General features: G+C 61.5%; 49 protein-coding genes (2 of these 49 running past the window's edge). 27 read left to right on the top strand and 22 right to left on the bottom strand.

Going from position 1 to position 56,780, the window contains the following annotated elements; all coding sequences use genetic code 11:
* From MQW23_RS16640 to MQW23_RS16625, 4 genes are all read right to left on the bottom strand, one after another.
* A protein-coding gene (locus MQW23_RS16640; protein WP_252109331.1) for an ABC transporter permease crosses the window boundary here: on the bottom strand, window positions 1–731 show its 5' portion. Its footprint begins 154 nt before the window's first position; the window shows 731 of its 885 coding nt (coding positions 1–731); the start codon lies at window positions 729–731; the stop codon falls past the left edge of the window.
* A 2-nt stretch (window positions 732–733) separates the two neighbouring features.
* The gene (locus MQW23_RS16635; protein WP_252109330.1) at window positions 734–1,747 is read right to left on the bottom strand and encodes an ABC transporter substrate-binding protein; all 1,014 of its coding nucleotides are present in this window, start codon (window positions 1,745–1,747) and stop codon (window positions 734–736) included.
* Window positions 1,740–2,774: a LacI family DNA-binding transcriptional regulator gene (locus tag MQW23_RS16630; protein WP_252109329.1), complete on the bottom strand. Its 1,035-nt coding sequence runs from the start codon at window positions 2,772–2,774 to the stop codon at window positions 1,740–1,742. The genes MQW23_RS16635 and MQW23_RS16630 overlap by 8 nt, the downstream gene beginning before the upstream one ends.
* 120 nt (window positions 2,775–2,894) lie before the next feature.
* Window positions 2,895–3,815, bottom strand: a complete 921-nt coding sequence (locus MQW23_RS16625) for a glutaminase (RefSeq protein ID WP_252109328.1) — start codon at window positions 3,813–3,815, stop codon at window positions 2,895–2,897.
* Window positions 3,816–4,157: 342 nt separating this feature from the next.
* On the opposite strand from MQW23_RS16625, the gene MQW23_RS16620 reads away from it, so the two are divergent.
* Window positions 4,158–6,506 (top strand): S8 family peptidase, encoded by a 2,349-nt coding sequence (locus MQW23_RS16620; protein WP_252109327.1) that lies wholly within the window; start codon window positions 4,158–4,160, stop codon window positions 6,504–6,506.
* A 98-nt stretch (window positions 6,507–6,604) separates the two neighbouring features.
* The gene (locus MQW23_RS16615) at window positions 6,605–8,071 is read left to right on the top strand and encodes a cobyric acid synthase (RefSeq protein WP_252109326.1); all 1,467 of its coding nucleotides are present in this window, start codon (window positions 6,605–6,607) and stop codon (window positions 8,069–8,071) included.
* A 29-nt stretch (window positions 8,072–8,100) separates the two neighbouring features.
* On the opposite strand, the gene MQW23_RS16610 is transcribed toward MQW23_RS16615, so the two are convergent.
* The gene (locus MQW23_RS16610; RefSeq protein WP_252109325.1) at window positions 8,101–8,538 is read right to left on the bottom strand and encodes a RidA family protein; all 438 of its coding nucleotides are present in this window, start codon (window positions 8,536–8,538) and stop codon (window positions 8,101–8,103) included.
* 175 nt (window positions 8,539–8,713) lie between these two features.
* Between MQW23_RS16610 and MQW23_RS16605 the strand changes: the two genes are divergently transcribed.
* Window positions 8,714–9,274, top strand: a complete 561-nt coding sequence (locus MQW23_RS16605) for a hypothetical protein (RefSeq protein WP_252109322.1) — start codon at window positions 8,714–8,716, stop codon at window positions 9,272–9,274.
* 76 nt (window positions 9,275–9,350) lie between these two features.
* Here the strand turns inward: MQW23_RS16605 and MQW23_RS16600 are convergent, their stop codons facing one another.
* Window positions 9,351–10,526, bottom strand: a complete 1,176-nt coding sequence (locus MQW23_RS16600; protein WP_252109321.1) for a vWA domain-containing protein — start codon at window positions 10,524–10,526, stop codon at window positions 9,351–9,353.
* Between the two features lie 3 nt (window positions 10,527–10,529).
* Window positions 10,530–11,384, bottom strand: coding sequence for an AAA family ATPase (locus MQW23_RS16595; RefSeq protein WP_252109320.1), 855 nt, complete (start codon window positions 11,382–11,384; stop codon window positions 10,530–10,532).
* Between the two features lie 613 nt (window positions 11,385–11,997).
* Here MQW23_RS16595 and MQW23_RS16590 point away from each other — a divergent pair.
* Entirely contained in the window at window positions 11,998–12,606 is a 609-nt protein-coding gene (locus tag MQW23_RS16590; protein ID WP_252109319.1) for an OmpW/AlkL family protein, read from the top strand.
* A 117-nt stretch (window positions 12,607–12,723) separates the two neighbouring features.
* Window positions 12,724–13,500, top strand: a complete 777-nt coding sequence (locus MQW23_RS16585) for a TatD family hydrolase (protein WP_252109318.1) — start codon at window positions 12,724–12,726, stop codon at window positions 13,498–13,500.
* 39 nt (window positions 13,501–13,539) lie between these two features.
* Here the strand turns inward: MQW23_RS16585 and pepQ are convergent, their stop codons facing one another.
* The 7 genes from pepQ to MQW23_RS16550 form a co-directional block, all read right to left on the bottom strand.
* On the bottom strand, window positions 13,540–14,841 hold the full coding sequence (gene pepQ / locus MQW23_RS16580) for a Xaa-Pro dipeptidase (RefSeq protein WP_252109317.1): 1,302 nt from the start codon (window positions 14,839–14,841) through the stop codon (window positions 13,540–13,542).
* 11 nt (window positions 14,842–14,852) lie between these two features.
* On the bottom strand, window positions 14,853–15,764 hold the full coding sequence (locus tag MQW23_RS16575; protein WP_252109316.1) for a LysR family transcriptional regulator: 912 nt from the start codon (window positions 15,762–15,764) through the stop codon (window positions 14,853–14,855).
* Window positions 15,765–15,813: 49 nt separating this feature from the next.
* Window positions 15,814–16,893, bottom strand: a complete 1,080-nt coding sequence (locus MQW23_RS16570) for an ABC transporter ATP-binding protein (protein ID WP_252109315.1) — start codon at window positions 16,891–16,893, stop codon at window positions 15,814–15,816.
* The gene (locus MQW23_RS16565; protein WP_252109314.1) at window positions 16,890–17,906 is read right to left on the bottom strand and encodes an ABC transporter ATP-binding protein; all 1,017 of its coding nucleotides are present in this window, start codon (window positions 17,904–17,906) and stop codon (window positions 16,890–16,892) included. The genes MQW23_RS16570 and MQW23_RS16565 overlap by 4 nt, the downstream gene beginning before the upstream one ends.
* A 7-nt stretch (window positions 17,907–17,913) precedes the next feature.
* On the bottom strand, window positions 17,914–18,849 hold the full coding sequence (locus MQW23_RS16560) for an ABC transporter permease (protein ID WP_252109313.1): 936 nt from the start codon (window positions 18,847–18,849) through the stop codon (window positions 17,914–17,916).
* Window positions 18,846–19,895: an ABC transporter permease gene (locus MQW23_RS16555; RefSeq protein ID WP_252109312.1), complete on the bottom strand. Its 1,050-nt coding sequence runs from the start codon at window positions 19,893–19,895 to the stop codon at window positions 18,846–18,848. The genes MQW23_RS16560 and MQW23_RS16555 overlap by 4 nt, the downstream gene beginning before the upstream one ends.
* A gap of 176 nt (window positions 19,896–20,071) precedes the next feature.
* A complete protein-coding gene (locus MQW23_RS16550) occupies window positions 20,072–21,658 on the bottom strand; it encodes an ABC transporter substrate-binding protein (RefSeq protein ID WP_252109311.1) in 1,587 nt (528 codons plus the stop codon).
* Window positions 21,659–21,964: 306 nt separating this feature from the next.
* On the opposite strand from MQW23_RS16550, the gene MQW23_RS16545 reads away from it, so the two are divergent.
* On the top strand, window positions 21,965–22,528 hold the full coding sequence (locus tag MQW23_RS16545) for a hypothetical protein (RefSeq protein WP_252109310.1): 564 nt from the start codon (window positions 21,965–21,967) through the stop codon (window positions 22,526–22,528).
* Between the two features lie 65 nt (window positions 22,529–22,593).
* Here MQW23_RS16545 and MQW23_RS16540 read toward each other — a convergent pair whose 3' ends face one another.
* A complete protein-coding gene (locus MQW23_RS16540) occupies window positions 22,594–22,980 on the bottom strand; it encodes a glutaredoxin family protein (protein ID WP_252109309.1) in 387 nt (128 codons plus the stop codon).
* A gap of 218 nt (window positions 22,981–23,198) precedes the next feature.
* Here MQW23_RS16540 and mpl point away from each other — a divergent pair, with 218 nt between their 5' ends.
* From mpl to MQW23_RS16525, 3 genes are read left to right on the top strand one after another with little or no spacing between them, the layout of a single operon-like run.
* Window positions 23,199–24,575 (top strand): UDP-N-acetylmuramate:L-alanyl-gamma-D-glutamyl-meso-diaminopimelate ligase, encoded by a 1,377-nt coding sequence (gene mpl / locus MQW23_RS16535; protein ID WP_252109308.1) that lies wholly within the window; start codon window positions 23,199–23,201, stop codon window positions 24,573–24,575.
* Window positions 24,576–24,581: 6 nt separating this feature from the next.
* The gene (locus tag MQW23_RS16530; RefSeq protein ID WP_252109420.1) at window positions 24,582–25,214 is read left to right on the top strand and encodes a flavin prenyltransferase UbiX; all 633 of its coding nucleotides are present in this window, start codon (window positions 24,582–24,584) and stop codon (window positions 25,212–25,214) included.
* Between the two features lie 55 nt (window positions 25,215–25,269).
* The gene (locus MQW23_RS16525) at window positions 25,270–25,893 is read left to right on the top strand and encodes a LysE family translocator (protein ID WP_252109307.1); all 624 of its coding nucleotides are present in this window, start codon (window positions 25,270–25,272) and stop codon (window positions 25,891–25,893) included.
* A gap of 14 nt (window positions 25,894–25,907) precedes the next feature.
* On the opposite strand, the gene MQW23_RS16520 is transcribed toward MQW23_RS16525, so the two are convergent.
* The 3 genes from MQW23_RS16520 to MQW23_RS16510 are packed head-to-tail and all read right to left on the bottom strand — an operon-like array spanning window position 25,908 to window position 29,133.
* Window positions 25,908–27,305 carry a bifunctional DedA family/phosphatase PAP2 family protein gene (locus MQW23_RS16520; protein ID WP_252109306.1) on the bottom strand — a complete coding sequence of 466 codons (1,398 nt, stop codon included), beginning with the start codon at window positions 27,303–27,305 and terminating at the stop codon, window positions 25,908–25,910.
* 35 nt (window positions 27,306–27,340) lie between these two features.
* A complete protein-coding gene (locus MQW23_RS16515) occupies window positions 27,341–28,273 on the bottom strand; it encodes a GGDEF domain-containing protein (RefSeq protein ID WP_252109305.1) in 933 nt (310 codons plus the stop codon).
* The gene (locus MQW23_RS16510; RefSeq protein ID WP_252109304.1) at window positions 28,270–29,133 is read right to left on the bottom strand and encodes a hypothetical protein; all 864 of its coding nucleotides are present in this window, start codon (window positions 29,131–29,133) and stop codon (window positions 28,270–28,272) included. The genes MQW23_RS16515 and MQW23_RS16510 overlap by 4 nt, the downstream gene beginning before the upstream one ends.
* A 254-nt stretch (window positions 29,134–29,387) precedes the next feature.
* Here MQW23_RS16510 and MQW23_RS16505 point away from each other — a divergent pair, with 254 nt between their 5' ends.
* The 11 genes from MQW23_RS16505 (at window position 29,388) to lipB (ending at window position 39,847) form a co-directional block, all read left to right on the top strand.
* Window positions 29,388–30,695 carry a glutamate-5-semialdehyde dehydrogenase gene (locus MQW23_RS16505; protein ID WP_252109419.1) on the top strand — a complete coding sequence of 436 codons (1,308 nt, stop codon included), beginning with the start codon at window positions 29,388–29,390 and terminating at the stop codon, window positions 30,693–30,695.
* Window positions 30,692–31,348 carry a nicotinate-nucleotide adenylyltransferase gene (gene nadD, locus MQW23_RS16500; RefSeq protein ID WP_252109303.1) on the top strand — a complete coding sequence of 219 codons (657 nt, stop codon included), beginning with the start codon at window positions 30,692–30,694 and terminating at the stop codon, window positions 31,346–31,348. Before MQW23_RS16505 ends, nadD begins: the two co-directional genes overlap by 4 nt.
* Window positions 31,349–31,426: 78 nt before the next feature.
* Entirely contained in the window at window positions 31,427–31,822 is a 396-nt protein-coding gene (gene rsfS / locus MQW23_RS16495) for a ribosome silencing factor (RefSeq protein ID WP_252109302.1), read from the top strand.
* Window positions 31,823–31,849: 27 nt separating this feature from the next.
* Window positions 31,850–32,317: a 23S rRNA (pseudouridine(1915)-N(3))-methyltransferase RlmH gene (gene rlmH, locus MQW23_RS16490; protein WP_252109301.1), complete on the top strand. Its 468-nt coding sequence runs from the start codon at window positions 31,850–31,852 to the stop codon at window positions 32,315–32,317.
* Between the two features lie 63 nt (window positions 32,318–32,380).
* Entirely contained in the window at window positions 32,381–34,288 is a 1,908-nt protein-coding gene (gene mrdA, locus MQW23_RS16485) for a penicillin-binding protein 2 (protein WP_252109300.1), read from the top strand.
* A complete protein-coding gene (gene rodA, locus MQW23_RS16480; RefSeq protein WP_252109299.1) occupies window positions 34,288–35,448 on the top strand; it encodes a rod shape-determining protein RodA in 1,161 nt (386 codons plus the stop codon). The genes mrdA and rodA overlap by 1 nt, the downstream gene beginning before the upstream one ends.
* Before the next feature lie 46 nt (window positions 35,449–35,494).
* Window positions 35,495–36,514 carry a lytic murein transglycosylase B gene (gene mltB, locus MQW23_RS16475; protein WP_252109298.1) on the top strand — a complete coding sequence of 340 codons (1,020 nt, stop codon included), beginning with the start codon at window positions 35,495–35,497 and terminating at the stop codon, window positions 36,512–36,514.
* Window positions 36,511–37,497 carry a septal ring lytic transglycosylase RlpA family protein gene (locus tag MQW23_RS16470; RefSeq protein ID WP_252109297.1) on the top strand — a complete coding sequence of 329 codons (987 nt, stop codon included), beginning with the start codon at window positions 36,511–36,513 and terminating at the stop codon, window positions 37,495–37,497. The genes mltB and MQW23_RS16470 overlap by 4 nt, the downstream gene beginning before the upstream one ends.
* Window positions 37,498–37,559: 62 nt before the next feature.
* The gene (locus tag MQW23_RS16465) at window positions 37,560–38,759 is read left to right on the top strand and encodes a D-alanyl-D-alanine carboxypeptidase family protein (protein ID WP_252109296.1); all 1,200 of its coding nucleotides are present in this window, start codon (window positions 37,560–37,562) and stop codon (window positions 38,757–38,759) included.
* A gap of 72 nt (window positions 38,760–38,831) precedes the next feature.
* Complete coding sequence (locus MQW23_RS16460; RefSeq protein ID WP_252109295.1) at window positions 38,832–39,143, top strand: HP0495 family protein; 312 nt, start codon at window positions 38,832–38,834, stop codon at window positions 39,141–39,143.
* A gap of 29 nt (window positions 39,144–39,172) precedes the next feature.
* Complete coding sequence (lipB, locus tag MQW23_RS16455; protein ID WP_252109294.1) at window positions 39,173–39,847, top strand: lipoyl(octanoyl) transferase LipB; 675 nt, start codon at window positions 39,173–39,175, stop codon at window positions 39,845–39,847.
* 130 nt (window positions 39,848–39,977) lie between these two features.
* On the opposite strand, the gene lipA is transcribed toward lipB, so the two are convergent.
* Window positions 39,978–41,030, bottom strand: a complete 1,053-nt coding sequence (lipA, locus tag MQW23_RS16450; RefSeq protein WP_252109293.1) for a lipoyl synthase — start codon at window positions 41,028–41,030, stop codon at window positions 39,978–39,980.
* Between the two features lie 218 nt (window positions 41,031–41,248).
* Window positions 41,249–42,238: a LysR family transcriptional regulator gene (locus MQW23_RS16445; RefSeq protein WP_252109292.1), complete on the bottom strand. Its 990-nt coding sequence runs from the start codon at window positions 42,236–42,238 to the stop codon at window positions 41,249–41,251.
* Window positions 42,239–42,437: 199 nt separating this feature from the next.
* On the opposite strand from MQW23_RS16445, the gene MQW23_RS16440 reads away from it, so the two are divergent.
* The 6 genes from MQW23_RS16440 (at window position 42,438) to MQW23_RS16415 (ending at window position 50,238) form a co-directional block, all read left to right on the top strand.
* On the top strand, window positions 42,438–44,996 hold the full coding sequence (locus MQW23_RS16440) for a DUF3141 domain-containing protein (protein ID WP_252109291.1): 2,559 nt from the start codon (window positions 42,438–42,440) through the stop codon (window positions 44,994–44,996).
* A 339-nt stretch (window positions 44,997–45,335) separates the two neighbouring features.
* Window positions 45,336–47,963 carry a type I DNA topoisomerase gene (topA, locus tag MQW23_RS16435; protein WP_252109290.1) on the top strand — a complete coding sequence of 876 codons (2,628 nt, stop codon included), beginning with the start codon at window positions 45,336–45,338 and terminating at the stop codon, window positions 47,961–47,963.
* On the top strand, window positions 47,960–48,421 hold the full coding sequence (locus MQW23_RS16430; RefSeq protein ID WP_252109289.1) for a DUF6586 family protein: 462 nt from the start codon (window positions 47,960–47,962) through the stop codon (window positions 48,419–48,421). The genes topA and MQW23_RS16430 overlap by 4 nt, the downstream gene beginning before the upstream one ends.
* A 112-nt stretch (window positions 48,422–48,533) precedes the next feature.
* Window positions 48,534–49,004, top strand: coding sequence for a 2-hydroxyacyl-CoA dehydratase (locus MQW23_RS16425; RefSeq protein WP_252109288.1), 471 nt, complete (start codon window positions 48,534–48,536; stop codon window positions 49,002–49,004).
* Between the two features lie 103 nt (window positions 49,005–49,107).
* A complete protein-coding gene (locus tag MQW23_RS16420) occupies window positions 49,108–49,734 on the top strand; it encodes a L,D-transpeptidase family protein (protein ID WP_252109287.1) in 627 nt (208 codons plus the stop codon).
* Window positions 49,735–49,974: 240 nt separating this feature from the next.
* Complete coding sequence (locus MQW23_RS16415) at window positions 49,975–50,238, top strand: Lpp/OprI family alanine-zipper lipoprotein (RefSeq protein WP_252109286.1); 264 nt, start codon at window positions 49,975–49,977, stop codon at window positions 50,236–50,238.
* Window positions 50,239–50,445: 207 nt separating this feature from the next.
* Here MQW23_RS16415 and MQW23_RS16410 read toward each other — a convergent pair whose 3' ends face one another.
* Together MQW23_RS16410 and mfd are read right to left on the bottom strand one after the other, a co-directional pair.
* A complete protein-coding gene (locus tag MQW23_RS16410) occupies window positions 50,446–51,588 on the bottom strand; it encodes a L,D-transpeptidase family protein (protein WP_252109285.1) in 1,143 nt (380 codons plus the stop codon).
* A 95-nt stretch (window positions 51,589–51,683) separates the two neighbouring features.
* Complete coding sequence (gene mfd, locus MQW23_RS16405) at window positions 51,684–55,136, bottom strand: transcription-repair coupling factor (protein ID WP_252109284.1); 3,453 nt, start codon at window positions 55,134–55,136, stop codon at window positions 51,684–51,686.
* 383 nt (window positions 55,137–55,519) lie between these two features.
* Here mfd and MQW23_RS16400 point away from each other — a divergent pair, with 383 nt between their 5' ends.
* Window positions 55,520–56,780 carry the 5' portion of a glyceraldehyde-3-phosphate dehydrogenase gene (locus MQW23_RS16400; protein ID WP_252109283.1) on the top strand. The gene runs 197 nt beyond the window's last position, so the window shows 1,261 of its 1,458 coding nt (coding positions 1–1,261); the start codon lies at window positions 55,520–55,522; its stop codon lies off the right edge, out of view.

The following is a 56,780-nucleotide window of genomic DNA, read 5'->3' as shown; positions in this document are numbered from 1 at the left end:
AGCCGCGTGCCCAGTGTGAAGGCGGTGCCGAAGGCGCCCATGCTGGTGGCGAAGCATATCGCGCCTGTCGAGAGCAGTGCCGGTGCGATGCCGGGAATGATCACGTCGCGCATTACTCGCCAGTGGCTGGCGCCGAGTGAACGCGCGGCCTCCTCTAGGCTCTGGTCGAGGTTATCGCAGGCCGCCATCACGGTGGTGATGACCCGTGGGATCGAGAAGTAGAGATAGCCGATGAACAGTCCGAACAGCGAATAGGCGAACACCCAGCGCTCGTCGAACAGCCATAGACTCGTCTGCGCCAGCGCCCCCTGGCGCCCGCCAAGCATGATCACTAGAAAACCCACTACCACGCCGGGAAAGGCGAGCGGGAAGGTAAGGATGGCCACCAGCAGCGATTGCCCCGCAAATCGGTGGCGCGCCAAAAAGAAACCGGCGAAGCCGGCAATCCCGACTGCCGCAACGGACACCGCCAGCGAAAGCGTGACGGTGGTCGCCAAGCTGATCAGGTACTGGCGATGGGTCAGCAGGGTCAGGTAGGCGCTGACGCCGCTGGCGCGATCCACCTCCGCACCCATCAGCAGAAGCCGCGAGAACGGCAGCAGCCAGAACGCCGTGAAGATGGTCAGCGCCGGCACCAGCGCGACTAACGTAATCAGCTGTGCCCGGCGGGAGGTGCGCCGATGTCGATCGAGTAAAGCAGCCCCGAAGGGCTGCTTGAGCGTCGCGGACATGATCAGCGAACCTCCGACAGATACCGCTCAGAGAAGTCGCGTTGCGCTTGGGCCATGGCGTCGTAATCCACCGCGCTTGCGCGAGCGTAGTCGCTGTCGGGCAGGAACACCTGACGCGCTTCGTCGGAGATCGCCTCCTCGCGTACCGGGCGCAGGTAGGCCTCGGCCCACACCGCCTGCCCCTCGTCGGAAAGCACGAAGTCGAGTACGTCGCGGCCGTTTTCCGGGTTGGGTCCGTTCTTGACCAGGCTCATCACGTAGGGCACCACGATGCTGCCCTCTTCGGGAATCACGAACTCGACGTTGGCGCCATCGCTGTAGCGAGCGCGGTAGGCGTTGAAGTCGTAGTCCAACAGGATCGGAATCTCGCCGGAAAGCACGCGAGCGTAGCTGGTCTGCTTGGGCACGATCGGGTCGTTGTCGGAGAGCGCGTTGAAGTAGTCGATTGCCGGGGTGAAATCCTCGAGATCACCGCCGAGCGCCAGATTGACTGCGGTGGCTCCAACGTAGCCCACGAAGGCGCTAGCCGGGTCGAGATAGCCCACCATGCCGCGGTAGGCAGGATCGAGCAGATCGTTCCAGGAAGTCGGCACCGGCGCACCATCGAGCGCGTCGACGTTGACCATGAAACCAAGGGTACCCGAGTGGATGGCGAACCAGTTGCCTTCCGGATCCTTGAGATCTTCTGGAATGTCGTCCCAGTGAGCGGGCTGGTAGGGCTCGACCACGTCGGCGTCCATGGCCTGAATGCCGAAGGTGACGCCATAGTAGACCACGTCCGCCACCGGGCTGGCGGCTTCTGCGACCAACTGGGCCAGCGACTGACCGGAGTTCTTGTTGTCCTGGGGTACTTGGATACCGGTTTTCTCCTCGATCAGCTCGAGCTGGGTACCCCAGTCCGCCCACTCCGGCGGGCAGTTGTAGCAGATAGCGGTACCGGCATCTTGCGCTGCGGCAAGGCTCGAAACACCCGCCAAGGCGGTGGCGAGCAGAAGACGTGCGGGCATGTTACGCATGGTGAGAACCTCGTTGGCTTGGGGAAGTGCGTTTGACAGGTGGTGCCACGCTTTCGCCGTCGCGCAGGGTGTAGGGCAGAAGCGGTGGCGCGTGTTGCTCGCCTTCGAGTAGAGCGAGCAGGGCGTTGACGGCCTCGCGGCCGATGTCGGCGCGGGGCTGCTCGATGGTGCAAAGCGAGGGGTAGAGGCGCTTGCCCAAGGCAATGCCGTCGAACCCCATGATGGAGACGTCACCGGGGACCTTGAACCCGGCGCGAGTGAGCTCGCCGATCAGGCTTATGGCGAGCAGGTCGTTGGTGGCGATCAGCGCGGTGAGAGCATAGCTGCCCTCCAGCAGGCTTTTGATCGGGGCGAGATCGGCCCGGGTGTGGCGCGGCATCTCGACCAGGGCGCGCGGCGTGAGCCTCGCGCTTTGCATCGCCTGGCAGTAGCCCTCGAAGCGCTGGCGGGCGCGGTCGGATTGCAGCAGCGGCCCGGCCACCATGCCGATGCGGGTGTGGCCGAGATCGATCAAGTGACGGGTGGCCGCTTCGCTGGCGGCGCGGTTGTCCACGCCTACCGAGGGAAAGCCGCTGGTGCCCGCCGGGTTGTAGACCAGCAGGCAGGGTGTGGACTCACGGCGCAGGGAGGCGAGCAGAGGGCTCTGCTCGGCATCCGCCACGGTCAATACGAGCCCGTCGACCCGCTGGCGCAGCATCGACTCGACGATATCGCTCTCGCGGGCAGGATCGTACTCGCTAGTGGTGACCAGAAGCGAAAAGCCACGATCGCGAGCGGCTACTTCCATCGCTTGAAGTTGCTCAGCGAACACCGGGTTGTCGAGACTCGGCACCATGACGCCGATCATTCGGGTGGCTTGGGAGCGCAGCTGGCGCGCCACGGCGTTAGGCCGAAAGCGCAGCTCTCGGGCGGCGGCCATGACCTTTTCGCGGGTCTGTTCTCGCACCATTTCAGGGTTCGAAAAGGCGCGCGCTGCGGTGGCCCTGGAGACCCCTGCACGCTTTGCCACGCTCGCTATATCCGCCATAGGTCATCCTGTGTCGAAAAAATGAGATCGATCTCATTTGATGATCACAGAGGCTAGCGGCGCTTGATGACAAAGCCGTGTCGGTTGGATGTCAGTTTGAAAAAAGTGGGAAAGGTTTAATTAATGCCCAAACACCGACCAGCCGGTGCGCTGGACGAACATCTCCAGCGCGCGGGCGCCGAGCAGGCTGTTGCCGTACTCGTCGAGCCCCGGCGACCAAACCGCAAGTGACCCTTGGCCCGGCGCGATAGCCAATATGCCGCCGCCCACACCGCTTTTACCGGGAAGCCCCACGCGAAAGGCAAACTCGCCGGAGGCGTCGTAGTGCCCGCACATCATCATCAGCGAGTTGATCCGACGCGCCCGCTGGGGTGATACCACCCGCAGGTTGCTGGGCTTGTTGACCCCGTTCGAAGCGAGAAAGAGACCGGCGTGAGCGAGCTGCTCGCAGCTCATGGCGATGGCGCACTGGTGAAAGTAGGTGCCCAGCACCTTATCGACATCGTGGCGAAGGCGCCCAAAGGCCTTCATGAAGTGGGCGAGCGAGGCGTTGCGGTCCTTGTGCGCCATTTCAGACGCGGCGACCTGGCGATCAAAGCAGATACTCGTGTCGTCGGCGATATAGCGTACGAAGCTTAAAATCTCGGCGAGCGTCTCACGGGGTTCGTGCCCCATCATGATCGCGTCCACCACGGCGATGGCGCCGGCATTGATGAACGGATTACGCGGCTTGCCGCCTTCGTGTTCGAGCTGGACGATGGAGTTGAACGGATCCCCCGAGGGCTCACGACCGACATTGGCCCATAGGCCGTCACCGAGCTTGCCAAGCCCCATGGTGAGCGTGAACACCTTCGAAATACTCTGAATCGAGAACGGGGTGGCCGCGCACCCGGCCGAGAAGCGCTCGCCCTCGACCGTGGCCAGGCTGATGCCGAACTGGTGCGGGTCGACCTCGGCAAGCTGGGGAATGTAGTCGGCGACCTTGCCGCGCTCGGTTTCACGAGCGAGCTGCTCGGTTATGTCGTTTAAAAGCGTCTGCATGTAGAGCAATCGATGGCATAAAGGGCCAATTACCCTAGCCCTAACCGCGCTACTTGTCTGCCCGGCGGTCGGCGCAAGCCCGACCGTGAGGCGATCGTTATCGCTTGATGAGAGTGCCTTGAATGACCAAACGATTATTCATTAAAAGGGATTATATAGGCGATGAAATGGATTCTGATCATTGAACGAAATGTCCCGTTTTAAAGGCTTAACTCTTTTAAATGGTCTAATAAAAATGGGCTAGATTGGGCGGATCAAAAGCGAGTTTAACGTCCGTCAGGGGTCGCGGTACGGCGTTGGACGTTGTCCTGCTCGCCGTTACGCTCATTCAAGGGGGCTCCCATGAAAACCTCGAACGTTTATTTTCCTGCCGCGCCGTTCAAACCCCGCTCGCTGGTCGTGGCGGTCGCACTTGCGTTTTCCGCCGTTTCACTTGTGGGCTGCAGCTCCGGCGGCGGTGGGGGAGGCGGCGCCCCGGATGACTCCTCGACCGGCATTTACCAGCCCGAGCCTTCGCCGGCGCCAATTGAGCCATCTCCTGACCCTCTTCCGGTAGAACCGCCGCCAATCGACAAGCCGCCGGTCAGTCGTTTGCCCGTGGAGTCTCCTCCGAATGACGCACCTTCAGATCAAAGCCCTTTGATCGAACCTTTCGGTGTGCGGGTCGGCGTTGTCGATAGCGGTTTCGATATCGATCGCATCATCAATAACGACGTCGTGATCGATAGCCTGAACGTGCATACCGGTCTCAAGGAGGTGAGTGGCGGCAATGAGTGGCACGGTAACGTTGTCGCATCGACCATTTCCGGCGGTACCCTGGGTAGCGCCCGGCTGGATCTGATCAAGGTAGAAGATCCGAGCGGAACGACCTACAGCAGCACGCTGGATTACGGCATCGGCGAGGCGGCGCTTCGCGGGGCCCGCGTCATCAACACCAGCTATTCGCGTCGTTTAGAGGCCAGCGATCCGCGATTGAGTTTCAATGGCGTTTCGTCAGCGGAGTCCTATCAACGCGTGGTTGACGCAAACGGTGGCAAGGGGGCGGTGTACGTCGTCAGTGCCGGTAACAGCGGCGCGGCGATCGATACGCGGGGTAACCCCATTTATGCTAGCCAACCCGGCCTATTTAACATGATGCTGATCGCTGTAGGCAGTGATGATCAGGGTAATTTGCACCCGGCGAGCAGCTACCCAGGCGACGATACACAGTTACAGTCGCGCACGCTGGCCGCGCCTTTCGTCAATCGTCAGGTGGGGGCGCAAGGCACTTCCATCTCGGCGCCCCGAGTGGCGGAGTACGCCGCCGGGATCATCGCGCGCTGGCCTCACCTGACGGCGCAGCAGGTGAGCCAGCGCCTGTTGGAGACCGCAAGCCGCGACAGCGCTCTGTTTGGTCAAAACAGCTGCGGCGCCTCAGGCACCGGCAACTGCGGTTTCTTCTATTTAGGCCAGGGAGCCGCCGATATCGACGCAGCGCTGGCGCCTGCCGGCGAGCTGGTGGTCGCCAGCGGCGAGAGCGTGGCACTCGGCGGTGAGTCTGCCAGCGCCTCCTTCGCCCAGCTCTCCGGTGCTTATGGCGACGCGCTCGCCAGTACCAATGCGCTCGAAAACGTGGCGGCCTTCGATGCGTTAGGGCGTGACTACGCGATCGACATGAGTGGCAATGCTCAGCGGCGCAAGAGTCACGATGATCAGCTGCGTACCAGCATGGAGCGCGTTGCCAGTGCGTCGGTTCAGGCGGTGAAGACGCAGTTCATCGACAGCGGCGCTTATCAATTCACGGCGAGTACGGATAGCGCCGGTACACCGCTGGCAAGTCGTTTCGATGTCGACTTCGGTGCGACCGGCTTCGGTGCGGCCGGCTTCAGCGCTTACCGCTTCGCGGGCGACCAAGCAAGCCCGATGAGTAGCTACGCCGAGTCCCGCATGATGCCGATGATCTCCTTTCAGGGCGGCTCGGCGCTGACCCAAGGGCTTGATAGCGTGAGCGGCGTTCAAACCCGCTACGCGCTGGGCGAGCGGGTCGAGCTTAGCGCCTCGCACTGGGCCGGGGTCGTCGAAGATCAGCAGGAGAGCCGCTACCGCTCGAACCGCTCCGATATCGGTATCTCGTTTAAGCTGGCGCCGGCGCTTGCGATCGATACCCACGTGGGCCGGCTGGGCGAGCAGGAAGGGCTACTCGGTGCTCACGGCACCGGCGCGCTGAGCCTCGGCGAAAACAATCACATGACGTTTGCCGGCGTAGGGCTTCAAATGGCGCTGGGCCGCGGCTTCAGCGGATTCGCCGAATTCGAACAGGCCCGTGGTGATGCCGGTGGCAGCGGTTTGCTCGCCAGCGTCGATAACGTCGTGGCGCGTGAAATGGCGTTGGGCGCGCAGTGGCAAGGGCAGGGCGCGCGTGCCGACGAGCGGCTGGCGCTAAGCGTTCGCCAGCCGCTGCGCATCGAAAGCGCGGATGCCAGTTTCGATGTGCCGGTCGGCCGGCGCCTTGACGGCACCGTGGTGCGCGAAACCCGCGAAGCCTCGCTTTCGCCTTCCGGGCGTCAGGTGGATATCGAGCTTGGTTACGCCTTCGCCGGCGGCGAGCGCAGCGAGTGGCAGTTGAACGTGCTGCATACCCTCGAGCCTGGCCACGATGCCGATGCGCCCAACGATACGGCGGCGGTGGTCAATTACCGCTATAGCTGGTAGGTACCAAGCCGCTCTATTCACTCCCGGCGGCGGGTACCTTGGTCATTGCCAGCCCGGCCGCCAGCCGCTAGAGTTCGCCCTTTTAACCAGGGGCGCGCATGGCCACGCTGATGATTCAGGGCACCACCTCGGATGCGGGCAAGAGCACGGTGGTGGCCGGGCTTTGCCGGGTGCTGGCGCGCCGCGGCGTTTCGGTGGCCCCCTTCAAGCCGCAAAACATGGCGCTCAACAGCGCCGTGACTGTAGATGACGGCGAAATCGGCCGTTCCACCGCGCTGCAGGCGATAGCGGCAGGGGTGGCGCCTCACAGCGACATGAACCCGGTGCTATTGAAGCCCGAAAGTGACCGCGGCGCACAGGTGATTCTGCGCGGCCGCGTTCATGGTCATATGGACGCGCTCGACTACCACGCCTTCAAGCGCACCGCGCAGGAAAGCGTTCTGGATGCTTGGCGAGATTTGAGCGCGCGCTTTGACGTGATCATCGCCGAGGGCGCGGGCAGCCCCGCCGAGATTAACCTGCGCCAAGGCGACATCGCCAATATGGGCTTCGCCGAGGCCATCGACTGCCCGGTGCTGCTGGTGGGCGACATCGACCGCGGCGGCGTGTTCGCCCAGCTCGTCGGCACGCTGGCGCTTTTAAGCGCCTCCGAGCAGGCCCGCACTCAAGGCTTCATCATCAATCGCTTTCGCGGCGATATCGGCCTGCTCACCTCAGGCCTTGATTGGCTCACACAGCACACCGGCAAGCCGGTATTCGGCACGCTGCCCTACCTCAAGGGCCACCTGCTCGACGCCGAGGACGCCATTGCCGGGGTTCAGGCCGACAAAAGCGCCCACACGCTGAAGGTCGTGGTGCCAAGGCTTCCCCGCATCAGCAACCACACCGACTTCGATGCATTGCGACTGCACCCGCAGGTCACGTTGAGCTTCGTTCAGGAAGGCGAGCCGATTCCACCGGCAGACGCCATCATCCTGCCCGGCAGCAAGAGTACGCTAAGCGACCTTGGCTGGCTCAAGCGAAACGGCTGGGAGGCGGCGATTGCGCGCCATCTTCGTTATGGCGGGCGCGTGCTGGGTATCTGCGGCGGTTTTCAGATGCTCGGTGAGTGGGTCGAGGACCCGGAGGGGCTCGAAGGGCCCGCCGGGCGCGTACCTGGGCTTGGTCTTTTGGCGCTCACTACTACCATGGTTAAAGGCAAGCAGCTTCGAAACGTGGAGGGCACCATGATTGAGGAGGGCGTGCGCGTGAGCGGCTACGAGATCCATAACGGCGTCAGTCACGGCGCCGCGTTAAAGCGCGCGCTGTTCGATCTGGGAAGCCACGTCGATGGTGCCGTAAGCGAAGATGGCCAGGTACTGGGTACTTATCTGCACGGCGTATTCGACGGCGCCGAGGCGTGTCAGGCGCTGCTCGCGCGGCTGGGGCTGCAAACAAGCAGCGCGGTCGACTATAGCGCCCACCGCGAGCGCGAGCTGGAGCGGCTGGCGGATACGCTGGAAGCGCATCTGGATATCGAGCGAATAGTGGGAATACTCGAAAGCGCGCCTTCGAGCACAGGCTAGGCTCGAAGGCGCCTGGAAGAGAAAAGAGGTTATTCCGGGCCGGTATCCGAATCGGGCTGCGGCTTGCCTTCACTTTGTGAGCGCCGGCTACGGCTTGCCATCAGAGTGATCTCCACGTTGCTGCCCTTGCACAGGCGGCTCGCCTCGGTGCAGGTGCGCGCCGGGTACTGACCCGCTTCGAAAAACTCGGCGTAGACGCTGTCGAGTTTGCTGATCTCGCCAAGGTCGGTCAGGTGAATATCGACGCGAACCACGTCGCGCCACTCTAGCTCTTCCTGGCGCAGCATACGCTCGAGCTCACGCATGATGCGGTGCGTCTCCTTGGCGACGTCATCGACCACCTGATCTTCTTCGACGATATCGGCAATGGTGAGCCCGGAAATGAAAACGTAGTGATCGTCCACCACCATGTGGCTTCCGGGAAAATCGGGCTTGGGCAGGGTCGGGTCGTTGATGAACTGAGGCACGGGCTCTCCTTGTCGGCCTGGGGTAGGGTGTCGTTCTGTGTGATCAGCCTGGCACATTAGCGCCTGCTGTGCGTGATCGCTCTGGCACCCGGGCGCGGTTTACTCTAGGCTTGCGGGCTTCGAGCGCGCTTCACGCGCGCCGAGGTTGGTCAAAAAAGCACGACGAGAGAGCACAATGAAGGTTGTCCAGATTAAAGAGCCCCGCGAGCGCTGCGCGTGCCTTGCCAAGCTATGCGCCGAAGCATACGGCCAGCAGGCGGGGCTAACCCCGCTGGTGGTCTTCACCGGCACCCAAAACGTGCTGTTCGAGCAGGAGGCCGCAAGGCTGATTGCCGGTACGGGCAGTGGCGGCGAGATTCTGGCGCTGGCGCTACTGGTGCTCGACGAGAAGGGCGAAGGCATGACGCTGAGCCTGGCCTGGGAGCAGCGCGAGGGCGCAAAAGCGCGGCTGATCAGCGAGCTTAGCCTCAACGTGCCGCTCAAGGTCGAAGTGAGTGAGCCATCGCAGGTGGCGTTTTATCAGGGGTGCGGTCTCAAGCGCTGGTTCGACGGCGAAAACGGCGAGCGGATCGGTCTTAACGCCCGCCACCCGGCGGCTCGTTTCGAGGAAATTTCGCCGACCCTGACGCTGGATCACGACCGGATACTGCGCCGCTTCAAGCACGACTCGAAAGCGTTCGAGGCGGCCAAGCGTGACTTCCTGGAAGGCCTCGAGCGCGCGCCGAGCGCGCTTTAACGTCATTCGAGCCTGGCCTTTGCTCGTATAGAAAGCACACTCACTATAAAAAGCACACTCACTATAAAAAGCACATTCACGAAAGCTCGCGCATGGCCGCCTCGAGCCCTTCGACGGTCATCGGGTACATGCGATCCTCGATGATCTCCTGAATCAGCTTCGTCGAGTAGGTGTACTCCCAGGTGCGCGGTAGGGCCGGGTTGAGCCACACGAGTTTCGGGAAATGCCGGGTCAAACGTTCGAGCCAAACGCCTCCCGGCTCCTCATTGAAGTGCTCGACGCTCCCTCCCGGGTGGGTGATCTCGTAAGGCGACATCGCCGCATCGCCCACCACCACGACCTGATAGTCCGACCCATAAGTGCGCAGAAGCTCCAGCGTCGGAATACGTTCGCTGCCGCGGCGGCGATTGTTCTTCCAGACGCCTTCGTAAACGCAGTTGTGAAAGTAAAAGTATTCCAGATGCTTGAACTCCGAGCGCGCCGCGGAGAAGAGCTCCTCGCATGCGCGCACGTGGTCGTCCATCGACCCGCCCACGTCCAAAAACAGCAGAATCTTGACGGCGTTGTGGCGCTCCGGGCGCATCTGCACGTTCAAAAGCCCTGCGTCGCGGGCGGTTTCCCGAATGGTGCCCTGAATATCGAACTCCGAGCGGGCGCCCTGGCGAGCGAATTTTCTGAGCCGGCGTAGCGCCATCTTGATGTTGCGCGTGCCGAGTTCAAGGCTATCGTCGTAATCGCGAAAGCGGCGCTCGTCCCACACCTTGGTGGCGCGGCGGTGGCGTGAGCCATCCTGGCCGATGCGAATGCCCTCCGGGTTGTAGCCGTAGGCCCCGAACGGGCTGGTACCGCCGGTGCCGATCCACTTGTTGCCGCCGGCGTGGCGCTCTTTTTGTTCTTCCAAGCGCTTTTTGAAGGTCTCGATCAGCGCCTCGAGCCCGCCCAGCGACTCGATTTTGGCTTTTTCTTCCGCAGAGAGCTGCTTCTCGAATTCGCGGCGTAGCCACTCATCCGGAATCAGCGCCTCGATGCCGGCCTCCACGTTTTCAAGGCCTTCGAACCAGGCGGCGAAGGCGCGATCGAAGCGATCGAAATAGCGCTCGTCCTTGACCATCACCGTGCGCGCGACGTGGTAGAAACTCTCCATGTCGGCGAACACCACGCCGCGCTCGAGGGCGGCGTGCACATCGAGAAGCTCGCGTAGCGATACCGGCACGCCGGCACGCTTCAACGTTTCAAACAGGCCGATGAACATGGCTTAACGCCCCGGCCCTTTTTGACGGCGCATCATGAACGCGAGGCGCTCCAGCAGGTGAGTATCCTGCTCGTTTTTGATCAGCGCGCCGGCCATGGGCGGTAGGGCTTTACTGGGGTCGCGGTTATAAAGCGCTTCTTGCGAGAGTTCGTCGCTCATCAAGAGCTTCAGCCAATCGACCAGCTCCGAGGTCGAGGGCTTTTTCTTGAGCCCCGGCGCCTCGCGCAGCTCGAAGAAGACGTTGAGCGCCTCGGAAACGAGCCGTGGGGCGATATCGGGAAAGTGAACATCGACGATCGCCTGTAGAGTGTCGCGGTCGGGAAAGTCGATGTAGTGGAAAAAGCAGCGGCGCAAAAACGCATCCGGCAGCTCTTTTTCGTTGTTCGAGGTAATGATGATGATCGGTCGGTGCTGGGCGCGCACGGTTTCACCGGTTTCGTAAACGAAGAACTCCATGCGATCCAGCTCCTGGAGCAGGTCGTTGGGGAACTCGATGTCCGCCTTGTCGATTTCATCGATCAAGAGCACTACGCGCTTGTCCGCCGTGAACGCCTCCCATAGCTTGCCGGGGCGTATGTAGTTGGCAACGTTCTCGACGCCCTCGACCCCTAGCTGCGAGTCACGCAGCCGGCTGACCGCATCGTATTCGTAGAGGCCTTGAGCTGCCTTGGTGGTCGACTTGATATGCCAAGTCAAAAGCTCGGTATCGAGCGAGCGGGCGAGCTCTTCGGCCAGCAGCGTTTTTCCCGTGCCGGGTTCGCCTTTGATCAATAGCGGGCGCTCGAGAGTAATGGCTGCATTGACCGCCTGCTTGAGCGCCTCGGTCGCGATGTAGAAGGTGGTGGAATCGAACGCCATGAAGGCTCCTTAAAAGGCCGAATTGAAAGCGGGTCAAGAAACGATAGCGAATCAGTTTACGTGACGCATGGCCTGACACAAAGCATCCCCACTACGTAGCGCTGATCCTGACAGCGCGGCAAGTCGCTGAAGCATTAGTGATTTTTTCAACCAAATACGACTTTAGTGCAACGCGATGATGCAAAAGCCGTTTTGTTTGCGCGCTGATGGTGCACCTAAAAAGGCAATAAACGCAGCGTCAGTGTGAGGTGGCACGATGATTTTATATATATTATTGATTTTAATTGAATTTAAAAATAATGGCACACTAGTCGCAATATAAGTCAGCAAGAAGCAACCGAATAGAATCACCTGACTTACCGATTCTCCCTTCATTGCTACGTTGCTCAAACGAGCAACACACCGAGTGAGCTGGCGTGCTCCACCTGGGTCCCCTTCGGGGGACCTTTTTTTGTGCCTACAAAACAGCGGTGATTAGATAAAAATATTATAAAAGACTTGCACTGATCATTTGGAAACACTGTTCGATTAGTATATATTGTATAAGTAAGCCGGAGGCAACGGTATGGTTATTGGCAAATTGAGCCACTGGCAAACTTAAAGGATGACCGTGATGAGCAAAGTTAAAGTAATTTCAGCTGCCGTAATTTCTGCAAGCGTTCTGTTGGCAAGCCAGGCAGCGATTGCCAACCAGGCGGGTGACGTCTTCGTTCGCGGCGGTTACGCTAAAACCGATACCGGTTCCAGCAACGGTAGCCTTGCGGGCGACTCGCTGAATGTTCAAAACGAGAGCGGTTTCACCTACGGTTTGGGCTACCTGTTCACCAACAATGTGGGTATCGAGCTCAACGGTTCCGAGAAGTTTGAGCATCAGTTGAACACCGGTGCCCTGGGCGATGTAGGCACTACCGATCGCCTGCCGGTCAACTTGATGGTCAACTACTACCCGCTGGGCGGCTACGCGTCCAAAGTACAGCCCTACGTGGGCGCGGGCTTGAACTACACCCGTTTCTCCGGCGTACCGAGCGATGTCGAAATCAAGGACAGCTACGGCGCGGCGGCTCAGGTCGGTATCGATCTGGCGGTTACCGATAACGTCATGCTCAACGGTTTTGCCAACTACGCTGACGTCGACTCCGACTATCGCGTCAACGGCGACACCATCGGTAATGTAGAAATGGAGCCGGTCACCATTGGCGGCGGTGTTACCCTGCGCTTCTAAAGTGTCGTGATCGATTTTCGATCGATGAGCGTGAACGCCCGGCGAAAGCCGGGCGTTTTTGTATAAGCGTATCCACCGATCTACTATGGCCAATAAACATCCTGGAGGAGCGCCGGCATGACTACAGGCTTTGTTGATACCCACTGCCACTTCGATTTTCCTCCATTTTTTGGCGACGAGGAGCAAAGTCTGGCGCGGGCATTCGATGCCGGTGTCGAAAAAATCATTGCGGTTGGCGTCACGGCAGGGCGCTTTGACGGCGTCATGGCGCTGGCCGAGCGGTTTGAGTCTATTCATGCCGCGCTTGGGATTCACCCCATGGCCATCAGTGAGTTCAAAGAGGAGCACCTGATTCAGCTCGAGGCGTGGCTCGAAAAACGCCCGGGAAAGCTGGTGGCGATCGGCGAGATCGGGCTGGATCTCTTTATCGACGATCCACAGTTCGAAAAACAGGAAGCGCTGCTCGACGCTCAGCTCAAACTGGCCCGCCGGTTCGAGCTTCCGGTGATCCTGCATTCGCGGCGCACCCACGATAAGCTCGCCATGCACTTGCGGCGATTGAACCTACCGAAAACCGGCGTGGTGCACGGCTTTGCCGGAAGCCTGCAGCAGGCCCGCGCATTCATCGAGGCGGGCTACTATATTGGCGTAGGTGGCACCATGACCTATGAGCGCGCGACCAAAACGCGGCGTACGCTTGCGCGGCTGCCGCTCTCGACATTACTGCTGGAAACGGATTCGCCGGACATGCCGGTTCAAGGGTTCCAGGGCGAACCCAATCGACCCGAGCGTATTCGCCACGTATGGCAAAGCCTTTGCGAGATTCGCGAGGAGTCGCCGCAAGAGATCCTTGAGACCATCCGCGACAACAGCCGCCGGCTGTTTGGAATTTAGCCGGCGGATTGCCTCGCTCTCTGCTTCAGGGCGCCTGCTTCAAGGCGTTAGATTCTCGAAGCCCGATTCGGTGACCACAACGTTGTCTTCGACCCGAATGCCGCCGCAGTTGATCAGCGAGTCCACCAGCGGCCAGTTGATGGCTAGTTCCCGCTCCTTGAGCGGAGCCAGCAGCATGGGAATGAAGTAGAGCCCGGGTTCGATAGTGACGACCATGCCGGGTTTGAGCGTGCGGGTCAGGCGCAGCGCCGGGTGCTCTTTTGGGGCGGGTAAAGGGGCACCGTCTTCGGTTTTAAGACCCGCCACGTCGTGCACCTGCAGGCCCAGCAGGTGGCCAAGCCCGTGAGGGCAGAAGGCGCGGGTGACGCCGAGTTCGACCGCGCTTTCGGCGCTGTCCTTGTAAAGATCGAAGCTCACCAGAATGTTCGCCAGGCGCCGGTGCATCTGTTCATGCAGCGTCAAAAACTCGACATTGGGTCCAACGCTTTGCACCAGCTCGTTTTTGAGCCCGTGCAGCGCCACGACCAGTGCGGCGAAGGTTTCCGGGGCATCCGGGCCAACGTGGGTGCGGGTGATATCGGCGCAGTAGCCGCGAAAGCGATGGCCCGCATCTACAAGTAGGCTGTGCCTGTTCCTGGGTGGGGTCAGGTCGTAGTGTTGATAGTGCAGCACGCCGGCGTGGCCGTTCAAACCGACGATATTTTGATAGGGCACCATGGACTCGCGCTGACGGCTCGCGCCCAGATAGGCAAGCTGAATATCGAGTTCGGCGCCAACGCCAATGAACGCCGCCTTGGCCGCCTGATGGCCCGCCTTGGCCAGGCGATTCGCTTCACGCAGGCAGGCGAGTTCGTAGTCGCTTTTGATCACGCGCAGCTCGTCGAGCGCGGTGATCAGCGTCTCGGGCATAAACTGCGCCGCGGACAGCGCCTTTTGCTGGTGCGCGTCCAGTCGCTCGACGTCGCCGATCACCGCCGCGTTGGACGAAAGCGTGGGGGCGGTGGGCTCCTTGCAGAGCGTGATATCGAAGGCTTCGATCCAGGGCTCCTCCGGCAGGGTCGTCGTTAGATGCCAGAAATCGCTTGGGGCGTAGAGCAGCAGCTGGGGCTTTTGCCCTGGCGTGATAACGACCCAGCTGCGTTCGGCCCCGGCTAAGCCGACCCAGTGCATGAAATGTCCATAAGCCTGAAAAGCGGGCGCATGGTCATCGGCGAAGAAGGGGGCGCTGTGGCCGCTATAGATGGCCACGCTCTCGAGGCCCTCGCGTTCGAGAATCGCGGCGTAGGCGCGATCCAGGCGTTTCAAATGCGCTAGCTGTAAGGCAAAAAGTGTCTCTGACATGGTCATCCCTTTTAAACGTGAAGCACGGGCAGCTCGCTCCAGAGCCTCTCCAGCTCGGCGTGATGTTTTTTCTGATGGCGGTACAGGCGTAGCTCCATCGGCACATCGAAATGGGGGTCACCGGCGCGCACCAGCGCGCCGCTTTGAAGCTCGGCGCTGACGTTTCGCTCGGGCAGCCACCCCATACCATAGCCCAGAAGCACGAGCTCCTTGATGTTCGCGGCAAAAAGATTGTCGCTTTGGGCGCTTAGATAGCTGCTGTGCGAAAGCCTTGCCAGGTGCGCCTTGATCGCCCCGCCCAGCAGGCTGCGCTTGGGATAGGCAAGCCAGCGCACCGGTTTGGTGGGGCTTCCAGGCAGCCGGGCGCCGGGGTCGCTTGCAAGGCTTGCCGCGACGACGGGAATCAGCCGCTCGGCGCCGATAACCCGGTAAACGCAGGCGCTGGTGTCGATGTCCGGATCAAAGCGCCCGGTCGGCCAGTAGCAGATCGCCAGATCGCACTCGGCGCGGCCCAGTGCCTGGAAGTAGTCGCTGGCCGCCCAGCCCGTCGCCCGCAGGTAAGGCTGGACCTGATGCTGCCAGCCAAGCTCCTCGAGCCACTGCGGCACGAAGCGAGACAAAAGACTTTGCGGGGCGGCCAGCATGATGCGGCGCTGCTCGCCGGCACTGATCTCCTGTACCCGATCGCGGGTCAGGCGCACGCGATCGGTGATCTGCTCGCAAAGCGTCAGAAACTCCTCACCGGCGGGGGTAAGCGACAGCGGCAGCGTCTGGCGGTTGATCAGCGTCGCGCCCATCTCCTCTTCCAGCAGCTTGATGCGTCGGGAAAAGGTCGGCTGGGTGACATGCTGCTCGTCCGCCGCCCGCGAGAAGTGCCGGGTTCTGGCCAGGGCGATAAAGTCTTCTAGCCAGCGGATTTCCATGCCTTACCCCATCGTAATGAAAAAGCGGCGCCGGACGGGTGGCGCGGCGTCACAGTCGGCCCTCTTCGACGCCGTGACAGGCCACCCGCGTGCCGTCAGGCTGGGTTTGCAGCAGCGGGATCTCCGCCTTGCAGCGTGCGTTGGCGTGGGGGCAGCGCCCGTGGAACACGCAGCCGCTGGGCAAATTCACCGGCGTCGGTACCTCGCCGGAAAGGCGAATATGCTGCGGGCGATCATCCTTGAGCCGCGGTATGGCCGATAACAGCGCTTGGGTGTAGGGGTGGCGCGGCTTGTCGAATAGCGTAGCAGTGGTCGCGATTTCGCACACCGTGCCCAGGTACATCACCGCCACTCGGGTGCCGAAATGCTCGACGACCGCCAGGTCGTGGGTGATGAACAGATAGGTCAGGTTGCGTTCGCGCTGAGCGTCCATCAGAAGGTTCAACACCTGAGCCTGGATGGAGACATCGAGGGCGGAGATCGGCTCGTCGGCCACGATGAACTCCGGGTCGACCGCCAAGGCGCGGGCGATGGCGATGCGCTGGCGCTGACCGCCGGAGAACTCGTGGCCAAAGCGCTTGCCCCAGTCCGGGTCGATGCCCACCGAGCGCATAACGGTTTCGACCTTGTCGGCCACCTTGGCTCGGTCCCACTCCGGGTGGTGAAAGCGCAGCGGCTCTTCCAGGGTTTGCTGGATGGTCATGCGCGGGTTGAGCGAGGCGTAAGGGTTTTGAAAGATCATTTGCATGCGCTTGCGATAGGGCAGAAGCTTTCGCGCGCTCAAATCGTCGATACGCTGACCGTCATAGCGTATTTCGCCTTCCGAGGGGCTTAATAACCCCATAACGGTTCGTGCCACCGTCGACTTGCCGCAGCCGGACTCGCCCACCACGCAAAGCGCCTCGCCGCGTTGAATGTCGAGATTGACCCCGTTGATCGCGTGCACGTGCTCCTGATGGCGAACGAGCCTGCCTTTCTTGAAGCGCAGCTGATCGAGAAAATCGCCGGAAAGCGAGAAGCGCTTTTTGAGATCGCGAATTTCAAGCAGCGCATCGCCGCGCTCAGTCGCTGGCGCATCGCTTGCGATGACGTTCTCGGTCGGTGCTACGTGGGTCGCCTCGATGCTCATGGGGTTTCCTCCTTCAGCCGGCGGTCTTCGAGCATTTCCGCCACCATGTGGCAGGCCACCCGGCAGTTGCCGGTATCGACGAAGCCGGGCACCTGCTCAACACACGCCGCACGCGGCTCACCGTTTGGTCGAATGCGAAAGTCGCAGCGCGGATGAAAGGCGCAGCCGCTGGGCAAATTGGAAAGCGAGGGCATGCTGCCGCGGATCTGGTTGAGCTTCTCGCCGGGCGTGGCCATTTGCGGCAAAGCGTTGATCAGACCTTGCGTGTAGGGGTGCTGCGGGTCGTTGATGATTTCGCGGGTCGGGCCCTGCTCGATCACTCGCCCGGCGTACATCACCAGCATGCGCTGAGTGACCTGGCTGACCACGCCCAGATCATGGGTGATCAGGATCAAACCGACGTTGTGCTGCTCGCACAGATCGAGCAGCAGCGCCATGATTTCGGCCTGAATGGTGACATCGAGTGCCGTGGTGGGCTCGTCGGCGATGATGATGTCCGGGTCGAGCAGCAGGGCAATGGCGATGATGATGCGCTGGCGCATACCGCCGGAGAGCTCGTGCGGATATTGATCCAGGCGTTTTTCCGGCGATGGGATCTGCACCTGCTGGAGCTTGTCCAGCGCAATGGCGCGGGCCGCCTTGCTGGAGATCCGCCGGTGCGCTTTCAGACACTCCACCATCTGCTCGCCGATCGAGAGCACCGGGTTGAGCGTCATCATCGGATCCTGGAAGATCATCGAGATGCGGTGGCCGCGCACGCGCCTCAGCGCGCGCTCGGACATGGTGTTGAGCGTCTGGCCTTCGAACGTCACGCTACCGCCGGCAATGAAGCCGGGTTTGGCGATCAGGTTCAAAAGCGAGAAGGCCGCTACGGATTTACCTGCGCCGGATTCGCCGACGATGCCGAGGCGCTCGCCCCGGTCCAGGGTGAAGCTGACGTCGCGCAGCGCGCGTACTTCGCCTTGGCGCAGCGCAAAGCGCACGTCGAGTCCTGAAACTTCGAGTAGTGCCATGGTGGTCTCACCCCTTGTAGAGTCGTGGGTTCATGACATCGCGCAGCCAGTCACCGAGCAGATTGATCGAGAGCACCAGCACGACCAGCACCGCCCCTGGAATCAGCGTGATCCACCAGGAGCCGGACTGGATATAGTCGAACCCGGCCTTGATCAGCGAGCCAAGCGACGGATGGGTCTCCGGCATGCCAAGGCCCAGAAACGACAGCGCCGCCTCGGAGATGATGGCGTTGGCGATCTGTACGGTGGAGATGACGAAAATCGGCGACAGCGTATTGGGCAGCACGTGGCGAAACATGATGCGCCGGCTCTTCAGGCCCATAACCCGTGCGGCGTCGACGTACTCCTTGCTCCGCTCGGCCAGTACCGAGGCGCGCACGGTGCGCGCGTACTGCGGCCACTCGGCCAAGCCGATGATCAAAATCAGCATGATCACCGCGTACTGGCTGTAAAAGGCGCTGCCCATGGTCGCCTTGACCACCGCGCCGACCACGATGGCCACCATAAGCGTCGAAAACGATAGCTGGATATCGGCCAGGCGCATCAATAGCGCGTCGACGCGCCCACCGAGGTAGCCGGCCATTAAGCCGAACGTAACGCCGATCAACGCCTGCAGGATCACCGCGCCGAAGCCGATCAACAGCGACACGCGGGTGCCGTAAAGAATGATCGACCAGAGATCGCGCCCCTGGGCGTCGGTGCCCAGGGTGTAGCGATCGTCGAAGCCGTCGATCCAGAACGGCGGCAGTTCCGAGTCGAGAATGTTGATCTGGCGAAGATCATAAGGATCGGTCGGGGCAATCAGCGGCGCGGCGAAGGCGGCGATCACCAGGCAGATGAAAACGAAAAGGCACAGCTGGGCGGTGCGGTCGCGCTTGAAGCTGTACCACAGATAGGAGTCGCGCAGGCGCTCCCAGCGGCTTGGGGCGGTCGTGGCACTCATGCGGGCTTACCTGTCAGTTTGACGGTGGGGTTAACGAAGCCGTAGATCAAATCCACGATGGTGTTCGTTACCACGAAAATGACGCCGACGATCATCAGGTAGCTGACGATCAGCGGAATGTCGGCCCGGTTGATCGCTTCCAGGAACATCAGTCCCATGCCGGGCCATTGGAAAACGGTTTCGGTCAGGATGGTGTAGGCGACCATCGTGCCGATCTGCACGCCGCCGACCGTGATGACCGGCAGCATGGTGTTCTTGAGCGCGTGAACGAAATAGATGCGGCGCATCGAAATGCCCTTGGCGCGGGCGTACTTCACGTACTCGGACTGCAGCACTTCCATCATCTCGGCGCGAATCAGGCGAATGAACAGCGGCAGCATGATCGAGGCGAGCGAGATGGCGGGCAGCACCAAGTGCTGTAAGCCGCTCAGGCTTGCCAGGTTGGTGTCCCAGTGGCCGACCACGTGGACGAGATCATACCCGCGCCCGAAGGAGGGCATGTTGCCCGAGGTCGAGAGCACTCCGTTGAGCCAGGCCCCCCAGGCCGTTTGCTCTGGAAAGAGCGTGATGGTGATGCCGATCGAAAAGATCTGGATCAACACGATCGCGGTCAAAAAGACCGGGACCGAAATGCCGATGATCGACACGCCCATGAAAAAACGGGACACGAGCGAGCGGGGCTTTATCGCGCTGTACACCCCGATCGGCACCGACAGCACGACGATGATCAGCGTGGCGGCGAACACCAGCTCCAGCGTTGCCGGCAAGTGGCGTGCGATGACCTCCAGCGCCGGCTCGCGGTAGAAATAGGATTGGCCGAAGTCACCCTGAAGCGCGTTGGTGGCAAAACGCGCGTACTGCACGAGGAAGGGGTCGTTGAGCCCCAAACGCTCGCGCAGCGCCTCGCGCTCGCTTTCGGGGACCGACTGGCCCACCAGCTGTTGTACCGGGTCGCCCAGGTTGTCCTGAATGGCGAAGGCCAGCACGCTGATGACGAACATCACCAGTACCGCGTGCATCAGCCGCTTGATGAGAAATGCAATCATGGCGTACGCCACCTGTGTATACGTTGGCAGGAAGATCGTTGGCAAAAAGGCCGCTGGCAACAAGATCGTTGGTCAATGCCGGATAAAGCCCAACGCAACGCTTCGCTCCCCACCAAGTGGGGAGCGAAGCATCCATGCTAAAACGTCGAGCTTGAAGGGCCTTACGATCCCGTGAGTTACCGGGTGATGACCAGATCGCCAAGGTAGGGGAAGTCGATCGCGTTGACGACCGGCTCGATGTCGACACCGTCGGCGGCGGCGTAGGCCAGGTTCTGCCAGTGAAGCGTGATGTAGCCCACGTCTTCATAAAGCATGGCTTCGGCTTCTTGCAGCATCTCGGCGCGTTTTTCCAAGTCGGTTTCGCTGTCGGCTTCGGTCACCAGCGCGTCGATCTCTTCGTTGCAGTAGCCGCCGTAGTTGTACTGGCCGGCGCCGGTCTCTTCATTCGGGCAGAAGGTCAGGTACTGGAACAGGTTGGCGGTATCTTCGGTATCCGAGTGCCAGCCGACCATCGCCATGTCCGAGCCGCGCTCGTCGTACTCCGGCCAATACTGGGCCAGCGGCATCGTGCGAAGGTTTACGGTGATGTTGATACGCGAAAGCATGTTGGCGACAGCCTGGGCGATCTGGGCATCGTTCACGTAGCGGTTGTTCGGCGCGATCATGTCGATGGTGAAGCCATCTTCATAGCCGGCTTCTGCCATCAGTTCCTGAGCGCGTTCGATATCGTAGCGCGGCACCAGCTCCGGGTTGTGGCCGACGTAGCCCTCGGCAGAGAGCTGACCGGCGGGGGTGGCGAAGCCGCGCATCAACCGATCGGCGATGCCTTCCTGGTTGATGGCCAGGTCAACGGCCTGGCGCACGCGCGCGTCCTGGAACGCTTCGACCCGCTCTTCGTTGAGCTGGAAGCCGATGATGCGCGTACCGGGCACCTCGATCAGATTGATGTTCTGCGCCTCGCGCACGCGATCAAGATCGTTGGGCGGCACGGCGTCGATGAAATCCACGCCGCCGGAGAGCAGGGCGGCCACGCGAGAGGCGTTCTCGGAGATCGGCGTCAAAATGATCTCGGACACGTTGCCTTCGCTTTCGGTGTCCCAGTAGTCGTCGAAGCGCTCGAAGTCCACCTGCACGCCCTGACGGCGGCTGGTGACTTCGAAAGGCCCAGTACCGGAGATATTGCGTGAGGCAAATGAGTCGCCTGCCTTAACGATTTCGGACTTGTCGCTGCCGTCTTCGGTTTCGCCGGTGTAGAAGGCGCTGTCCATCGGGAAGATGTAGGTGGCCAGGTTGAGCAGCAGCGGGTAGGGCTCGGCGGTGGTGATTTCGACTGTGTAGTCGTCAATGGCCTCGGCGCTTTCTACCGGCTCGAAGATCGCGCGGTAGTCCGGGCTCTCCTTGAGGCGCTCGATGGTCCAGACCACGTCCTTGGCCGTGAACTCGTTGCCGGAGTGGAAGGTCACGCCTTCACGCAGCGTCATGCGCAAGTGGGTCTCGTCGACCTGCTCCCACTCAGTGGCCAAGCGCGGCTCGAACTGGAAATCCTTGGTCCAGCGTACCAGCGGGTCAAAGGATAGATGCGAGAAGCGCAGCATGCCGCCGGAGAGCTGTTCGTGAATATCCAGCGTTTCCGGGTCGGCGGCGTAGCCGATACGCAGCGTTTCAGCGCTCGCCGCCGTTGACACCAGCGCGGAGCCTGCAAAGGCCGCGCCGATGATCGAGGCCAGCATGGTTTTTTTAAAAACGGCTTTTTTAGACATCATGTTTGTTCCCATCCCACGTTATTGTTGATTCAACTTGATCAGCGCCTGTGAACCACCGGCGCCGGTTCCGAAGACACGGTTAGTGCAAGCATCAAACGCCAAGCGGCGATCTCAAAAGAGATTTTGGTCTGCAGCGCCTTTGACGACGCAGTGCTAATAACATAGAGAGAGGCTGTGACTGGACACAATCGAAAAAATGACACGACCCATTCATCTGCCGAATGAACCGGCGCCAGGCCGCACCGCGCCTTATACATGAAATAAAACTAACGTATGATTTATCACCCGCCAGAACAGGAGAAGGCCATGATCGCGCGCACGCTTGTATCCTTACGACGCCTTTTGGGTGCGCTTGGGCGAGCGCCCATGCACGCCGCGTTAGCAGCACTGTTATCGGCGACCGCGCTGGCAGACGACGATCCGATACCGGCAATCAGCGCCACCTTCGACGGTGAGCCGATGGTCTGGTATCTCCACGGTGAAAACGACGATGTCAGCGCCAGTTTCGTCGAGCAGCGCCAGGCGTTGATGGTCGATATCACGGGCTTTACCGACGCCGACGACCCGAGCCCCCGCGACTCGCTGGCGCTGCGGCTATCGCTGAGCGAGACGGGCGAGACGTTAACGCTCGAGCAGGCCGAGGCGGTTTACTTCATCAGCAGCGACACCACGGGGCCTGTATACCGCGCGGCCCCCGGCGCGCTCGAGGTGACGCTTGCGCGTGCCGAGCGCGATGGCGCCTGGCTCACGCTTGCCGGCCGCATCGACGGCGAATTCGAGCTCGAGCGCGCCCCCGCTGGCCAAAGTGAAAGCGAGCCCGCCGCGCTTTCCGGGCGCTTTGAGCTGCGCGCACGGCGAGTGGAATTTTGAAGACCGTTTTAACGCCTGTTTCAAGGGCGATTTTCAAGGACTGCTTTCAAGAACTGTTTTAAGGGCTAGCCAAAGCGCGATTCGAGCCAGCGGTTGATGTCGCTTGACTCATACAGCCACTCGGTCTGGCCGTCGCCATGCTCGATGCGAAGGCACGGTACCTTGACCTTGCCACCGCCTTGCTCGAGCGCCTGTCGATGATTGGCATCGTGCTGGGCGTCGCGGGTTTCGATGGGAAGGTTCAGCCGGGCGATCTCCTTGCGCACCTTGATACAAAACGGGCAGCTACGAAACTGGTAAAGCGCAAGCTCGCGGCAGGCTTCATCCACTTGGCCCTGCTCCTCCGGGGTGCGCTCCATGCCCTTAGGCGTGGAGAGCTTTTCCTGGGCCAGCATAAACGGCGTCATCACCAAGCGAACGCCGCGAAAGAAGGTGCGAATCACACTACGCATCGTGTACTCCCAAGGGCGACAGGGCGCCCTGCTCGAAAGGGTGGGTCGATAAAGCGGCAATCCTGCTACAAAGCGCCTTCGTTGTCACATCGCGGGCGGATTTAATCAGCGGCAGTGGTGAGCGCTCGGCCAAGGCGTGCTAGGCTCATCGGCTGATTTTTTTACGTTTTTCATGCGCGCCGTTTCAAACGCGGTGTCGGCAAGTAAGGGAGCGACCCATGCATCTGCATGTTATCGGTATCTGTGGCACTTTCATGGGTAGCCTGGCGCTGTTGGCGCGGGAGCTCGGCCACCGGGTCAGCGGCTCGGATGCCAACGTTTACCCGCCCATGAGCACCCAGCTAGAGGAAGCGGGTATCGCTCTTATGGAGGGTTATCGCGCCGAGAATCTCGACGCGGATATCGACCTGGTGGTGGTGGGCAATGCGCTTTCCCGCGGTAATCCCGAGGTCGAGGCGCTGCTGAATTCGACGCTGCGCTACACTTCCGGCGCGCAGTGGCTCGCCGACTACGTGCTCCCAGGCCGCCAGGTCATCGCCGTTGCCGGCACCCACGGCAAAACCACCACGGCGAGTCTGCTTGCCTGGCTTTTGGACAGCGCGGGCAAGGCGCCAGGCTTTCTGATTGGCGGGGTGCCGCGCAATTTCGGCGTCTCGGCGCGCCTCGGGGCGCCGGATGGCCCCTTCGTGGTCGAAGCGGACGAGTACGATACCGCCTTTTTCGACAAGCGCTCCAAGTTCGTCCACTACCGCCCGCACATCGCGGTGCTCAACAATCTCGAATTCGACCATGCCGATATTTTTCCGGACCTGGCCGCGATCGAGCGCCAGTTTCATCACCTGGTGCGCATTGTGCCGAGCAAGGGTTTGCTGCTAGTGGCTGATCACCAGCCGGCGCTTTCGCGCGTGCTCGAAATGGGCGCCTGGTCGCCGGTGGTGTTTTTTGGGAGTGATGCGAAAAGCCCGTGGCGCTACCAGCTGGAGCAGCCGGATGCCAGCCGGTTCAAGGTCATATTCGAGCAGGGCGACACTTCTGATGATGGCGTAGTGGAGTGGGGGCTGACCGGCGAGCACAACGCCTGCAATGCGCTTGCCGCGCTCGCCTGCGCGCGCCAGCTGGGCGTGGATTTGCCGCGGGCGTGCGCCGCGCTTTCGCGTTTTCAAACGCCGCGCCGCCGCCAGGAGGTGCGCGGCGACATCGGCGGCGTCCAGGTGATCGATGACTTCGCCCATCATCCCACGGCGATTGCTGCGACTCTGAAGGGCCTGCGAGCCGCCACGCCCAAGGGGCGGCTTCTGGCGGTCATCGAGCCGCGCTCGAACACCATGCGGTTGGGGGCGCTGCGCGATCGCCTGAAGGCTTGCGTCAGCGATGCCGACGCGGTGTTCTGGTTCGAACCTGCCGGGCTTGACTGGTCAATGGCCTCGCTGGTCGACGAGCAGGGCCACGGCGCGCTTTATCATGATATCGACGCGCTGGTAAGCGCCGTGGTGGCCAAGGCGCTGCCTCAGGATCGCATCGTGGTGATGTCCAACGGCGGCTTTGCCGGGGTTCACGAACGGCTTTTAAGCGCGCTTCGCGCCAGGGAGAGCTAAATGTCGATGCAGCCAGATACCGCGACAGCCTTCAAGGCACCGGTGAGCGTGGCGCTCACCGGTGCCTCCGGCGCACAGTACGGGCTCAGATTGATCGAGGTGCTAATCGAGGCCGGCCACGAGGTGTGGGTAATGATCTCCAAAGCCGCTCATATGGTGATCGCGACCGAAACCGACGTGGATCTGCCCGCCAAGCCCGAGCGCCTGCAGGAGGCTTTGACGGCGCTGAGCGGGGCCGCCGAGGGCCAGATTCGCTGTTTCGGCCGCGAGGACTGGATGGCGCCGGTCGCCTCGGGCTCCGGGGCGCCGTCCGCGATGGTGATCTGCCCCTGCTCGACCGGCACGCTGTCAGCGGTCGCCACCGGGGCGAGCAACAACCTGATCGAGCGCGCCGCAGACGTCGCGCTCAAGGAGCGCCGCACGCTCGTGCTGGTGCCGCGGGAAACACCGTTCTCAGCGATTCATCTCGAGCACATGCTGACGCTGAGCCGACTCGGCGCGGTGATTCTGCCCGCCGCACCCGGGTTTTACCACCGCCCGCGCGCGATCGAAGAGATGATCGATTTTATCGTCGCGCGCATTCTCAACCAGCTCGGTATCGCCCATACCCTGATGGCGCGCTGGGGCGAACCCGAATAGGTAAGCCCCGCTGAGGTTCGGTTGTTCATTTCGACTTTCTCAAGGATTCACGCACATGCTCTCTTGGGCCACGCTTTCCGTCTTCATCCCCACCTTTTTGTTCGTATCGCTGACGCCTGGCATGTGCATGACGCTCTCGATGGTGCTGGGCATGACCCAGGGCGTCAAACGCACGCTCTGGATGATGGCCGGCGAGCTTTTGGGCGTGGGGCTGGTGGCCGCGGCGGCGGGCGCCGGCGTGGCCGCGCTGATGCTCAAGCAGCCGGCGCTCTTTATCGTGTTCAAGTGGGTTGGCGGGGCGTACCTGGTCTACCTTGGCGTGATGATGTGGCGCTCGCGGGGGCGTATGGCCATTCCTTCCGAGATCGAGACCGGCCTACCCGCCGGGCGTCTTCAGCTTGCAAGCCAGGGCTTCGTCACGGCGATCGCCAACCCTAAGGGATGGGCGTTTTTCGTCGCGCTTTTACCGCCGTTTCTCGACAGCAGTCGGGCGCTTTTTCATCAGCTCGCCGCGCTGATCGCGGTGATTCTCGTCATCGAGTTTGCAAGCCTTCTGGTGTACGCCACCGGCGGCAAGACTCTGCGTAAAACGCTGGGTAAAAGCGGTAACGTGCGCCTGATGAACCGTATTGCCGGCACGCTGATGATCGGCGTAGGGTTATGGCTGGCGCTGGGTTAGGTGGCTTGCCTTCGCTATACCGGAGGTAAAAAGGCGATACGCAGACCGATCAGGACCGCCGTTAGTCCCATTAGCGACGTAAACGGGCAGGGCGACAGCGGAGTGCGCGCGCGGTGTTGCCATACCAGCCGGGTCAACGCGCACACGCAAAGCCCCAGAAGCGCGCCGCCGATCAGATCGCTCAGCCAGTGCACCCCGAGCAGAAGTCGCGAAAGCGCCATGGGCAGTACGATGATGATTGCCCCCCAATAGACCCACAGGCGATAGCGGCGCGAACACTCGGCAGCGATGAACGCGGCGGCCAAGCCAACCACTACTACGAAGCCTGAGGTGTGGGCGCTTGGGTAGGAGAGCGATCCGGTCAGGTAGTCCGGCGTGTCCGGCCGAGCGCGACCGAACACCGCCTTGCCGACGGTATTGAGCAGCGCCACGCCGCCAAGTGCCCCCGCCCAGCATACGAGTACGTCGAAACGCCGCTTGAACAAAAGCCATAGCGCCCAAGGCGTTATCAATACCGCTATGCCGAGCTTGTCGCCGAGTTTGGCTAGCCCTAAGCTTACCAACAGCAGCGAATCGGTTCGAAGCCAGTCGAACAGTCGCTGTGCCTGCAAATCGAGCGTTAGCGACTCCGGGGATTTCAGCACGTACAGCGTCCAGGCGCAGAAGCCGGTCAGGGCGATGATCAACAGCAGAAGTGATGCCAGTGGAACTTCGCCGGACTGGCTCATGGCAAGCCAGGGGCGGCGCGCGAAAGGCAGGCGTCGCGCCAAACGCGCGGTCACAAGGTAGAGCCGGCCGTGGCGGCCCAATTGGGCGCGCCCCCAAGAAAATACGACCGCCAGGACCACCACGATCGCGCCAATGACCATCAGCGCGGCTTCGATATTAGGCGGCAGTTTCAGATAGCGCTGCCAGGTGTGGCCCAAAAGATAGCCCGGCAGTACGTAGGCGGGTGCCCATACCAGCGCCGAGCTTAGGTTGGCCCATACGAAGGTGCGCGGGCGCATGCGCATCATGCCGGCAACCAGCGGAATGATCGGCCGTACCGGTCCGACGAAGCGGCCGATGAACACCGAATAGATACCGTAGCGCTCAAAAAAACGCGCTCCGCGCTCCAGCCACTCCGGATGCTGGGACAGCGGCCACCTCCGCGTTATCTGTTCGCGGTAGTCATAGCCGAGCTTGAAGCTGATCCCATCGCCGGCCACCGCGCCGAAAAACGCGGCCAGCAGCAGACCGAGCATATCCACGCCCTGATGGCCCGCCATGGAGGCGGCTGCAGTTACCAGCACTACGCCTGGCACCAAAAGACCCACCACGGCCAGCGACTCGAGCGCCGAAATCAAAAAGATCAGAAGCAGCAGTGTAAAAGGGGAAAGCGAGAGATCCAGCAGCTGTTCGGCTAGCGACACGAAAGACTCCATTCATGGTCGGGGTGCTGTGTTGATCAATGACGATAGAGCGTTTCCGATAGCCGTTCGAGACGCTGGATGAAAGGCGCGAAGCGCTCGTCAGGGCGCGGCAAGCATACACCGATTCGCGCCTCGAGCGGGCCGGTTTCAATCAGCACTTGCCTTGAAAGCGCCCGATTGAGGCGCTCGCGCACCAATAGTGCGCCGCTTTCGCTGGTGTCTGGTAGCACCAGCCAAAAATTCGCGCCGCCCGAGCGGCCCAGCAGATCGTGATCGCGGCATCGGCGGTTGACCTCGCTACAAAGCGCCTCCAGCAGCGCTTTTTTCGTGCGAATGCCGAACTGTTCTTCGGCCATGTCGAGCTGTGGCAGGTGGAGCACCAAGACCGCCAGCCGCTTGTCGAGCAGCCGAGCGCGCTGAAACTCGTTGCCCAGCCGCTCCTTAAGCGTATCGATATCGTAAGCATCGCATTCGTTGTCGTGAGGATCGGAGGCGCGCAGCAGCGCGTGGCGCCGGGACAGTTCCCAGGGAGGCAACGCGAACATTAAAATAATCGCCAGGTAGCCGAAGGAGAGCGGAAAAAGGTCGCTTTCGATCGGCGGTATCAGCCACCAAAGCGGCGTATAGAGCAAATTCAAACAAAGCGCGCTCCAGTGCGGGAGCAGCACGAACGCTGCCGCCACCGGAAGGCCCAGCCAAAGTAGCGAGTGTGTCAGGCCGAAGTGGAAGGCCGAAGAGACGCCGATATAGGCGCTGGCAAGCAAAATCGCTCGAGGCCCGTAGGGCGAAAAAGCGCGGCCACAGTGCAAAAGTACCGCCGTTATCAAAAGCAGCGTGATAAACAGCGGTACCATCAGTTCGCGGTAGTAGCCCATGGCGTAGAGCCAAAGCGTGTAGCAGGCGGTAATTAGCAGGCAGGCAACGTAGGTCAGCGACATCAGCGCCCGCGGATGAAAGTATCGGGTCATGGACAGCACTCTGTAGGCTCTTCAATCGCCAAGGATTGACGGGTGAGCGATTCGAGCGTGATGTCACTTGAAAGCTCGCTAAGCACAACGTACTGGCAGCGAATGTCGCCGGGTAGCGCGCTGCAAAGCCTTGAACGACGCTCGGCCATGTCCTGACGGTCGGCGCAAAGCAGCAGTACCGCAAGCGTCGAGCCGTCGAGGCGATAAACGCTCTCAAAGTCGTACGTTAAATTGCAAAGGCGCTGGGCGCAGGACCAAAGCTGGTGGCGCTTGACGTGAACGATCATTACCTCGGCGTGAATATTTTCGCGTTTGGCGCGTATCTGCTCGCGGTTCAAGTCGCGCAAAAGCTGCTCGCCGGCCCAAAGATTGAGCCCCGGTATCAAGCGCAGCCGCTGGCGTACGCTGGAGCCGTGCACGTCGACCAGCTTACGGCTTTGGGCGTAGGCCAACAGCGATAAAATGCCCAGCGCCAGTAGCAGCAGCAGCGCTTGATCCATGGGCGTGACAAGCGCCACCAGTACCCAGCTAATGGCGGTACCCAACACGTTGAAGGTGAGCATCATGCGGCTTTGCGGGAGCATGAAAAAAGCGGCCCAGACCCAGACTAGAATGCCGTGGCGCTCTGGGTCGGCCACGATCAGATACAGCAGCAGGAGTATGGTTAAAAGCTGCCAGCTTAAATCCCGCGAGCGGCGTAGGGTGAAGTCAAGAAGCGTCGCCGTGAGCAAAAGCCAGAACGCGCCGACCCAAAGTGCAACTGCGGCGGGAACCGGGGCCCCGTAGGACCAGAAAGCGAGGGCGGCGGCGGCCAGCAGCAGGTTGATTCTCAAAAAGCATACTTTGTACTCGTTTTGCATGGTAACTGACTACTGATCCGGTTTGAGAAGAGGACCTGATGCGAAAAAACGACGCAGCGACTAAGGCATACGGGTGGTTCGAATCCGAAAACTCAGTATAACGTTTAGTCTATTTATTTTGTGGGTGATAATGTTATTAGATGTTTCCGCCGCCGTTGCCGGCAGCGGCCGAGCGTACGGGACGACTCGCTAACACCTGCCAACGTCAGGGCGAGTCTACGCAGGACACCACGATGACCACACTGGGAGAGAGCATGAGCGTTGCAAGCGCTGATCACGATAACGCCCTGACCGCGCTGGCCGAAAGTGACGTACCGGCCTACATGAAAGAGCTTGGCCTGCGCGCCCGGGCCGCGGCGAAAACGCTGCGCGCTGCGGATACCGGCAGCAAAAACCGGGCGCTCGGCGCCATCGCTTTCGAGCTCGACGCCGCCCGCCCGGCGCTTTTAGCGGCCAACCAGGCGGATCTCGAACGCGGCCGCCAAAACGGTCTGGATGCGGCGCTTTTGGATCGGCTGGCGCTGACCGAGGCGCGCATCGATGCCATGATCGCAGGCCTCGAGCAGGTCTGTGCGCTGCCGGACCCGGTGGGTGAAATCAGTGCGATGAACTACCGCCCAAGCGGTATCCAGGTCGGCAAGATGCGCGTGCCGCTCGGTGTGATCGGCATCATCTTCGAGTCGCGCCCCAACGTCACCATCGAGGCGGCGAGTCTGTGTCTTAAATCCGGCAACGCCTGCATTCTGCGCGGCGGTTCCGAAGCGCAAGCCTCCAACGCCGCGCTCAACGCCTGCCTCCAGGCAGGGCTTGCAAGCGCCGGGCTTCCCGCCAGTGCCGTGCAGATCGTCGCCACCACCGACCGAGCCGCGGTGGGCGCGCTGATCACCATGCCCGAGTTCGTCGATGTGATCATCCCCCGCGGCGGCAAATCGCTGATCGCGCGTATTTCCGCCGAGGCGCGGGTGCCGGTCATTAAGCATCTCGACGGCGTTTGTCACGTTTATATCGATGCCACCGCGGACCCGGCCAAGGCGCTCGCCATCGCGATCAACGCCAAGACCCATCGCTACGGTACCTGCAACACCATGGAGACGCTGCTGGTCGACGCCGCCGTCGCCGATATCGTGCTGCCGGAGCTCGCCCGAGCCTTCGCTGAGTTCGAAGTGGAGCTTCGCGGCTGCGAGCGCACCCGCGCGCTTCTGCCCCAAGCGCTCGAGGCCACCGAGGAGGACTGGGCCGCCGAATATCTGGCGCCGATTCTCGCCGTGCGCGTAGTGGACGGCATCGACGAGGCCATGGCGCATATCGAACGCTACAGCTCGCAGCACACCGATGCGATCGTCACCGAAGACTATTCGCTTGCCCGGCGTTTCATGGCCGAGGTTGATTCGAGCTCGGTGGTGGTCAACGCCTCGACCCGCTTTGCCGACGGCTTCGAGTACGGGTTGGGCGCGGAGATCGGTATCTCCACCGATAAGCTCCACGCCCGCGGCCCGGTCGGCCTCGAAGGCCTGACCACGCAAAAATACGTCGTGCTGGGCGAGGGCCAGGTGCGTCAATGAGCCAGGCGCCTGCCAACGTCGCCATGCTCGGCGGCACCTTCGACCCGGTTCATTTGGGCCATCTAAGGAGCGCGGTCGAGGTGCGCGAGGCGCTCGGTGTCGAGCGTCTTCACATGGTGGCGGCTCCTCGGCCACCGCTTCGCGATACGCCTCAGGTCGCACCTAATGAGCGCTTCGAGCTGCTGCGCGCCGGTATCGGTGACACCCCGGGGCTGATCGCCGATGATCGCGAACTCAAGCGCGACGGCCCGTCCTACAGCGTCGAAACGCTCAAAGAGCTTCGACTCGAGTATGGCGACCAGGCGCGGCTTAGTATGGTGATTGGCTTCGACACCTTCTTACGCCTGACCCAGTGGCACCAGCCCGAGGCGATTTTCGAGCTGGCCCACTTGGTGGTGATCGCGCGGCCAGGCTATAGCGACGCGTTGCCGCCGGCGCTTGCGGAACTGGTGGGCCATCGCGCAGTCGATACGGTGGCTGATCTGATGGAGCGCCCGTTTGGGCGCTTTTTGTTTCTCGAGCTTGCCTCGCGTATGGCGATTTCCGCCACCGAGGTTCGTGCGCGTTTGGCAAAAGGCAAAAGCGTGCGTTATCTGCTGCCCGAGGCCGTCGAGACGCAGATTTTTGCCCGCGGGCTCTATCAAAGTCGCTAATAGCGCTGGTAGTCGGTATAGAAGCCGTTACAATGGCCCGCTATTTGTTGACCACCACACGAGGACATTCGAGGAGTCATGCAAATCGATACACTGAAAACCCTGGCGATCGACGCGTTGGAAGAGCTTAAGGCGCGCGATATCACCCAGCTCGACGTGTCGCAGTTGACTCAGGTTACCGACCTGATGTTGATCGCCAGCGGCACATCGACCCGCCACGTTTCCGCACTGGCGCAAAACGTAGTCGAAAAGGCTAAAGCCGCTGGGCTCAAGCCTCAGGGCGTTGAAGGCGGCGATAACGCCGACTGGGTACTGGTCGATCTAGGCGACGTGTTGGTTCACGTCATGCTGCCCGAAGCTCGCGCGCTTTACGATCTCGAGCGCCTCTGGGCGGATCTGCCGAGCGACGGCGGCGGTGACGAGATGATTAACGAAACGCTGCAAAAGCCGGACCAGCGCATCACGATGTCGTAAGTGGCTAATTGAAGTGAGCATCGATTCATGAAAGTGCGTCTTCTCGCCGTGGGCACCAAGATGCCCGGCTGGGTCGAAGAGGGTGTCGACACCTACCGTAAGCGCCTGCCGCGGGAGTTTAGTCTCGAAATCGAGGAGATCGCGCTGGGCCCCAGGGGTAAGAACGCCGACGTCGCTCGCGCCCGGGCGCAAGAAGGTCAGCGCATCCGCGAAAAACTTCGCGGGGATGAGCTGGTCGTGGCGCTCGAAGTCGACGGCAAGCGTATCAGCACCGAGCAGCTTGCGAAGGAAGTGGGGCAGTGGCGCATGGAAGGGCGTGACATTGCGCTGCTGGTCGGCGGGCCGGATGGCCTGGAGCCCTCGGTGTCTGCGCTTGCTCATCAGCGCTGGTCGCTTTCGGGGCTGACGCTTCCACATCCGCTGGTGCGGGTCATGCTTGCCGAGCAGCTCTACCGCGCGTGGACGCTGCTCATCGGTCATCCTTACCACCGCTAGGCGCACGGCCGGGCATCCCACGCCCGCGTCGGCTCGTGCCAGTTTCAAGAGTTGCCTGCTGCTATGCGCAAGCGCCGAGACACGCTAAAAAACGCCGAACAGGAACTTCGCATTTTCCGGGTCAGGTCGCTTTTGGCGATCGTATTCGTGCTGATACTGACCGGGGTGTTGACCGGCCGTCTCGCCTATCTGCAAATCGTGCAGCACGACCTTTACACCACCCGCTCGGAAAAAAACCGCGTGCGCGTCGAGCCTTTGCCGCCCACGCGAGGGCTGATTTTCGACCGCAACGGCGTTCTGCTGGCGGAAAACCGCCCGACCTACAACCTGACGTTAGTGCGCGAGCGCGTCGATGATCTCGACGAGACGCTGGCGCTTTTAGTCGAGCTTCTCGAGCTACCCGAGGAAGAAATAGAGGCCTTTAACGTGCGCTCGCGCCAGCGCCAGCGCCCCTTCCAGCCGGCGCTGTTGATGTCTGATTTGAGCGAGGATCAGATCGCCCGGCTCGCGGTCAACCGCCACCGCCTGCCCGGTGTCGAGGTCGAGGCTCAGCTTTTGCGCTACTACCCGGATTCCGAGATCATGTCCCACGCGCTGGGGTATGTTGGGCGCATTAACGCCGACGAGCTCAAGGAGCTGGACACCGGTCGCTACGCCGGCACGCACTTTATCGGCAAAACTGGGGTCGAGCGTTTCTACGAAGAAGAGCTGCACGGCGAGGCCGGCTTTCGCAAGGTGGAGACCAACGCCCGAGGGCGGGTGCTTCGAGAGCTGGGGCGCACCGACCCGGTGCCGGGGCAGAACCTAACGCTCACTCTCGACAAGTCGATGCAGGCGCTCGCCTACGAGCTCATGGATGGCCGCCGCGGCTCGATCGTTGCAATCATGCCCGCCACTGGCGAAATTCTCGCCATGGTCTCGACGCCGGGCTTCGATACCAATCAGTTCGTCACCGGCATCGACGTGGCCTCTTATCGGGGGCTACAGGAGGACATCGACCTTCCGCTTTTCAATCGCGCCATTCGCGGTCACTATCCGGCGGGCTCAACGATCAAGCCGTTCATGGCGCTGGCAGGGCTGATCGAGGGCGCGATCACGCCAGACACTACGATCAACGATCCGGGCTACTACCAACTGCCTAACGACTCGCGCCGCTACCGCAACTGGTTGCGTTGGGGGCACGGCCGGGTCAATCTCGAGCGCGCGCTGGCGGTCTCCAACAATACCTACTTCTACTCCCTGGCCCACGATTTGGGCATCGATAACATCCACGAACAGCTCAGTAATTTTGGCTTTGGCCAGCGCGTGGCCTTTGATGTTCAGGGCGAAAGCACCGGGCTTTTACCGTCGCGGGAGTGGAAACGGGAGCGCTTCAATCAGGCCTGGTACCCCGGTGAGACGCTGTCGGTGGGCATTGGGCAGGGGTATCTACAGATCACGCCGCTGCAGCTTGCCAGCGCCACCGCCACGCTTGCCAACCGCGGCCATTGGGTCAAACCTCATCTGGCGCGGCGCATTGGCGGTGAACCCTTGCCCGAGGTCTTGCCGGATACGCTGGACGACATTCAGCTGAGCAACGACGGCTGGTGGGATCGGGTCTTCAGCGGCATGGAGAAAGTGCTTTCCGGTAGCGAAGGGACCGCGCGGCGCACCGGGGCGGGACTCGAGTATCGCATGGGGGGCAAGTCCGGCACCGCTCAGGTCTTTTCTCTGGGGCAGGATCAACGCTATAACGCCGACCAGCTCGAAGAGCGTCTGCGCGATCACGCCCTGTTCATGGCCTTCGCACCGATCGAGGACCCCCAGATTGCGGTATCGGTGATCGTCGAGAACGCCGGTGGCGGCAGTACTCATGCCGCGCACCTGGCTCGGGCCATGACCGATGCCTGGCTTTTACGCGACCAGGCCCCGGAGGCCGAGGAAATACTCGATGAAATGAACGACGAAAGCACCGGCGTGGAGGGTAACTGATGATCACCTGGCCGCTACCGCGAAGCTTTCGCCGCCACCCGGTTCGTCCACCGGACAGCGGCATCGCCCGGCGCAAGAGTATCTGGGAGCGACTGCACCTGGACCCTTGGCTTCTGGCCATGCTGCTGGTGCTGATGGCCAGCGGGCTGATAGTGCTCTACAGCGCCTCGGGTCAGCGTATCGAGGTCGTTATCGCCCAGGCGACGCGTTTTGGGCTGGCGCTGGTGGTGATGTTCACGCTGGCCCAGCTCAGCCCGACCACCTTTCTACGCTGGGCGCCGCTGGCCTATGGCGTAGGGCTTGCCATGCTGGTGGCGGTCGAAATCGTTGGCGATATCGGCATGGGTGCCAAGCGCTGGCTCGAGATTCCCGGCGTGATCCGCTTTCAACCCTCTGAAATGATGAAGCTGGCGGTGCCCCTGATGGTGTCTGCCTATTTGAACCGCTGTCAGCTGCCGCCCAGGCTTCGCGATCTGGTGGTGTGCGCCATCATCATCGGTGTGCCGGTGGTGCTGACCGCGATTCAGCCGGATTTGGGCACGTCGCTTTTGATCGCAAGCGCTGCGGTGCTGGTCGTGCTGCTGGCAGGGCTTTCCTGGCGGCTGATCGCGTTTTTCGCGGCGCTGGCGGGTGCGGCGCTGCCCCTTTTGTGGATGAACATGCACAACTATCAGCGTCAGCGCGTGCTGACGTTCCTCGACCCGGACAGTGACCCGCTTGGGTCGGGCTGGAACATCATTCAGTCCACCACGGCGATCGGTAGCGGCGGCATCTGGGGCAAGGGCTGGCTCGAAGGCACCCAGTCGCAGCTCGAGTTTCTACCCGAGCGTCACACCGATTTCATTATCGCAGTGCTGGGCGAGGAGTTCGGTCTGGTCGGCATGACGGTGCTGCTCGTGCTCTATACGCTGATCATTAGCCGCGGACTGTGGCTCGCCGCCGGCTCCCAGGCGACCTTCGGGCGACTGTTTGCCGGCAGCATCATTTTGACGTTTTTCATCTATGTCTTCGTCAATGTCGGCATGGTTAGCGGTATTCTGCCCGTGGTGGGCGTGCCGCTGCCGCTGGTGAGCTACGGCGGTACATCGAGCGTGACCTTGCTGGCTGGCTTCGGTATTCTCATGTCGATTCACGCCCATCGGCGGCTGCTGTCGCGTTAGTGCTTGACCGGCGGTGGCGCGGTTTTTTGACAAAGGAGTGTGGGGAATGGGCAGGACCCGAAAAAGCGTTGGCGGCATTGTATTGGCGGTGGCGATGTCTGGCGCCTTACCGGCGTGGGGCGAGCCGGAGAACGCTTTCGACCCCGATCAGCATCAAGCGACTGCGGAGCTGATCGACGAGCTTTCAGGCCAAGGCATCCCTCGGGCATGGCTCGACCAGGCACTTGATGAGGCCACCTTCAGCCAGGAGGTGCTCGACGCCATGGAGGGCGCTGCCGAGCGCCGGCTCGAGTGGCACGAGTACCGCGATATCTTCATGAGTGACGAGCGGGTCGAGCAGGGCGCTGAGTTCATCAGCACCCATCAGGACGCTTTCGATCGCGCCGAGGAGCTTTATGGGGTGCCGGCCGAGGTGATCGCTGCGATCATCGGGGTGGAAACCTATTACGGGCGCTACAAAGGCGATCACCGCGTGCTCGACTCGCTCGCCACGCTCGCCTTCTACCACCCGTCGCGCGGGCGCTTTTTCCGTGGCGAACTGGCGGCTTTTTTGGCCATCACCCACGAGCAGGAGGTCGCGCCGGAAAGCGTGCTGGGCTCTTACGCCGGGGCGATGGGCTACCCGCAGTTCATTCCCACCAGCTACCAGGCCTACGCGGTCGACTTCGATGGTGATGGGCGCCGCGATTTGTGGGAAAATCCGGTCGATGCGATTGGCAGTGTCGCCAACTATTTTGCCGAGCACCGCTGGCAGCCAAATGCGCCGATCTACCACGAGGCAACGGGCAGCGAGGCCGCCGAGCAAGCGCTTTCGTTCAATCAAACCAGTACGCCGAGCGTAACGGTTCGCGAAGCCGCCGAGGCAGGTCTTGTAAGCGACGACGAGCTTGATCCGTCACTCGAGATCGTGCCGCTGGCGCTGAAGCTCGCCGATGGTGAGACCCGTTACGGCATCGGCGAATACAACTTTTACGTGATCACCCGCTACAACCACAGCCACCTTTACGCGATGGCGGTGGTCGAGCTCGCCGGGGCCATTGCCGACACGCTTGAGGGCCAGCAATGATACAACTGTTCAAACAGGCGCGCGTGCTCGGCGCGGGTGCGGCGCTTTTGACGCTCGTGACCGGGTGCGCGAGCCAAAACGCGCCAACCACGGTCAACGCCAACCACCCGCCTCGTGAGGCGGCGCCGGCCGCGGCGAGTGCCCCAAGTGGTAGCGGCGAGCGCTACGCCATGAGCGGTGATGCCTACCCGATCGAGCCGCCGGATGTCAGCCAGGTGCCGGATGCTCAGCCTCGCATCGAGGAGCCCTCCCGGGCGGGCAACCGCTCGACCTACCAGGTGTGGGGCGAAACCTACCACGTGCTGCCGAGCGCTTCGGGCTATACCAATCAGGGCACCGCGTCCTGGTACGGCGAGAAATTCCACGGCTACGCCACCTCCAACGGTGAAATCTACGACATGTACAAGATGTCGGCGGCGCATCGCTCTTTGCCGCTGCCGACCTTTGCCCGAATCACCAGCCTCGATAGCGGCAATTCGGTCATTGTGCGGGTCAACGACCGCGGCCCGTTCCACAGCGACCGAGAAATCGATCTTTCCTACGCCGCGGCGGCGCGCTTGGGTATTCTGGACAACGGAACCGGACGGGTACGCGTTGAGGCGATCGACCCGCAGCAGTGGCTGGCCAATCGCGGCGGCGGGGATAAGCCTGCGCCCGCCGCCACGTCTTCGCGGGCACCTGCCCCCGCGCCGTCGCGGGCGCCCGCCGTAGCGTCTGTACCGGCACCGGCCGCCGCGCCGGCTCGCGCTGAACCTGCGGCCGGCGGTGATGAAATCTACCTGCAAATCGCCGCGCTGGGTAACGAAGAGAGCGCCCACGAGCTCCAGCAGCGCTTGGGCGGCGAGCTTTTGCACTCGGTGCGAGTGCAAAGCGATGCCAACGTGCATCGCGTACAGGTCGGCCCCATGTCGCCGAATCAGGAGCAGCAGGCCCGGGCGGCGCTGGGGCAGGCGGGCTTCTCTCAGGTTTTCGTTGTGAGATAATCGGTGGTTACCGATACCTTTCGTTTTTTTGACGCTTTATTGATGCAAGTGAGAAGTGAGTAATGACTATTTTCAATGCGTTTCGCCGTACCGCTCGTCTTTGCCTGATTGCAACGGTGACCGCAGTGGTTCTGCCCGCCACGGCCCAGGTAATTCCCCAGCCCCAGACCATCATCCCCGCGGCGCCGCAGCTTGCCGCCAGCTCCTGGATTTTGATGGATGCCGATAGCGGTCGCATACTGGTCGAGCACAACGCCGACGAGCGCCTGCCGCCGGCGAGTATCACCAAGCTGATGACCGCCTACATGGTGGAGCGCGAGCTCGACCGCGGCACCATTAACATGAGCGATATGGTCAACATCAGTGAAAACGCTTGGCGTACCGGCGGTTCCAAGATGTTCATCGAAGTAGGCGACCAGGTATCGGTAGAGGACCTGCTTCACGGTATCGTCATCGTCTCGGGTAACGATGCAAGCGTGGCCATGGCCGAGCACCTGGCCGGCGGCGAAGCGCCGTTTGCCGATTTGATGAACCAGCACGCCGACCGGCTCGGCATGCGCAATACCCATTTCGAAAATGCCACGGGCCTGCCCCACGACAACCACTACTCGTCGGCCCATGACCTGGCGCTTTTGACTCAGCACATCATCAATGACTACCCCGAGCACTACCAGATTTACTCGCAGAGAAGCTTCTCCTACGGCGGTATCGACCAGCCCAACCGTAACCGGTTGCTGTGGCGCGACCCGACCGTCGATGGTCTGAAAACTGGCTGGACCAACGATGCCGGATATTGTTTGGTCTCCTCGGCCAAGCGTGACGACATGCGCTTGATTTCGGTGGTCATGGGCACCAACTCCGAAGAGGCTCGCGCTCAGGAAACCCAGAAGCTTCTAAGCTACGGATTTCGTTTTTATGAAACCATGAAGCTCTACGAGCGCGGCGCGGTCCTGGCCACCCCGCGTGTGTGGGGCGGCGATATTAACGAGCTGCGCGTCGGTGTGGATGGCGAGGTCTTCATGACGCTGCCACGCAATCGCAACGAAGAGCTGCGCGCACGCCTGAACCTGGACGAAGACCTCCAGGCCCCGGTCGCCGTAGGTGACAACGTCGGTACGCTGGAAGTCTACCTGGGTGAAGAGATGGTGGGTGAGCGCCAACTGAGCGCGCTAGAAAGCGTGGAAGAGGGCGGGTTTTTCAAGCGCATGTTCGACCAGGTACAGCGCTTTTTCAGCGGCCTGATCAGCCGCTTCACCGACTAAGCGTTTTGGTATCACCGCGCGCCCACAAGGCGCGCGCCATTTTGAAGCTAATTTTGCAACCAAAGGCAAGCCATGAAAAAGGGTGCAAACAACGGGTTTCGCGACCTGCGTACGCAGGAGCCCAGCGAGCCCCCCAAAATCACGTTTCCCTGTGACTATCCGCTCAAGGTCGTGGGCGACGCCGCGGAAGACTTCGCCGCCAGCGTCTGCCAGATACTGGTGAAGTACGACCCCGAGTTCGATGCCAGCGCCATGCAGGTGATCGATAGCCGCAACGGGCGCTTTCAGTCGGTGCGGGTATCCATTCGCGCCACCGGCGAGCAGCAGCTCTCTGCGCTGTTCGAAGAGCTCAAGGCGACCGGCCGCGTGCACATGGTCGTGTAATGAATGCTCGCGCAGCGAATGAGCCTTTTATGGCGGATGCCGCGCCCATCGAGCTCTACCGGCTTGGCCGTCAGCCCTATGAGCCTGTTTGGCAGGCGATGCGCGCGCTGACCGACGACCGGGGTGATACGACGCCGGATCAGTTCTGGCTCGTCGAGCACGACCCGGTGTTCACCCAGGGCCAGGCCGGCAAGCCGGAGCATTTGTTGATGCCCGGGGATATTCCCGTCGTGCAAACCGACCGGGGCGGGCAGGTGACTTATCACGGCCCGGGCCAAGTGGTGCTCTACCCGCTTCTGGACGTCCGCCGCGCTAAAATCGGCGTGCGCGATCTGGTGAGCGCGCTGGAGAATGCGGTCATCGAGGTGCTCGAAGGCTTTGGCATCAGCGCCCGAGCAAGGCCGGACGCCCCCGGCGTCTACGTGGCAACGCCGTTGGGTGAGGCCAAGATCGCCTCGCTCGGACTTCGTATTCGACGCGGCGCCAGTTACCACGGCCTGGCGCTCAACGTCAGTGCCGACCTTGCGCCCTTTGCGCGCATCAACCCGTGCGGCTACGCCGGCATGGCGGTCACACGCCTACAGGATTTGCTGGAGCCTTCAGACGATTGCCCAAGTCCTGACGCAGTGGGCGAGAAGCTCGCCCAGGCGCTTGCCGCAATGCTCAAACGCTCGCTCGGGCCGCTCCAGACCAAAACGCTTTAGCGAAAACGGTCAACGTCAGCGACAACGTATCGACGTTAAATAAAACGATGTCATATAAATTGATGTCGCATAAAAAAAGCGCCTGCCCCGCAAAGGGCAGGCGCTTTTTACTAGGCGCTTGAAAGCCGTATCAGCCGACGTTGAACGCCGGAATGCGGTTTTCATCTTCCTGCTGGCCCGGTACGGCGGCAGGGGCGGCCAGGCCCAGGTTATTCTTTTCAAACACCTTATCGGCGCGGTAGCTCGAGCGTACCAGCGGCCCGGAGGGAACTTCCATGAAGCCTTTTTCCAGACCCAGCACACGGTAGCGGTCGAACTCTTCCGGGGTTACCCAGCGCTCCACCGGCAGGTGGTTCTTCGTCGGGCGCAGGTACTGACCGAGCGTGACGATATCGACACCGATCTCGCGCAGGTCATCGAAGGTCTGCAGGATCTCTTCGTCGGTTTCGCCAAGGCCCAGCATCAGGCTCGTTTTTGTGATCACGTCCGGGCGGTGCTTTTTGGCATGCGCCAACACGTCTAGCGTTTTGCGGTAGCCGGCGCGCGGGTCGCGCACGCGAGAGGTCAACCGCTCCACGGTTTCAACGTTCTGGGCAAAGACCTCGAGCCCTGAATCGACCACGCGCTCGATGGCATCGAGCCGGCCGTCGAAGTCCGGCGTCAGCGCCTCTACCACTACTTCCGGGGTGCGTGCCTTGATGGCCTGAATGCAGCTTGAGTAGTGAGCGGCGCCGCCGTCGTCCAGATCGTCCCGGTCGACAGACGTCAGCACGATGTAGCGTAGCGCCATCAGCTCGACGGACTTGGCAGTGTTATCGGGCTCTTCATGATCGAGCCATCCGTGTGGGTTGCCGGTATCTACAGCGCAGAAGCGGCACGCGCGAGTGCACACCGAACCCATCAGCATGATAGTGGCGGTTCCGTTGCTCCAGCATTCGCCCATGTTGGGGCAGTGAGATTCGGCGCAAACCGTGCTCAAACGGTGGGTGGAGACGTTCTTTTTCACCGCCTCGAAACGCTCGCCGCCGGGAATCTGGGCACGCAGCCACTTGGGCTTGCGTTCGAGCGATGGCGACTGAGGCTCTTCGCGGCGAACCTTCATGCCATCCTTGATGGCGGAGGTGCCGTGCTCGTTACGATACTTTTGGCCGCTGGACACACGCTGTGTGGGGGTGTTGCTCATAAAAAGCGCCTCTCTACTGTGCAACGGGCTAAATCAAGGAGCGGGTTTGAAAAGCGCGAACGACCGGTCGATCAACCGGCTCTGAGCCACCCGGCGCTTTTTGAAAGACACTCCTTAAAGTGCGGTCTCTACGCCGTCGGCCGAATTGGCGCGATACGACGTAGGTAGTAGCGCTAATGTAACATATTTGGCGAGGGTCAAAACAGCGATGGCGCCGATCACTGGGGGCTTTCAACGGGCAGGCACGACACCGCGTGGCCCGGCAGCGGGGTGACGCGGGCCTGAAAATAGCAGCGGTATTCGCCGAGGTGCTCTTTAGTGAAGCGCAAAAAAAGCTCCGCAACCGGGGTCAGAAACTGATCGCGCCGGTGGACCGCGCACCAGGCCCGACGAATTGGAAAAGCGGGAAGCTGCGGGCTCGCCAGCAGGTGGTGCTCAAGCTCGAGCTTGACCGCCAGTCGCGGAAGCACCGCCACGCCCAGGTGCGCCATGACGCCCTGTTTGATGGCCTCGTTGGAGCCAAGCTCGATTCGGTGGGCAAGGCCGACTTCCTGGTCGGCTGCAAGCTGCTCGAAGGCGTTGCGCACGCCGGAGCCGGGCTCTCGCATCAGGATGTAGTGGCGCGCAAAGTCGGCAAGGGTAGGCGAGGCCATGGTCAATAGCGGGTGATCCGGCCATACCACTGGAATCAGCTCGTTTTCCAACAGCGGGGTCACCGAGAGCGCGTCGTTTTGCGGCACCATCGCCATGATCACCAGATCGTCGCGCTGCTCGGCCAGACGTTCGAGCGCCTGGCTTCGATTGCACACCTTCAAGCGCACGTTGATATCCGGGTACTGGGCGCGAAAGCGCGCCAGCAGGTAGGGCACCACGTACTGGGCCGACGAAACGGCAGCGAGGTTGAGCTCGCCCTTGATGCGTCCATCGAGATCCGACAGGTTCATCGAAAGCCTGGCCAACTGGCCGATGATTTCCCGGGTAGAAATCGCCAGCGTGTCCGCGGCGGGCAGCGCGTAGAGTGTTTTGCCCGCATAGTTGAAAAGCGGCGCTTTTAGGGCGTGTTCGAGCTGGCGAATTTGGGCGCTCACCGCCGGCTGCGTCAGGCCGAGCTGTTCGGCGGCGCGGGAGTAGGAGCGCTTTTGATAGACCGCCTGAAACACCTGGAGTTGGCGAAAGGTCAGACGATTGAGCAGGCCGGACGGGGTCATGCAATCCTCGATCATTAACAGGCCGCGGCAAGCGGGTCGGCAAACGGCGGGCCAGGTGCGGAGAAATGCTATCACCGAAAAGGCACCCGCGTCCCGGCCTTATCGACGCTTTGAATGCTTTGGGCTAGACTATATTGCATTGCAGCATGAGGGCGTGTTGCATGGATGCGCCTCTGGCACCAATCCATCAGGAGAAACCATGAATTTTCTCGCTAATCCCTTACTGTCGGGCCGCTGGCTCCCCGGGCTTCCGGATCAAAAAAGCGGCGAGGCCTTACCCGGCCAGCAGGCACTGGCCAGTATGATGGACCCGTTCGGTTTTGGTCGCGCCGCCGCGAGCTACTGGCGCGACAGCGTCGAGCGCAGCATTCTTTACTGGGACGTCATGCGCGTGCGCGGCAACCAGTATCTCGAGCACATGGAGCAGACCAAACCCAACGTGCTGGGATTCAAGACCGAAGTGGTGATGGACGGCCGTACCCTAGCGCATCCCACCAACTACGAGCTTCTGCGTGTGCTTCCACCGGAAGGCACCCAGGTCGACCCTAAAAAGCGGCCCTTCGTGGTGGTCGACCCGCGCGCCGGCCACGGCCCGGGCATTGGCGGCTTCAAACCCGACAGCGAACTGGGTGTGGCGCTCAAAGCGGGCCATCCGTGCTACTTCATCGGCTTTTTACCCTATCCGGAGCCTGGCCAGACCGTCGAGGACGTGGTCGAGGCGGAAGTCGAATTCCTGCGCCACGTTATCTCGCTTCACCCGGAGATCACCGAAAAGCCGATGGTGGTGGGTAACTGCCAGGCGGGGTGGCAACTGATGATGGCGGCGGCGCTGGAGCCGGACGTGTTCGGCCCTATTTTGATCGCCGGCGCGCCGCTTTCCTACTGGGCCGGCGAGCGCGGCAAGGCGCCGATGCGCTACACCGGCGGTATGGCTGGCGGCAGTTGGGTTACGGCGCTGACAAGCGATCTGGGCAACGGCCAGTTCGATGGTGCCTGGCTGGTGCAAAACTTCGAGCGTTTGAACCCGGCCAACACCTACTGGAAGAAGCAGTATCATCTGTACGCCAACGTCGATACCGAATCCAGCCGCTATCTCGAGTTCGAGCGCTGGTGGGGCGGGCACGTCATTCTCGGCGGCGATGAAATCCAGTATATCGTCGATAATCTGTTCGTGGGTAACCGCCTCTCCACCGCGCAGCTGGTGAGCCGTGACGGGCGGCGTATCGATCTTCGCAACCTGCGCTCGCCGGTCGTGGTGTTCTGCTCTCGCGGCGACGACATTACCCCGCCGCCCCAGGCGCTGGGCTGGATTCGCGATCTCTACGAAGGCGAAGACGATATCGTCGCTAACCAACAGACCATCATCTACTGCATGCACGATACCACCGGCCACTTGGGCATCTTCGTTTCCGGCAGCGTCTCGCGCAAGGAGCACTCGGAATTCACGGCGAACATGGATTACATCGATGTCATGCCGCCGGGGCTTTATGAAACCACGATAACGCATGCCAGCGAGCGCAAGGACGCCGACCTGATCGAGCGCGATTACCTGCTCGAATTTACCCCGCGAGATTTCGAAGAGCTCGACGAAGAGGTTCACCACGTTGCTGAAGACGATCGGCGCTTCGCCACCGTCGCGCGCGTCTCGGAAATCAATTTGGGCTTTTATCGCCTCTACCTGCAGCCGCTGATTCAGGCAATGGTCACGCCGGAGTCGGCGCGTTTCATGCGTCGGATGCATCCGATCCGCTTGGGTTATCGGCTGATGTCGGATCGCAACCCGTTGACCGTGTTTTTACCCACCATGGCCCAGGCCGTGCGTGAAAACCGTGTCGAGGTAAGCGACGACAATCTGTTCAAAACGTTCGAATCCTTCGTGTCGGATCAGATCGTCGATAGCCTCAATACCTTCCGCGACGTTCGCGACAGCGCCACCGAGAAGATGTTCCTGTCGATTTACGGTCAGCCACAGCTTCAGGCGGCGGTGGGCCTGTATGGCGATGCCCACGTACATCGCCGCCGTCCGGGTGCGGAGCCGGAGCACCTGCGCTTCATCGAGCAGCGCAAGGAGGCGCTGCGCGAAAAAATCAGCCAGGGCGGGCCGCTCGAGGCGATCATTCGTTCGATCATCTACGTGCTGGGCGGGGCGCCCGCCACCGACGAGCGCAATTTCAAGCGCCTTCGCGCCTCGCGTGCCGAGCTTGAAACCCAAACGACGCTCGAGGAGTTCAAGCGGCTGGTGCGCGAGCAGTTCTTCATTTTGAAGCTCGACCGCGAAAAAGCGCTCGAGTCGCTGCCGATGCTGCTCGAAGGCGAGGACAACGCCGCGCTCGACGAGCACGTGCAGCACCTGAGTCAGGTGTTCGGCGCCAGCGGTGAGCTTAGCGAGCGCGGCGCCGAGCGTTTCGAGCAGATCAGGACGCTTTTCGATCGCGCGCGAAGCCCGGAAAAAGCCGTGGAGGCGTCGACGCCGGCCTCCGCAACGCCGGCCCAAAAAGTGGCAGCCGATGCCGACGATGATGCCTCGAGCGCAAGCGCTGAGAGTGCGGCGAAAACGTCGGCCGCCGACGAATCCGCCAAAAGTGCCGACGAGCAGTCTTCACCAGCAGAAACCGCCGCTCAAACAGCTGAGGCGCCGGACGCTTCCGCCAAACCCTCGAGTGACGCTGGCGGAGCGCCGGCCAAGACGAGCAAAGCCAAACCCGGCGGCGCCAAGCGCACAAGCACCTCGCGCGCCAAGCCGCGTACCCGGCGCTAACGGTGTAGCGTTTTTAGAGTGACGTTCGCTCCAACGCCCCCGGCCTGGCCGGGGGCTTTTTTATTCCCTCCGGGGGAGCGCGGCCAGGGCGTTCAGGATTTAAAGGCGCTCGGCTTTTTTAAACGAAAATTTGCAAACGCGGGTTTAGACCCCTATTTAGTAAAGGGCGCCTGAAGTATGGCGCCACTGGCGCTTGGGAAAGGGCTGGGGTAGGGTAGGCGCATTTTTCAGGCCGCCTGACGTTTCTAAACGTTTTCAGCGCGGCACGTATTTAGAGCGGGTCTTGGGCGTAGCGCCAAGAGCGCTCTTAAAAGCTTAGGCAACAGGAAGTGGAGCACTATGGGTAAGTCACTGGTCATCGTCGAGTCGCCCGCCAAGGCGAAGACGATCAATAAGTATCTCGGCAACGATTTTATCGTTAAGTCGAGCGTGGGTCATATTCGTGACCTACCGACCAGCGGCTCGGGCAAGACCGCCGTCGACCCCAAGGAGCGCGCGCGCCAGGCCGCGGCGACCCGCAAGCTCTCGCCGGATGAAAAGGCGGCGTATAAAAAGCAGAAAGCGCAGGATCAGCTGATTCGGCGCATGGGTATCGACCCGGCCAACGGTTGGGAAGCCCACTACGAAATTCTGCCCGGTAAAGAGAAGGTCGTCGCCGAGCTCAAAAAGCTCGCGGAAAAGGCCGACGCCGTCTATCTCGCAACGGATTTGGATCGCGAAGGGGAGGCGATTGCCTGGCACCTGCGCGAAACCATCGGCGGCGACGACGCGCGCTACAAGCGCGTGGTATTCAACGAAATCACCAAAAACGCCATTCAGGACGCGTTCAAGTCGCCAGGGGTGCTCAACATTCCGCGCGTCGAGGCCCAGCAGGCGCGGCGTTTTCTCGACCGCGTGGTCGGCTTCATGCTCTCGCCGCTTTTGTGGGCTAAGATCGCCCGTGGACTTTCCGCCGGGCGTGTGCAGTCGGTGGCGGTGCGTTTGATCGTCGAGCGCGAGCGCGATATCCGCGCCTTCATTCCCGAAGAGTTTTGGGACGTGCACGCCGACCTGGTGTCGCCGGATGGCGTGCCGGTACGCTTCGCGCTCGCCCGTCAGGACGGCCAAGCGTTTCGCCCGACCTCACAGGACGAGACGTACTCGCGTATCGAAGCGTTAAAAAGCGCCTCGCTTTCGATCACCAATCGCGAAGACAAGCCGACCAGCTCCAAACCCGGCGCGCCATTCATCACCTCGACGCTGCAGCAGGCGGCCAGCGGCCGGCTCGGTTTCTCGGTCAAAAAGACCATGACCATGGCCCAACGCTTGTATGAGGCGGGCTACATCACTTACATGCGTACCGACTCCACCAACCTTTCAAAGGAGGCGGTAGAGAGCGCCCGCGACTATATCCAAAGCGAATTCGGCAAGCGTTACCTGCCGGAAAACCCCAACCGCTACTCGAGCAAGGAGAGCGCCCAGGAGGCCCACGAGGCGATTCGTCCGTCGAGCGTGGAGCGCAAGGCCAGCGATCTTTCCGGCATGGAGCGCGACGCCGAGCGCCTTTACGAGCTTATCTGGCGTCAGTTCGTCGCCTGCCAAATGGTGCCGGCGGAGTATCTGTCGAGCACGCTGAGCGTAGAGGTCGACGGTTATGACCTGCGCGCCAAGGGCCGGGTGCTGAAGTTCGATGGCTATACCCGGGTCATCAAGCCTGCGGGTAAGAACGAGGATCAAAGCCTGCCGGATCTGCCCGTCGATACGCCGATGACGCTGGAGGCGCTCGATCCGCAGCAGCACTTCACCAAGCCGCCGGCGCGCTATACCGAGGCGAGTTTGGTCAAGGAGCTCGAGAAACAGGGCATCGGCCGGCCCTCGACCTACGCGGCGATCATCTCGACCATTCAGGACCGCGGCTACGTCAAACTCGAAAGCCGACGCTTTTACGCCGAAAAGCTCGGGGATATCGTCACCGAGCGCTTGAAAGAGTCGTTCCCGGATTTGATGGACTACTCCTTCACCGCGCGTATGGAGGATAGTCTCGACGAAGTGGCCGAAGGCGAGCGCAACTGGCAGGCGCTACTCGATAGCTTCTACGGCGAATTTCGTGAGGAGCTTGGCCGGGCAGAAAGCGAGGAGGGCATGCGCCCTAACCAGCCGGTGCCCACGGACATTGAGTGCCCGGCCTGCGGACGCGACATGCAGATTCGCACCGCCTCGACCGGCGTGTTTCTGGGCTGCAGCGGCTACAATCTGCCGCCCAAGGAGCGCTGCAAGACCACCATCGATTTGATCCCGGGTGACGAAGCGGTCGCCGATGACGCCAATGAAGAAGCGGAAACCGACGCGCTTCGCGCCAAGCGCCGCTGCGGCAAGTGCGGCACGGCCATGGACAGCTACCTGATCGACGAAACGCGCAAGCTGCACATTTGTGGCCAGAGCCCGGACTGCACCGGCTTCGAAGTCGAGCACGGCAAATTCAAGATCAAGGGCTACGAAGGTCCGGTCATCGAGTGCGACAAGTGCGGCTCCGAAATGCAGCTCAAGTCCGGCCGTTTCGGTAAGTACTTCGGCTGTACCAACAGCGAATGTAAAAACACGCGCAAACTGTTGAGAAGCGGCGAAGTAGCGCCGCCGAAGATGGACCCGATCCCGATGCCGGAGCTCGCCTGTCAAAAGGTCGAGGATCACTACGTGCTGCGCGATGGAGCGAGCGGGCTGTTTCTGGCCGCCAGCAAGTTTCCCAAGAATCGCGAAACGCGCCCGCCGCTGGTCAAGGAGCTCAAGGCGCATAAGGATGAACTGCCGGAGAAGTACCACTTCATCCTCAAGGCGCCTAGCGAAGACCCGGATGGCCGTCCAGCGCAGATCCGCTACTCGCGCAAGAACAAAGAGCAGTACGTGATGACCGATGAAGAGGGCAAGGCGACGGGTTGGAAGGCCACGTTCGAAGGTGGCAAGTGGCACGTTGAGGACAAGCGTAAGTGAGTGCCCGGTCCCGCACCAACCAGTTGCTTTATCAGGCGGAGCTTTTGATCGAAACGCCGGTTCAAGACGATGAGCACGCCCTGACGCGCCAGATGGCGATCGAGGAGGGTGCGCTCGCGCTTTTTGAGCTGGCGCTAGAGAGCTTTCTTGCCGAGGTGACCGAGCACGCGCGCCTGGATACGCGCCGCTGGCAGACGCTGTTGGCGGCCGACGGCCCCGAGCTTGCCGAGCTGATTCGCCTGCGTGATCTGGCCGGCCAGCCCGAGAGCTGGCTTGGCTGGCTGGTCGGCGCGCTTTTGAAGCTTCACGGCGATGAAGGCGTGGCCAAGCGGCCAATCAACAACCCGTCGATGATCGCGCTTGCCAGCGAAGCTTCGTTTACCTCCTCGCTTTATCAAAGCGTTCAGGCGGCCAAAAAAGAGATGGCGGCGCTGCGCGAAACCAGCCACGAGTGGTGATTCATCCGTTTGCTCGGGAACCCGGCCGGCGCCAAATGCTCTAGAGTAAGCGCTTGAAAAAAAGTGTCGAGCGGGCAGTGATCACTGCCCGCGCTGTTCACAAGGAGAGCTCATGGATACACGCTACAACCAGGTCAAGGATTTGATTACGTGGGCCGCGGACTACCATGCCCGCATGGCCAAGCGCTACAGCGACGGTGCCGATCGCACCGACAACGAGCGGCTGTCGATGGCGCTGACCTATCTGGCCACTCGCGAAGTGAAGATGCGAAGTGGGCTGGAGGCGCTGTTTCACGACGGCGCCGATCACAGCGAAGTGATGGAGCTGTGGTTCGACGAAACCGGCGATTTCCCCCAGCCGCCCAGGCTTGAGGCGATTACCCAGCGCAGCGTGGCCGACTCGATCGATGGTGTGATTGAGACCGCCTCCGAAGCTCAGGAGAACCTGCGCGCGCTTTACGCCCACCGCGCCGAGTGCGCGAAAATCGAAGAGGAAGCGGCGTTTTTCAACGCCCTGGCCGAAGGGCACGAAGCCGAGCTTCGCAAAATCGTGACCAGCATGCGCGAGTTCGAGGATATTTGATGTTCGCCTGGGCGCTGACATGCACTAGGGCAATGGGGTATAAACGTGTCAGCCAATCCCTACCCGCTGGCCGGTCGCCCCGGCCCGTACCGAGAGTTGATCGATGCCCGTAAACCGCCGCCGCTTTCTAGCACTCGCCATGGGCTTCCCGGCCGTGGCCAGCGCCAACGTCATTGCACCTGTAACACAGGCGACGAGTGATCTCGTTGGCACGCTCATCAGCCGCGCGGCGGCGCCGCGTCACAGCAGCGAGGTTTGGGTGCTGATCGACGATCAAACCTCCTCGCTGAGCATATTTCGAGGTAGCGACAGAATCGAGCACTTCTTGCCGATTTCCCGCGGAACCGGCGGGGCGCGTACCCATCGGGTGCGCGGTGATAGCACCACCCCCCTTGGCGAATTTCGCATCTACCGTTTCAATAATCAGAGCAAGTGGCGCATTTTTATCGGTATCGACTACCCCACGCCAGCCCATGCGCGTATGGCGCTGGAGACGGGCATCTATACCCAGGCCGACTACGAGGCCTACTTCGACGAATACCGTCGCCACGGCTATCCGCCGCAAAACACCGCGCTGGGCGGGGCGATCGGTATTCACGGTATCGGCACCTCCGATCCACAGATTCATGGGCGCTATCACTGGACCCAGGGCTGCATCGCTGTCAACAATCAGCAGATCGATCGCATCGCATCGCTTGTCGATGTTGGCACTCGCGTCGTGATCCGCTAGTATGATGGTGATCCATAAGGAAGTTCGAGGTTTTGGCCAGCGGCTATAGACAAGCGTTGTGGACTAATATAAAACAGCGTTTGACTTCGACAACGTGACCCAAGGCATTCGTGTCTGGATCATCGAGTCGGTCACTGGAAAGAACCTTTACCGCAGGTAGACAAATCTTAAGCTAGCTTCTAGCCTTACGTTTTGTCAGACCTTCAACGTAGTACCCAAGGAAGACTCAAGGAGAACATTATGACTCTGAAGACTGCTCTGAAAATGACTGCTGCCGCTGCTTCTCTGGCCGTTCTGGCTGGTTGTGCCTCTACCAGCGCGCTGGAAGAAGTTCGCATGACTGCTGAATCTGCACAGGCTGACGCTGCAGAAGCTCGCAGCATGGCTTCTCAGGCTCTGAACACTGCAAACCAGGCTCAGCGCGACGCGCAAGCCGCTCTGCAGATGTCTGAGCAAGGCCGTGAAGAAATGAGCCGTCAGTTCCAGCGCTCCATGCAGAAGTAATTCTGCATGGACCACTGAGCAACAAACGGCTCAGCGGTCTGCGTTAGCTGTGAAAAACCCCGCCTCGTGCGGGGTTTTTTAATGCCTGGCGTTGGCGCAACGCGTGTTGTCACAATGCATGTTGGCGCAAAGTGCGCATTTCATGATTGAGCGGCCATAAAAAAGGGCGATCCCTATCGGGATCACCCTTGTTAAGTGCCTGCGGCGTTATGCGTCGCTGTCAGACTCGACGGTGGCACTCAGCTCGATGTCCTGGAATAGACCCTGACGCTCGGATGGCGCCTTTTCAGCGGGAGACTCGGGCTCTGGTGCCGGTGCCTGGGGGCCGTAAAGAGCGACGAAACGGCCGTTCGGGGACTCGACCGCATGCCTGACCTGTTCGTAGTCGATCTCGAGATCCTCGTCGGTCAGCGACTCGACGCGCTCGATGGCGTTCAAAAGCGGTTCGAAGTCGCCTACGTTCTCCTCGAGCTGCGGGTAGGACTGCACGTAGAGCGTGCCGTCGGCGCCCCAGCCGGCCTTGAACGGCGCGTCCATCAGGTTGACTTGGGTACCGCTGGGGACGCGCTCGTAAAGCGACTCTATGTCTTCCGGGTACATGCGGATACAGCCGCGGCTGACGCGCATGCCGACTCCGTCCGGGCGGTTGGTGCCGTGGATCAAGTAGCTTGGCATGCCCAATAGGATCGCGTGGCGGCCCAGCGGATTGTTCGGGCCGGCGGGCACGATCTCTGGTGCCGGCTCGCCGCGCTCGGCCGCTTCACGGCGCATGGAGGAGGGCGGGGCCCAGGCCGGGTCCTTTACCTTGACCGTGGTCTGGGTCATGCCGACCGGGGTCGCGAACTCTTCACGGCCCACGCTCACCGGATAGGTTTCGACGATGCCCGGGCTATTTTCTGGGTAGTAGTAGAGGCGAAGCTCGGAGAGGTTCACCACGATGCCCTTGCGCTCGGCCGGCGGCAGAATGTACTGAGCGGGAATGATCACTTCGGTGCCTTCACCGGGTACCCAAAGGCTTACGTCCGGATTCGCCATGCGAATCTCTTCGTAGCCGATGTTATGGCGCCTGGCGATATCGAGCAGGGTCTCTTCCGGATCTTCTACCGTGACGGTGTAGTACTGGCCGACGATGTCGCCTTCTTCTGGCAGGCGAAAGTGGCCGCGGGGCAGCTCGCGCTGCGCGCTGACCTGCTCGGCGCTGGCAAGCGCATCGGCGTCCAGACCCGGAGTGGCCACTTGGGGCGGCTGTTCGGCCACCTCTTGCGCGTAGACCGGGGCGCCCAGGGTTGCGGCCAGCAGTACGGCCAGGCTGATTGGCCCCCAAAGGTTAAGGATGCGTCGTGTTTTCATGGTCGTTCCTAATGAGTTGATTCACCGCCGCGGGGCGGCCTGATTCGAGCCTATCCGCTTATGTTGTCGGCTTAAGGTCAAGTTTGCATCAAGGTTCACGTCGTCGCTACTTTTTGGTTGAGAAGACCCAACAGATTTTCGACGGCCTCGAAGCGCTGCTCGGGTTTTTCCATGGCGAATTCGAACTTCAAGGTGTCCGAGCCGTCCAGCCGGTAGTGCGCCGGTGAGGTTTGAATGAGCTTCACAAGGGTGAGCGGGTCGACTTGGGTGTCGGCGCTGAACAGAACCCGCCCACGGCTTTCCCCAGCCTCGATGCGCGCAATGCCCAGCGGTTCGGAGCGATGGCGTAGCCGGGTCTGACGCATCAGGTTCTTGAGCGGCTGCGGCAGCAAGCCGAAACGGTCGATCAACTCGACCTGAAGCTCCTTGAGCTCGGCATCGCTTTGCGTATTGGCGATGCGCTTATACATCACCAGCCGCTGCTGCACATCATGAATATAGTCGCTGGGAATCAGCGCCGGTAGGTTGAGCCCGATTTCGACGCCGGTGTTGAACGGTGCCTCGATATTGGGCGTTTTGCCGGCGCGAATCGCCTTGACCGCGCGATCGAGCATTTCCATGTAGAGCGAGTAGCCGATGGTCTCCATCTGGCCGCTCTGCTCGTCGCCCAGAAGCTCGCCGGCGCCTCGAATCTCCATGTCGTGGCTGGCGAGTTGAAAGCCCGCCCCCAGATCGATCGAGGCGCTGATGGCCTCAAGGCGCTTGACCGCGTCACGGGTCATCGACTTGGGCGGCGGGGTCAGAAGATAAGCGTAGGCCTGATGGTGGCTACGCCCGACGCGCCCGCGAAGCTGGTGAAGCTGAGCCAAACCAAATTTGTCTGCCCGCTCGATCAGGATGGTATTGGCACTCGGTACGTCGATGCCGGTTTCGATGATCGTCGAGCAGACCAGCACGTTGAAACGGCGGTGATAAAAATCCGACATCACCCGCTCCAGGCTTCGCTCTGGCAACTGACCGTGGGCCACGCCGACGCGCGCCTCGGGTACGAGCTCGCGAAGCTGCTCGGCGGTGTTCTCGATGGTCTTGACTTCGTTGTGCAGGAAGTAGACCTGACCGCCGCGCAGGATTTCGCGCAGCAGCGCCTCCTTGATCAGGCTTTCGTTCCGCTGCTGAACGAAGGTTTTGACCGACAGGCGCCGGGCTGGGGGCGTGGCGATGATCGAAAGATCGCGAATGCCGCTCATCGCCATGTTCAGCGTGCGCGGGATCGGCGTAGCGGTGAGCGTGAGAATGTCGATCTCGGCGCGCAGGGTCTTGAGCTTCTCTTTCTGAGCGACCCCGAAGCGGTGCTCCTCGTCGATGATCAACAGCCCCATTTTGGGCAGCTCGACGCTTTTGGAGAGCAGCTTATGGGTGCCGATGACGATGTCCGCCTGGCCCTCCTTGATGTTCTCGAGGGTTTTGGTCATCTCCTTGCTGCCGGTGAAGCGCGAAATCAGGCTGATATTGACGGCAGTGTCGGCGAAGCGGTCGCGAAAGTTCTCGAAGTGCTGGCGGGCGAGCAGGGTGGTCGGCACCAGCACGACCACCTGACGGCCGGACTGCACCGCCAGAAACGCGGCGCGCATCGCTACTTCGGTCTTGCCAAAGCCGACGTCGCCACACACCACGCGATCCATTGGCTGGGGCGAAATCATGTCACCGATCACCGCCTCGATCGCGGCCTTCTGATCCGGTGTCTCCTCGAACGGGAAGCTGGCGGCAAAGCGGTTGTATTCGGCGTCCGGCGTGTCGTACACCGTGCCCTGCTGGGCCTCGCGCCGGGCGTAAATATCCAGAAGCTCCGCGGCGGTATCGCGAATCTTTTCGGCGGCCTTGCGCCGGGCTTTCTCCCACTGGTCCGAGCCGAGCCTGTTGAGCGGGGCGTTTTCGTCATCCGCGCCATTGTAGCGCGAGATCAAGTGAAGGCTGTCTACCGGCACGTAAAGTTTGGCACCGCCCTCGTACTCCAGCGCCAGAAATTCGTTGGCCTGGCCGCCGGCCTCCAGCGCCTCGAGCCCCAGGTAACGCCCGACCCCGTGGGCCTGGTGAACCACCGGTGCGCCTTCCTTGAGCTCGGAAAGGTGGCGTACCGCCAGCTCGTTGTCGTCGGTGGCCTTCTCCTGACGCCGGGTCTGGCGCACCACGTCGCCGAAAAGCTCGGTTTCGGTGACGACCGCCACGTTCGGGTCGGTCAGCCATAGCCCACTCGATACCTGGCTTTCGGTGATGGCGGCGCGCTTTTGACCGGCCATGAACGCGTCGAACCCGTCCACCTCGTCGAGCCCCAGGCGCAGCGGCGCTAACAGCTCCTCGAGCGCCTCGCGCCGCCCCCGCGATTCGGCGACGAACAGCACGCGGGTCTCCGGGTTATGGGTCAAAAAGCTGGAAAGCGCTTCGAGCGGCTCCTGCGCTCGCGCGTTGAGAGCGAGGGCGGGCAGTAACTGGGCCTCTGGCGCGTGGGCGTGGCGCTGGGTGGTGTCGTCGTGAAGGAGCTCCAGCCGGGGGCGCTCCTTGATGTGGGCAAACAGGTCGTTGACCGGTATGAACGCGCGCTTTGGCGGCACCAGCGGGCGGGTCGGGTCGACCCCCAGGTTCTCATAGCGCGACTCGATTGCGCGCCAGTGCTGCTCGGCGGCCTCGAACACGTCCGGCAACAGCGCGACCCGCGTGTCCGGCGTGACGTGCTCGAAAAGCGAGGCGGTTTCGTCGAAAAACAGCGGCAGGTAGTGCTCGAGCCCGGGGGAGGGGATCGCCTTGAGCGCGTCGTTATAGAGTGGGCACTGGCGCGGGTCGACGTCGAACAGGGTTTCGAACTGCTCACGAAAGCAGGCGATGGCGCTGCGACTCAGCGAATACTCGTGGGCGGGCAGAAGCTCGATCGCCTCGACCTTTTCCGTGGAGCGCTGGTTGCCCGGATCGAAATGGCGCAGCGTATCGATCTCGTCGTCGAACAGATCGATGCGAATCGGCTCATCGACCCCCATGGGGAACAAATCGATCAGCGCGCCGCGCATGGCGTACTCGCCGGGCTCATACACGGTTTCCACCGCCCGATATCCGGCCCGCGTGAGCGACTCGCGAAAGCTTTCGCGCGAAAGCTTCGCGCCGGTTTTGAGCGTCATGACGCGCCCAGCGATGTAGTCGACCGGCGCCAGGCGCTGCATCAGCGTGTTGATGGGGACCAGTACGATCCCCTTGACGCCTTCCTGAAGCAGCTTGAGCGTTCTAAGTCGCGCCGAGACGATATCCTGATGTGGGGAAAAACTGTCGTAAGGCAGCGTCTCCCAGTCCGGAAACGGCAATACCGGCACCTGACTGTAAAAAGCCAGATCCTGTTCCAGTCGCTGGGCGCTGGCGGTGCTTGGCGTGATGACCAAAAGCGGGCCGTTGCCTGCGATTCGCGCCAGTGCCAGCGCCGTTGCACTGCCCGGCGGCGCCGTTAGATAGAGCGTATCCCGTACCCCCTGGGGGCTGGGTGGGTCGAGCAGGGAAAAAGAGGGCATAGTCTGAGTATCTGTCGTGTGAATAACGGTCGTATGAATGTCTAGCGTGTGAATAACGGTCGTATGAACGTCTGTCGTTCGAGCGTCGATCGCTTGAAGGCGTATCGATGGATGGCTATCGCGTGACGGCTGATCGACTAAACGTCGTGTCCGGGCAATTTGAGCATCATACACCATAGGCCATGACAGGTTGAGCTGCCCGGAACGAGGCGCTCGCAGTCGGTATCGCGCTGCGGCAAGCGCGTTTTGAGTTTGTAGTCAAATGGGCGTTTGTGTAATACCCCTACACGGCGTGCGACCATCCTTTGATTGCGGCCTCACCGTAAGCCACGGATAATACACGTCGATTACCTTCCCCGATTAAACACGTAAAGAGGCCGCCCGTGAGTCAGTCAACGCTCGAGAACGTTTTTCAACAGTGGCAAAGCGACGAAGCGCTTGCCGAGCAGATGATTCCGCTAGTCGGGAAGCTGTATCGTCAGAACAACGTTGTCGCGACCATGTTCGGGCGCTCGCTGATCAAGAAATCGGTCATCCGGATTCTCAAGGATCACCGCTTCGTACGTAAAATCGAAGGCACTGAGCTGTCGGTTCAGGATACCTTCCCGATCGTCGAAGCGATGGCGGCGATGAATCTGGGGCCAGCCCACGTCGATATCGGTAAGCTCGCGGTCAGCTTCAAGCACCAGGGCGGCGGCGATCTGAACGCCTTTTTGACCCGCGAGCTCGAAGAGATCGTCGATGGCTACCAGCCTGGCGCGAGCATTGGCGAGCCCAAGGACGTCGTGCTCTACGGTTTTGGCCGTATCGGCCGGCTCTTGGCCCGCGTGCTGGTGGAGAAGGCCGGCGGGGGGAATCTTCTGCGCCTGCGTGCGATCGTGGTGCGCGGTCGCGGTGATATCGGCAAGGATCTCGAAAAGCGCGCGAGCCTTCTGCGCCGCGACTCGGTCCACGGCCCCTTCGAGGGCTCGATCTCGGTGGACGTCGAGGCGCGCACCTTGACCGTCAATGGCAACGTGGTGCAGGTGATCTACGCCGACTCGCCGGCAGAGGTCGACTACACCGCTTACGGAATCAATAACGCGGTGGTGGTCGATAACACCGGCATCTGGCGCGACGAAGCGGGCCTTGGCCAGCACCTGGAGTGCAAGGGCGCAGCGAAAGCGCTTCTCACCGCGCCGGGCAAGGGCGACATCAAGAACATTGTCTACGGCATCAACCACACGTCCATCGGTGCCGATGATCGTATCGTTTCGGCGGCCTCCTGCACCACCAACGCCATCGTGCCGGTGCTCAAGGTGCTCAACGACGAGTACGGGGTCAAGACCGGCCACGTCGAAACCGTGCACGCCTACACCAACGATCAGAACCTGATCGACAACTACCACAAAGGCGACCGCCGCGGGCGCAGCGCCGCGCTCAACATGGTGCTGACCGAAACCGGTGCGGCCAAGGCGGTTGCCAAGGCGCTGCCGGAGCTCGAAGGTAAGCTCACCGGCAACGCCATTCGCGTGCCCACGCCTAACGTCTCCATGGCGATTTTGAACCTGACGCTCGAGAAGGAGACCGACGCCGCCTCGCTCAACGACTACCTGCGCCGCATGTCGATCGATTCCAACTTCCAAAAGCAGATCGACTTCGTCG

It is taken from the genome of Halomonas sp. S3-1-1 (assembly GCF_023757625.1).
Lineage (GTDB): Bacteria > Pseudomonadota > Gammaproteobacteria > Pseudomonadales > Halomonadaceae > Vreelandella.
Note: the sequence above shows the minus strand (reverse complement) of the source record. Positions and strands in the feature narration are given on the sequence as shown.

Bases quoted from the DNA above. Each gene is read 5' to 3' on its own strand.
- MQW23_RS16635 (WP_252109330.1), bottom strand. From the start codon at position 1,747: ATGCGTAACATGCCCGCACGTCTTCTGCTCGCCACCGCCTTGGCGGGT.
- MQW23_RS16630 (WP_252109329.1), bottom strand. From the start codon at position 2,774: ATGGCGGATATAGCGAGCGTGGCAAAGCGTGCAGGGGTCTCCAGGGCC.
- MQW23_RS16625 (WP_252109328.1), bottom strand. From the start codon at position 3,815: ATGCAGACGCTTTTAAACGACATAACCGAGCAGCTCGCTCGTGAAACC.
- MQW23_RS16620 (WP_252109327.1), top strand. From the start codon at position 4,158: ATGAAAACCTCGAACGTTTATTTTCCTGCCGCGCCGTTCAAACCCCGC.
- MQW23_RS16615 (WP_252109326.1), top strand. From the start codon at position 6,605: ATGGCCACGCTGATGATTCAGGGCACCACCTCGGATGCGGGCAAGAGC.
- MQW23_RS16605 (WP_252109322.1), top strand. From the start codon at position 8,714: ATGAAGGTTGTCCAGATTAAAGAGCCCCGCGAGCGCTGCGCGTGCCTT.
- MQW23_RS16600 (WP_252109321.1), bottom strand. From the start codon at position 10,526: ATGTTCATCGGCCTGTTTGAAACGTTGAAGCGTGCCGGCGTGCCGGTA.
- MQW23_RS16595 (WP_252109320.1), bottom strand. From the start codon at position 11,384: ATGGCGTTCGATTCCACCACCTTCTACATCGCGACCGAGGCGCTCAAG.
- MQW23_RS16590 (WP_252109319.1), top strand. From the start codon at position 11,998: ATGAGCAAAGTTAAAGTAATTTCAGCTGCCGTAATTTCTGCAAGCGTT.
- MQW23_RS16585 (WP_252109318.1), top strand. From the start codon at position 12,724: ATGACTACAGGCTTTGTTGATACCCACTGCCACTTCGATTTTCCTCCA.
- pepQ (WP_252109317.1), bottom strand. From the start codon at position 14,841: ATGTCAGAGACACTTTTTGCCTTACAGCTAGCGCATTTGAAACGCCTG.
- MQW23_RS16575 (WP_252109316.1), bottom strand. From the start codon at position 15,764: ATGGAAATCCGCTGGCTAGAAGACTTTATCGCCCTGGCCAGAACCCGG.
- MQW23_RS16570 (WP_252109315.1), bottom strand. From the start codon at position 16,893: ATGAGCATCGAGGCGACCCACGTAGCACCGACCGAGAACGTCATCGCA.
- MQW23_RS16565 (WP_252109314.1), bottom strand. From the start codon at position 17,906: ATGGCACTACTCGAAGTTTCAGGACTCGACGTGCGCTTTGCGCTGCGC.
- MQW23_RS16560 (WP_252109313.1), bottom strand. From the start codon at position 18,849: ATGAGTGCCACGACCGCCCCAAGCCGCTGGGAGCGCCTGCGCGACTCC.
- MQW23_RS16555 (WP_252109312.1), bottom strand. From the start codon at position 19,895: ATGATTGCATTTCTCATCAAGCGGCTGATGCACGCGGTACTGGTGATG.
- MQW23_RS16550 (WP_252109311.1), bottom strand. From the start codon at position 21,658: ATGATGTCTAAAAAAGCCGTTTTTAAAAAAACCATGCTGGCCTCGATC.
- MQW23_RS16545 (WP_252109310.1), top strand. From the start codon at position 21,965: ATGATCGCGCGCACGCTTGTATCCTTACGACGCCTTTTGGGTGCGCTT.
- MQW23_RS16540 (WP_252109309.1), bottom strand. From the start codon at position 22,980: ATGCGTAGTGTGATTCGCACCTTCTTTCGCGGCGTTCGCTTGGTGATG.
- mpl (WP_252109308.1), top strand. From the start codon at position 23,199: ATGCATCTGCATGTTATCGGTATCTGTGGCACTTTCATGGGTAGCCTG.
- MQW23_RS16530 (WP_252109420.1), top strand. From the start codon at position 24,582: ATGCAGCCAGATACCGCGACAGCCTTCAAGGCACCGGTGAGCGTGGCG.
- MQW23_RS16525 (WP_252109307.1), top strand. From the start codon at position 25,270: ATGCTCTCTTGGGCCACGCTTTCCGTCTTCATCCCCACCTTTTTGTTC.
- MQW23_RS16515 (WP_252109305.1), bottom strand. From the start codon at position 28,273: ATGACCCGATACTTTCATCCGCGGGCGCTGATGTCGCTGACCTACGTT.
- MQW23_RS16510 (WP_252109304.1), bottom strand. From the start codon at position 29,133: ATGCAAAACGAGTACAAAGTATGCTTTTTGAGAATCAACCTGCTGCTG.
- MQW23_RS16505 (WP_252109419.1), top strand. From the start codon at position 29,388: ATGAGCGTTGCAAGCGCTGATCACGATAACGCCCTGACCGCGCTGGCC.
- nadD (WP_252109303.1), top strand. From the start codon at position 30,692: ATGAGCCAGGCGCCTGCCAACGTCGCCATGCTCGGCGGCACCTTCGAC.
- rsfS (WP_252109302.1), top strand. From the start codon at position 31,427: ATGCAAATCGATACACTGAAAACCCTGGCGATCGACGCGTTGGAAGAG.
- rlmH (WP_252109301.1), top strand. From the start codon at position 31,850: ATGAAAGTGCGTCTTCTCGCCGTGGGCACCAAGATGCCCGGCTGGGTC.
- mrdA (WP_252109300.1), top strand. From the start codon at position 32,381: ATGCGCAAGCGCCGAGACACGCTAAAAAACGCCGAACAGGAACTTCGC.
- rodA (WP_252109299.1), top strand. From the start codon at position 34,288: ATGATCACCTGGCCGCTACCGCGAAGCTTTCGCCGCCACCCGGTTCGT.
- mltB (WP_252109298.1), top strand. From the start codon at position 35,495: ATGGGCAGGACCCGAAAAAGCGTTGGCGGCATTGTATTGGCGGTGGCG.
- MQW23_RS16470 (WP_252109297.1), top strand. From the start codon at position 36,511: ATGATACAACTGTTCAAACAGGCGCGCGTGCTCGGCGCGGGTGCGGCG.
- MQW23_RS16465 (WP_252109296.1), top strand. From the start codon at position 37,560: ATGACTATTTTCAATGCGTTTCGCCGTACCGCTCGTCTTTGCCTGATT.
- MQW23_RS16460 (WP_252109295.1), top strand. From the start codon at position 38,832: ATGAAAAAGGGTGCAAACAACGGGTTTCGCGACCTGCGTACGCAGGAG.
- lipB (WP_252109294.1), top strand. From the start codon at position 39,173: ATGGCGGATGCCGCGCCCATCGAGCTCTACCGGCTTGGCCGTCAGCCC.
- lipA (WP_252109293.1), bottom strand. From the start codon at position 41,030: ATGAGCAACACCCCCACACAGCGTGTGTCCAGCGGCCAAAAGTATCGT.
- MQW23_RS16445 (WP_252109292.1), bottom strand. From the start codon at position 42,238: ATGACCCCGTCCGGCCTGCTCAATCGTCTGACCTTTCGCCAACTCCAG.
- MQW23_RS16440 (WP_252109291.1), top strand. From the start codon at position 42,438: ATGAATTTTCTCGCTAATCCCTTACTGTCGGGCCGCTGGCTCCCCGGG.
- topA (WP_252109290.1), top strand. From the start codon at position 45,336: ATGGGTAAGTCACTGGTCATCGTCGAGTCGCCCGCCAAGGCGAAGACG.
- MQW23_RS16425 (WP_252109288.1), top strand. From the start codon at position 48,534: ATGGATACACGCTACAACCAGGTCAAGGATTTGATTACGTGGGCCGCG.
- MQW23_RS16420 (WP_252109287.1), top strand. From the start codon at position 49,108: ATGCCCGTAAACCGCCGCCGCTTTCTAGCACTCGCCATGGGCTTCCCG.
- MQW23_RS16415 (WP_252109286.1), top strand. From the start codon at position 49,975: ATGACTCTGAAGACTGCTCTGAAAATGACTGCTGCCGCTGCTTCTCTG.
- MQW23_RS16410 (WP_252109285.1), bottom strand. From the start codon at position 51,588: ATGAAAACACGACGCATCCTTAACCTTTGGGGGCCAATCAGCCTGGCC.
- mfd (WP_252109284.1), bottom strand. From the start codon at position 55,136: ATGCCCTCTTTTTCCCTGCTCGACCCACCCAGCCCCCAGGGGGTACGG.